The organism is Mesorhizobium sp. WSM3864 (assembly GCF_002294955.1).
Taxonomy (GTDB): Bacteria; Pseudomonadota; Alphaproteobacteria; order Rhizobiales; family Rhizobiaceae; genus Mesorhizobium.
Genome location: NZ_NSGD01000021.1, coordinates 1 through 56,176, shown reverse-complemented (window position 1 = coordinate 56,176; position 56,176 = coordinate 1). Strand labels below are relative to the sequence as shown.

General features: G+C 60.3%; 55 protein-coding genes and 4 pseudogenes. 32 read left to right on the top strand and 27 right to left on the bottom strand.

All coding sequences use genetic code 11. The features are described 5' to 3' along the window. Positions 1-78: 78 nt before the first annotated feature. The 3 genes from CK215_RS32085 to CK215_RS26670 all read left to right on the top strand — a co-directional run bounded on the left by CK215_RS32085 (position 79) and on the right by CK215_RS26670 (position 1,306). On the top strand, positions 79-450 hold the full coding sequence (locus CK215_RS32085; protein WP_245418833.1) for a hypothetical protein: 372 nt from the start codon (positions 79-81) through the stop codon (positions 448-450). Positions 451-682: 232 nt separating this feature from the next. Beyond that, complete coding sequence (locus CK215_RS26675; RefSeq protein ID WP_095832683.1) at positions 683-880, top strand: hypothetical protein; 198 nt, start codon at positions 683-685, stop codon at positions 878-880. A 240-nt stretch (positions 881-1,120) separates the two neighbouring features. Next, complete coding sequence (locus tag CK215_RS26670) at positions 1,121-1,306, top strand: hypothetical protein (protein ID WP_245418832.1); 186 nt, start codon at positions 1,121-1,123, stop codon at positions 1,304-1,306. A 480-nt stretch (positions 1,307-1,786) separates the two neighbouring features. Here the strand turns inward: CK215_RS26670 and CK215_RS30995 are convergent, their stop codons facing one another. The 3 genes from CK215_RS30995 to CK215_RS26660 form a co-directional block, all read right to left on the bottom strand. Then, a complete protein-coding gene (locus CK215_RS30995; RefSeq protein WP_141245543.1) occupies positions 1,787-2,053 on the bottom strand; it encodes a hypothetical protein in 267 nt (88 codons plus the stop codon). 573 nt (positions 2,054-2,626) lie between these two features. Next, positions 2,627-2,839: a hypothetical protein gene (locus CK215_RS26665; RefSeq protein ID WP_170950407.1), complete on the bottom strand. Its 213-nt coding sequence runs from the start codon at positions 2,837-2,839 to the stop codon at positions 2,627-2,629. A 34-nt stretch (positions 2,840-2,873) separates the two neighbouring features. Next, a complete protein-coding gene (locus tag CK215_RS26660; protein WP_095832680.1) occupies positions 2,874-3,116 on the bottom strand; it encodes a hypothetical protein in 243 nt (80 codons plus the stop codon). Between the two features lie 450 nt (positions 3,117-3,566). Here CK215_RS26660 and CK215_RS32080 point away from each other — a divergent pair, with 450 nt between their 5' ends. Further along, complete coding sequence (locus CK215_RS32080; RefSeq protein WP_095832679.1) at positions 3,567-3,860, top strand: PilZ domain-containing protein; 294 nt, start codon at positions 3,567-3,569, stop codon at positions 3,858-3,860. 130 nt (positions 3,861-3,990) lie between these two features. On the opposite strand, the gene CK215_RS26650 is transcribed toward CK215_RS32080, so the two are convergent. Further along, entirely contained in the window at positions 3,991-4,350 is a 360-nt protein-coding gene (locus CK215_RS26650; protein WP_245418834.1) for a helix-turn-helix transcriptional regulator, read from the bottom strand. A gap of 621 nt (positions 4,351-4,971) precedes the next feature. Then, complete coding sequence (locus CK215_RS26640) at positions 4,972-5,193, bottom strand: hypothetical protein (RefSeq protein WP_141245542.1); 222 nt, start codon at positions 5,191-5,193, stop codon at positions 4,972-4,974. A 233-nt stretch (positions 5,194-5,426) separates the two neighbouring features. On the opposite strand from CK215_RS26640, the gene CK215_RS26635 reads away from it, so the two are divergent. Beyond that, a complete protein-coding gene (locus CK215_RS26635; RefSeq protein ID WP_095832676.1) occupies positions 5,427-6,020 on the top strand; it encodes an SOS response-associated peptidase family protein in 594 nt (197 codons plus the stop codon). Between the two features lie 890 nt (positions 6,021-6,910). On the opposite strand, the pseudogene CK215_RS26625 reads toward CK215_RS26635, so the two are convergent. Together CK215_RS26625 and CK215_RS26620 are read right to left on the bottom strand one after the other, a co-directional pair. Continuing rightward, positions 6,911-8,156: pseudogene (locus CK215_RS26625) on the bottom strand (diguanylate cyclase). A 151-nt stretch (positions 8,157-8,307) separates the two neighbouring features. Continuing rightward, positions 8,308-8,922, bottom strand: a complete 615-nt coding sequence (locus CK215_RS26620; RefSeq protein WP_095832674.1) for a methyltransferase domain-containing protein — start codon at positions 8,920-8,922, stop codon at positions 8,308-8,310. 261 nt (positions 8,923-9,183) lie between these two features. On the opposite strand from CK215_RS26620, the gene CK215_RS26615 reads away from it, so the two are divergent. Then, positions 9,184-11,184: an HWE histidine kinase domain-containing protein gene (locus CK215_RS26615; RefSeq protein ID WP_245418831.1), complete on the top strand. Its 2,001-nt coding sequence runs from the start codon at positions 9,184-9,186 to the stop codon at positions 11,182-11,184. Positions 11,185-11,207: 23 nt separating this feature from the next. Here CK215_RS26615 and CK215_RS26610 read toward each other — a convergent pair whose 3' ends face one another. Beyond that, the gene (locus CK215_RS26610) at positions 11,208-11,522 is read right to left on the bottom strand and encodes a YMGG-like glycine zipper-containing protein (protein ID WP_095832672.1); all 315 of its coding nucleotides are present in this window, start codon (positions 11,520-11,522) and stop codon (positions 11,208-11,210) included. A gap of 273 nt (positions 11,523-11,795) precedes the next feature. Between CK215_RS26610 and CK215_RS26605 the strand changes: the two genes are divergently transcribed. The 4 genes from CK215_RS26605 to CK215_RS26590 all read left to right on the top strand — a co-directional run bounded on the left by CK215_RS26605 (position 11,796) and on the right by CK215_RS26590 (position 16,681). Next, positions 11,796-13,358 (top strand): recombinase family protein, encoded by a 1,563-nt coding sequence (locus CK215_RS26605; protein ID WP_095832671.1) that lies wholly within the window; start codon positions 11,796-11,798, stop codon positions 13,356-13,358. Next, positions 13,355-14,176 (top strand): plasmid partitioning protein RepB C-terminal domain-containing protein, encoded by an 822-nt coding sequence (locus CK215_RS26600; RefSeq protein ID WP_245418830.1) that lies wholly within the window; start codon positions 13,355-13,357, stop codon positions 14,174-14,176. The genes CK215_RS26605 and CK215_RS26600 overlap by 4 nt, the downstream gene beginning before the upstream one ends. A 904-nt stretch (positions 14,177-15,080) precedes the next feature. Next, a complete protein-coding gene (locus CK215_RS26595) occupies positions 15,081-15,998 on the top strand; it encodes an aldo/keto reductase (protein WP_095832670.1) in 918 nt (305 codons plus the stop codon). Beyond that, positions 15,998-16,681 carry a DUF6064 family protein gene (locus tag CK215_RS26590; protein WP_095832669.1) on the top strand — a complete coding sequence of 228 codons (684 nt, stop codon included), beginning with the start codon at positions 15,998-16,000 and terminating at the stop codon, positions 16,679-16,681. Before CK215_RS26595 ends, CK215_RS26590 begins: the two co-directional genes overlap by 1 nt. Here CK215_RS26590 and CK215_RS26585 read toward each other — a convergent pair. Then, positions 16,678-16,995, bottom strand: coding sequence for a phage integrase N-terminal SAM-like domain-containing protein (locus CK215_RS26585; RefSeq protein WP_245418828.1), 318 nt, complete (start codon positions 16,993-16,995; stop codon positions 16,678-16,680). The genes CK215_RS26590 and CK215_RS26585 overlap by 4 nt on opposite strands. 996 nt (positions 16,996-17,991) lie before the next feature. Here CK215_RS26585 and CK215_RS26580 point away from each other — a divergent pair. The 3 genes and pseudogenes from CK215_RS26580 to CK215_RS26570 all read left to right on the top strand — a co-directional run. Then, the gene (locus tag CK215_RS26580; protein WP_095832668.1) at positions 17,992-19,092 is read left to right on the top strand and encodes a DUF6600 domain-containing protein; all 1,101 of its coding nucleotides are present in this window, start codon (positions 17,992-17,994) and stop codon (positions 19,090-19,092) included. Between the two features lie 388 nt (positions 19,093-19,480). Beyond that, positions 19,481-20,275, top strand: a complete 795-nt coding sequence (locus tag CK215_RS26575) for a GGDEF domain-containing protein (protein WP_095832667.1) — start codon at positions 19,481-19,483, stop codon at positions 20,273-20,275. Between the two features lie 195 nt (positions 20,276-20,470). Further along, positions 20,471-20,828, top strand: a pseudogene (locus tag CK215_RS26570) (MucR family transcriptional regulator); the annotation flags it as partial. Positions 20,829-21,736: 908 nt separating this feature from the next. Here the strand turns inward: CK215_RS26570 and CK215_RS26565 are convergent. From CK215_RS26565 to CK215_RS26550, 3 genes and pseudogenes are all read right to left on the bottom strand, one after another. Then, positions 21,737-21,940 (bottom strand): hypothetical protein, encoded by a 204-nt coding sequence (locus CK215_RS26565; RefSeq protein WP_095832666.1) that lies wholly within the window; start codon positions 21,938-21,940, stop codon positions 21,737-21,739. Positions 21,941-22,231: 291 nt separating this feature from the next. Then, a pseudogene (locus CK215_RS26560) lies at positions 22,232-22,519 on the bottom strand (ATP-binding cassette domain-containing protein); the annotation flags it as partial. 840 nt (positions 22,520-23,359) lie between these two features. Next, on the bottom strand, positions 23,360-23,779 hold the full coding sequence (locus CK215_RS26550; protein WP_095832664.1) for a DUF305 domain-containing protein: 420 nt from the start codon (positions 23,777-23,779) through the stop codon (positions 23,360-23,362). 568 nt (positions 23,780-24,347) lie between these two features. On the opposite strand from CK215_RS26550, the gene CK215_RS31480 reads away from it, so the two are divergent. Next, positions 24,348-24,524: a hypothetical protein gene (locus CK215_RS31480; RefSeq protein ID WP_170950403.1), complete on the top strand. Its 177-nt coding sequence runs from the start codon at positions 24,348-24,350 to the stop codon at positions 24,522-24,524. 867 nt (positions 24,525-25,391) lie between these two features. Here the strand turns inward: CK215_RS31480 and CK215_RS30980 are convergent. After that, positions 25,392-25,625 (bottom strand): hypothetical protein, encoded by a 234-nt coding sequence (locus tag CK215_RS30980; protein ID WP_141245541.1) that lies wholly within the window; start codon positions 25,623-25,625, stop codon positions 25,392-25,394. A 342-nt stretch (positions 25,626-25,967) separates the two neighbouring features. On the opposite strand from CK215_RS30980, the gene CK215_RS26540 reads away from it, so the two are divergent. Beyond that, positions 25,968-26,561 carry an SOS response-associated peptidase family protein gene (locus CK215_RS26540; RefSeq protein ID WP_095832695.1) on the top strand — a complete coding sequence of 198 codons (594 nt, stop codon included), beginning with the start codon at positions 25,968-25,970 and terminating at the stop codon, positions 26,559-26,561. Positions 26,562-26,608: 47 nt separating this feature from the next. On the opposite strand, the gene CK215_RS26535 is transcribed toward CK215_RS26540, so the two are convergent. From CK215_RS26535 to CK215_RS26505, 7 genes are all read right to left on the bottom strand, one after another. Then, positions 26,609-27,166: a hypothetical protein gene (locus CK215_RS26535; protein ID WP_095832662.1), complete on the bottom strand. Its 558-nt coding sequence runs from the start codon at positions 27,164-27,166 to the stop codon at positions 26,609-26,611. Beyond that, positions 27,163-27,945 (bottom strand): DsbA family protein, encoded by a 783-nt coding sequence (locus CK215_RS26530; RefSeq protein WP_095832661.1) that lies wholly within the window; start codon positions 27,943-27,945, stop codon positions 27,163-27,165. Before CK215_RS26530 ends, CK215_RS26535 begins: the two co-directional genes overlap by 4 nt. A gap of 39 nt (positions 27,946-27,984) precedes the next feature. Next, positions 27,985-28,671, bottom strand: a complete 687-nt coding sequence (locus CK215_RS26525) for an SCO family protein (RefSeq protein ID WP_245418827.1) — start codon at positions 28,669-28,671, stop codon at positions 27,985-27,987. Positions 28,672-28,731: 60 nt separating this feature from the next. After that, positions 28,732-29,268, bottom strand: a complete 537-nt coding sequence (locus CK215_RS26520) for a TlpA disulfide reductase family protein (RefSeq protein ID WP_095832659.1) — start codon at positions 29,266-29,268, stop codon at positions 28,732-28,734. A 7-nt stretch (positions 29,269-29,275) separates the two neighbouring features. Continuing rightward, positions 29,276-29,716 carry a DUF411 domain-containing protein gene (locus tag CK215_RS26515; protein WP_095832658.1) on the bottom strand — a complete coding sequence of 147 codons (441 nt, stop codon included), beginning with the start codon at positions 29,714-29,716 and terminating at the stop codon, positions 29,276-29,278. A 34-nt stretch (positions 29,717-29,750) separates the two neighbouring features. After that, on the bottom strand, positions 29,751-31,127 hold the full coding sequence (locus CK215_RS26510) for a multicopper oxidase family protein (RefSeq protein ID WP_245418826.1): 1,377 nt from the start codon (positions 31,125-31,127) through the stop codon (positions 29,751-29,753). 200 nt (positions 31,128-31,327) lie between these two features. Next, complete coding sequence (locus tag CK215_RS26505) at positions 31,328-31,801, bottom strand: hypothetical protein (protein WP_245418825.1); 474 nt, start codon at positions 31,799-31,801, stop codon at positions 31,328-31,330. 38 nt (positions 31,802-31,839) lie between these two features. On the opposite strand from CK215_RS26505, the gene CK215_RS32325 reads away from it, so the two are divergent. Then, positions 31,840-32,028, top strand: coding sequence for a DUF1059 domain-containing protein (locus tag CK215_RS32325; RefSeq protein WP_095832655.1), 189 nt, complete (start codon positions 31,840-31,842; stop codon positions 32,026-32,028). A gap of 179 nt (positions 32,029-32,207) precedes the next feature. Here the strand turns inward: CK215_RS32325 and CK215_RS26495 are convergent, their stop codons facing one another. From CK215_RS26495 to CK215_RS26480, 4 genes are all read right to left on the bottom strand, one after another. After that, positions 32,208-32,648 carry a YqaA family protein gene (locus CK215_RS26495; protein WP_095832654.1) on the bottom strand — a complete coding sequence of 147 codons (441 nt, stop codon included), beginning with the start codon at positions 32,646-32,648 and terminating at the stop codon, positions 32,208-32,210. 13 nt (positions 32,649-32,661) lie between these two features. After that, positions 32,662-34,185, bottom strand: a complete 1,524-nt coding sequence (locus CK215_RS26490; RefSeq protein WP_095832653.1) for a multicopper oxidase family protein — start codon at positions 34,183-34,185, stop codon at positions 32,662-32,664. Positions 34,186-34,235: 50 nt separating this feature from the next. After that, positions 34,236-34,700 carry a Cu(I)-responsive transcriptional regulator gene (gene cueR / locus CK215_RS26485; protein ID WP_095832652.1) on the bottom strand — a complete coding sequence of 155 codons (465 nt, stop codon included), beginning with the start codon at positions 34,698-34,700 and terminating at the stop codon, positions 34,236-34,238. 73 nt (positions 34,701-34,773) lie between these two features. Then, complete coding sequence (locus CK215_RS26480; protein ID WP_095832651.1) at positions 34,774-37,308, bottom strand: heavy metal translocating P-type ATPase; 2,535 nt, start codon at positions 37,306-37,308, stop codon at positions 34,774-34,776. A gap of 180 nt (positions 37,309-37,488) precedes the next feature. Between CK215_RS26480 and CK215_RS26475 the strand changes: the two genes are divergently transcribed. The 6 genes and pseudogenes from CK215_RS26475 to CK215_RS26455 form a co-directional block, all read left to right on the top strand. Next, positions 37,489-37,692 carry a heavy-metal-associated domain-containing protein gene (locus CK215_RS26475; protein ID WP_095832650.1) on the top strand — a complete coding sequence of 68 codons (204 nt, stop codon included), beginning with the start codon at positions 37,489-37,491 and terminating at the stop codon, positions 37,690-37,692. A 107-nt stretch (positions 37,693-37,799) separates the two neighbouring features. Next, positions 37,800-39,719, top strand: a complete 1,920-nt coding sequence (locus CK215_RS26470) for a DUF4396 domain-containing protein (protein WP_095832649.1) — start codon at positions 37,800-37,802, stop codon at positions 39,717-39,719. Positions 39,720-39,791: 72 nt separating this feature from the next. Continuing rightward, the gene (locus CK215_RS26465; protein ID WP_095832648.1) at positions 39,792-41,114 is read left to right on the top strand and encodes an MFS transporter; all 1,323 of its coding nucleotides are present in this window, start codon (positions 39,792-39,794) and stop codon (positions 41,112-41,114) included. Then, complete coding sequence (locus CK215_RS31660) at positions 41,096-41,254, top strand: hypothetical protein (protein WP_210201695.1); 159 nt, start codon at positions 41,096-41,098, stop codon at positions 41,252-41,254. The genes CK215_RS26465 and CK215_RS31660 overlap by 19 nt, the downstream gene beginning before the upstream one ends. Before the next feature lie 242 nt (positions 41,255-41,496). Further along, entirely contained in the window at positions 41,497-42,138 is a 642-nt protein-coding gene (locus CK215_RS26460) for a DUF1007 family protein (protein ID WP_095832694.1), read from the top strand. A gap of 16 nt (positions 42,139-42,154) precedes the next feature. Continuing rightward, a pseudogene (locus CK215_RS26455) lies at positions 42,155-42,430 on the top strand (ABC transporter permease); the annotation flags it as partial. A gap of 886 nt (positions 42,431-43,316) precedes the next feature. Here CK215_RS26455 and CK215_RS26450 read toward each other — a convergent pair. Then, positions 43,317-44,195, bottom strand: a complete 879-nt coding sequence (locus CK215_RS26450; RefSeq protein ID WP_095832646.1) for a DDE-type integrase/transposase/recombinase — start codon at positions 44,193-44,195, stop codon at positions 43,317-43,319. 111 nt (positions 44,196-44,306) lie between these two features. Between CK215_RS26450 and CK215_RS26445 the strand changes: the two genes are divergently transcribed. Then, positions 44,307-45,443, top strand: a complete 1,137-nt coding sequence (locus CK215_RS26445; protein WP_095832645.1) for a HigA family addiction module antitoxin — start codon at positions 44,307-44,309, stop codon at positions 45,441-45,443. 13 nt (positions 45,444-45,456) lie between these two features. After that, complete coding sequence (locus tag CK215_RS26440) at positions 45,457-45,933, top strand: hypothetical protein (protein ID WP_095832644.1); 477 nt, start codon at positions 45,457-45,459, stop codon at positions 45,931-45,933. Here CK215_RS26440 and CK215_RS26435 read toward each other — a convergent pair. Continuing rightward, a complete protein-coding gene (locus tag CK215_RS26435) occupies positions 45,930-46,148 on the bottom strand; it encodes a histone H1 (RefSeq protein WP_095832643.1) in 219 nt (72 codons plus the stop codon). The two genes, CK215_RS26440 and CK215_RS26435, sit on opposite strands and share 4 nt — an antisense overlap. Positions 46,149-47,006: 858 nt before the next feature. Here CK215_RS26435 and CK215_RS26430 point away from each other — a divergent pair. From CK215_RS26430 to CK215_RS31475, 3 genes are all read left to right on the top strand, one after another. Then, positions 47,007-47,189 (top strand): hypothetical protein, encoded by a 183-nt coding sequence (locus tag CK215_RS26430; RefSeq protein WP_095832642.1) that lies wholly within the window; start codon positions 47,007-47,009, stop codon positions 47,187-47,189. Continuing rightward, positions 47,186-47,407, top strand: coding sequence for a DUF768 domain-containing protein (locus CK215_RS26425; RefSeq protein ID WP_095832641.1), 222 nt, complete (start codon positions 47,186-47,188; stop codon positions 47,405-47,407). Before CK215_RS26430 ends, CK215_RS26425 begins: the two co-directional genes overlap by 4 nt. Positions 47,408-47,493: 86 nt before the next feature. Next, positions 47,494-47,670 carry a hypothetical protein gene (locus CK215_RS31475; protein WP_170950406.1) on the top strand — a complete coding sequence of 59 codons (177 nt, stop codon included), beginning with the start codon at positions 47,494-47,496 and terminating at the stop codon, positions 47,668-47,670. A 368-nt stretch (positions 47,671-48,038) separates the two neighbouring features. On the opposite strand, the gene CK215_RS31470 is transcribed toward CK215_RS31475, so the two are convergent. Further along, positions 48,039-48,248 (bottom strand): hypothetical protein, encoded by a 210-nt coding sequence (locus tag CK215_RS31470; RefSeq protein ID WP_170950405.1) that lies wholly within the window; start codon positions 48,246-48,248, stop codon positions 48,039-48,041. Positions 48,249-48,800: 552 nt separating this feature from the next. Here CK215_RS31470 and CK215_RS26420 point away from each other — a divergent pair. The 5 genes from CK215_RS26420 (at position 48,801) to CK215_RS26400 (ending at position 55,337) form a co-directional block, all read left to right on the top strand. Continuing rightward, positions 48,801-49,121 (top strand): hypothetical protein, encoded by a 321-nt coding sequence (locus CK215_RS26420; RefSeq protein WP_095832640.1) that lies wholly within the window; start codon positions 48,801-48,803, stop codon positions 49,119-49,121. Positions 49,122-49,208: 87 nt separating this feature from the next. Then, complete coding sequence (locus tag CK215_RS31465; protein WP_170950404.1) at positions 49,209-49,385, top strand: hypothetical protein; 177 nt, start codon at positions 49,209-49,211, stop codon at positions 49,383-49,385. Positions 49,386-50,197: 812 nt separating this feature from the next. Further along, the gene (locus CK215_RS26410; protein WP_245418824.1) at positions 50,198-51,253 is read left to right on the top strand and encodes a chemotaxis protein CheB; all 1,056 of its coding nucleotides are present in this window, start codon (positions 50,198-50,200) and stop codon (positions 51,251-51,253) included. Beyond that, positions 51,207-54,797 (top strand): CheR family methyltransferase, encoded by a 3,591-nt coding sequence (locus tag CK215_RS26405; RefSeq protein WP_095832638.1) that lies wholly within the window; start codon positions 51,207-51,209, stop codon positions 54,795-54,797. Before CK215_RS26410 ends, CK215_RS26405 begins: the two co-directional genes overlap by 47 nt. A 234-nt stretch (positions 54,798-55,031) precedes the next feature. Then, a complete protein-coding gene (locus tag CK215_RS26400; RefSeq protein ID WP_141245539.1) occupies positions 55,032-55,337 on the top strand; it encodes a hypothetical protein in 306 nt (101 codons plus the stop codon). Positions 55,338-56,176: the final 839 nt, after the last annotated feature.

Below are 56,176 nucleotides of genomic sequence, written 5' to 3'. Positions count from 1 at the left end.
CGAGTCCTTCATTCTTGACGGGAAGATGATCGCGCCGGAGCCGGACGGCCCCCGAACTTCCAGGCCATGCACTCGCGCATGACTTGGAACGCCAAGCTGCTTGCATTTGTCGCCTTCGACATCCTGCACCTCGACGGCCAGGATCTTCGTTCGGTGCCGCTGGTCGAGCGTAAGGCCAAGCTCTGGAATCTGGTGAAGCCCGCCAGGGACGTCATCCAATACAGCGACCATGTTGAGGGCGGCGGCGCCGCCTTCTTCGAAGCAGTCGAGAATATGGGCCTTGAGGGCATCTCGAAGCGACGCGACCGAAGCGGGAGGGTGGAGTCTGGGTCAAAACCAAATGTTGGGATGTCGGCGACTTCGAGCTTTTGGGCATCAAGCGAGAGTCCGGGAAGCCCGCTGCGGCGATCATGGCGCGCGGTGGCCGCTATGCCGGAACGGCTGCCGTGACGCTGCCCAGCGGGCTCAGGGATGTGGAGTGGGTGAAGCCTGGCATCACCGGCCGGGTAAGATTCCTTCGCGGTGAGCACACGCTGCGTCATGCGACACTGCAGGATTTCGAGGAAGGAACCTAGCCTGCCTGCGACGAAAACGCGAAGCTTGGGGACAATACAACCTGAGCCCGCTTGAATATGTCACCAGGTTGCGAAAGTGTCGCTCGCCCCGTTAACAAAGGTGATCGATGAACCGCAGGGAAAACGCACGGCCTTTTGTGCCGACCGAAATCCATGTCGGCACCGTATATGACGACCAAGGCGCTCTCGGCCTCCTGTCGATACAGACGACCGAGGGTATCCTGGACATCGCGCTCGACAGACAAGCCGCAGAGGCCATCGTAAGCGCCATCGGCTCCATACGATCCAAGCTGGAAACCGCCTGACAGCTAGAAAAGAAAGCCCGGTTGCGAGCCGGGCTGAAGGTCTTTTGAGGAGCCGGATGGGATATTCGGCATCGCTAATGTAGAGCCCAATCATGACGTTTGGATGAACCCGGTTTGGCTGAGACGGCAAACAGATGCCCGTCACCCCAGGCAACGGGCTTGCATGAGACGAGACCTTAAGGTAGCGGCCAGATTTTCCTTAGCATGAGCGCGCGGGCTTTGAAATTTCTGGACCGATGGATGGCCGAACATCTGCCAAACGTGAGCGCCGGCGACCCAGGGAACATTGCCGATCTTGTCGTTGAACTCCTGGCTTCTGCCGCGCGTCAGGGAATTGCGCCCAAAGAGATATACGAGGAGGTCGAAAGCGTGTTTCACCTTCTGGGCGAAGCGATGCAGCACCGTGGGGGCGGTTTGTCCGGCTGAGACTCAACAGCCGCCACCCCGGGCTACGACGGGATGGCGGGCAACTATCCACCCTCGCACGCCGCCGAACGAAGGGAGGATGCTCGCCGGCTCCAGCAAATGAAGCAGTAAGGCGAAGGTTTTAAGCCGGCACGGCATTCAGAACTCTCAACTGGCATGCGATTTTCAATTCGGCGGCACGGGTCGTTCTCGCATCTACCCGTGCCGTCTGAAAGCTTGGAGCCCGCTCGTCCCCTCAAACGAGCGGGCTCTTGCATGCGACGGATTTCGAGAAAGGACCCTAAGGTAGCGGCCAGATTTTCCTCAGCATGAGCGCGCAGGCTTTGAAATTTCTGGACCGATGGATGGCAGAACATCTGCGAAACGTGAGCACCGAAGACCCAGGGGGCCATTGCCGATCCCTTGTCGTTGAACTCCTGGTACTGCCGGGCGTCAGGGCATCGCGCCCAAAGAGATATATGAGCAGGTCGACAGCGTGTTTCAGCTTCTGAGCGAAGCGATGGCGCGCCGGGGCGGCGGCTTGGCCGGCAACGTCGGCGAACAGATGTCCGCTGGACCTTCAATCATCTCTAAATGACGGCGCGCTTCTGCCTCGCCAAATGACCGGCCAACTTCCAGCAAGGGGGTTTGATGGGTTGTCGCCCATGGGCGGTGCTCCAGTTTATTAGCGGAAAGGCATGAGACCGTGGCCGACAAAAAAATAGGCAATGGCGGAAACGGGTTTGAGATCACGATGGTCGCTGTCATCGTTGCGGCTGCGATGGGCCTGATCCTGGTCGCAGCTACGGGAATGCACTGAACCGCCGTCGAGGAAGCCGTTTCAGCTGTGGAACCAACGGGTCAGCCGGAAAGACTTGCGTTGCTGTTGGAACATGCGCGCGGGCAAGCTGTTTTAGATTTCGGCGGCACGGTTCGTCCCCGGTATCCGAGCCGCCTGCATAGGAGCAACGCCCGTTCGACTCCCAAGGCGAGCGGGCTTTTGCGTCTGCCCCGAGATTTCACGGCGAGCTGGGGCGCCTAGATGGCGGGTGGCGGCCCTGTAGGTGTGCGGCCACCGGGCCTTGGTCGGCAGGGCCGATTGGGAACGCCATGCCATTTCCCGGCCTCCAGAACGATCAGGACGTAGCTAACGTCATTGCTTACCTGAAACAGTTTTCTAAATAAGCGGGCCCTTCCAGGCTCGTCGATGGCACCGGCTCGCCCCAACCGAAGGTGAGTCAGCGGTGCCCGACGCCAGTCGCAGCCAAGCCCGCCCACGTAGTGACGATGCGCATGACGCGGGCGGCGTTGCCGATCACATCAGCTGGGCGCTTCTAACCTTTAGGCCAGGTCGGCACCGACATTTTTCTCCCGTGCGCTCTTACAGAGATCATCTAATTTGTCGCGGACCCGATCATTATCAAGCAGTAGCTTGGCGCGCAGGAAACCTTTGCTACGAAGCTCCCGTTCGATGGCTTGCCACCCTTCAAAGTCGCCCGATGCGGCAAGTTTCCCAGCCTCGCGCCACATGCGCACGTCACTCTGTTGAGACACGCGATTCGTTCTGCCGCCGCGGGGCGACGCTCTGTTATTTAGAGCCGGGAGGACCGAGATGGACATGGTTCTTGTCGCCCCATCCGTTGCCCGGGCGTGTTCCTCCCGATTTGGCAATCGCCTTGGAGTTCAGGCTTGTCCCGAGCAACATTGTAATGGCTGGAGGGGTCACCGCAGCAAAGCGCCCCGCCTTCTTCAAAAAATCCCGGCGCGCCTCGCCCTCTGAAACAAGCTTTTCGGCTCTCGTTTCCGTTGGTCTTGTGCTCTCGTTTGGCATGTTAGCACTCCTTCCCAGAAATGACTTAGTCGCTGCATGCAAAGCAAGTAGTTCCCCAAAAGGCGTATACATCGCGCCCATCTCCGGATGAGGGAGATCGGTGAGCTGAGGCCCTGATGCAGCGCTCACCAAATTTGCAAAAAAGGAAAAAACAGCCGCTGCTTCAGAGGGCAGCGGGTGTCGAATTTGGCAACAATGACTGGCGACAAGGGAAGAATCGCCTGTCCGGAAGCCAATGCGACAGCGGGGCTATATGTTTCACGATATGGACCAATGCGCGCGGCGACGGGACTTCAGTCGCAGCGGAGTATCTCGCAGGAATGTCGCGGCGACATTCTGGAAAACCGAGCCTGACGACAGAATTGTGAGCAGGTTTGGGCGCATGGTCTTGCCCGGTGCCATAATTTCCGGCACGACGGAGCGCTGGAAGGCCGTTCACGTTATAAGACTATGGAAACCCCACCTCCAGACGGTTCCCGTCGAGAACATCGCCCGCGCGTGCTGAAGGGCGGAACGATCATCACGGGTTTCCAAAACTCGGAAATCAGCTGCTCTCTACGCAATCAGCATTCCCAAGGAGCCGAGCTGAGGTTGGCCGCGGACATTCAGATTCCAGCACGCTTTCTGCTCTACGTTCCCGTCGACGGCGTCGCCTACAGGACTGTCGTTCGATGGCGAAAGAATGAGCGGGTGGGCGTCGAATTCGAGGGTACCGAGCCAAAGCCGAAGTTCCATTACGGGTGAAAGCCGAGGGCAGCACGCCGTATAGCCTGCCAATGCTCGCCAGGAACTTCAGCGGTCTTTACAAGTTCTCCCAGGGAAGTCCCGCACACATTGGGTGAAAGATGGCCGAGTTGGCTTTCGCTTTTGTGTATTATTCAGGGCTCACCGGCCATGACATGGTGGGCGGCGTCGCGTCGTTAATCGCCGGCCTGGTTCTCCATAATGATTGCGCGAGGATAGGCCAAGCCGTTAAAGCTCCTTGCCGCCCCACGGGTCTCCTAGGGGTGCGGTTTGCCTGCCGCCGCCGCCACGTTCTATTGTCGGGGTCGCGAGTCCGATGCTGAGCTTCAGAGCGGGCAACTGATGGGCTCCCTTCAAGACGAAAGACGATCCCCGCGCCCTCCAGGGCCCGGCGTATGGCGGCAACATTGCGGGGATTCGGTGTTCTAAACCCGTTCTCGAATTCGCTGATCGTCGCTTCGCTGAGATTGGCCTTGGCGGCGAGCCGCACTCGCGACCAGTTCAATAGAGCTCGTGCGGCCTTAATTGTTGCCCTGAGAGTATTTCACGGCTGTCCATAGGCGTGGAACATTCAATGTGGCTAAAATGTTCCGGCCGAATGCTCTGTGTGCTTCCCGGCTAAGAATCCTCCCCTGGCGACCGTTCACAACGGAAATTCGGTGACCCGCGAGGTCGTACTGCGCTTCAAGAAATTCGAAAGAGGGGATGTGCTTCGGACCTCAGTCCGACGCTAATTGACTCGAAGCTACTTTTATCAGGTGTATCCTCTTCCGTTGTTGGGTGTCGGGGTAGAGGGTGAACGATGCGTGGAAGCGAGCATAATGCTGTCCCGCTCAGGACAGCGGTATACGGAATAGTCGAACCAGCCGAGGTCAGCATTCTTGCAAAGGCGGTGAGTGACTACTGCTCAAGTCACAAGATTGAACGCGTGGATGAGCGCGAAAACGTCGCGATCAAAGTCATGTGCTTGTTCGGACGCGGTGTGACTGACGCTGACCAGCTATTGGTAGAGCTCCAAAGGGTAGGCTAGGGCAACCTGGCCCTACTGGGCGCGCCCGGCCGCCAAATCCTGTGTCACCATGATAGCGGCCGGGGCGCCTGGACGGCTTCATCATTTTGCGAAGTCTGTCCGCAACGGCGGCTCTTCGACGCCGAACTCGTGCACGCTGGCGTTTCTTTCGTCGACGACGCGAAACCAGCGCTGGTGATCAGTCCGGGCAGAAATTTGGCCCCCAGTGACGGCTTTCACCGCGCTCAGCGCGTCGGCAGCACGGGTCACGTGTCTCGCGAGGACAGTTTCACCGGCCATCTCTTCGACATGAAATTGTGGCATGCTCGGCTCCGGCTTTCTGGAGCAACCGTGCCCGGTCGGGAAGGTTCCAGCCAGGCTCACGAAAATGTGACAGCGGGCTCGGAAGGCTGGCCAAGGAGACTCAATGCTGGCAGACGCGCGTCCGTTCCATTAGGAACTGCAAATATGCTAACCCAGGAAGCCGCCTGGGAACGCTCCGTTCGGACACAGCGTTCCCGCGTGAAGGGGAGATCGCGAGTTCCTGCGAGATCGGTATGTGCAACGATTACGAGCAGCACATCGCTTGGACCGAATACTGCCGCATGATGGGGTCGCTCGCCTTGCAGACTTCCAGCCATCAGAGTGAACTCGACCTGCCGCAAGCTGATGACATCCGCATCAACGACCCGGCGCCAATAATGCGCGTTGCCGGCGATGCAGTCGAGCTGGCCTCGATGACATTCGGCTTCCCACCGGCCGGTCCCAAAGGCGGGCCGGTTTTCAATTTCCGCTCCGAGGGCCGACAGTTTGGCAACAGCAAGCGCTGCCTGGTTCCCGCTTCCGCATTCTTCGAATTCACGGGAACGAAATATCCGAAAGCGAAACACCGCTTCACCTTCAATGGCGCGCCGTTCATGGCAATTGCCGGTCTCTGGCGCGAGGCAGCCGGCAACAAGCCGCCCAGCTTTACGATGCTGACGACGGATCCTGGGCCGGACGTCGCACCGTATCACAATCGTCAGGTCGTGATCCTTCAGCCGGAGAAGTGGTCCGCCTGGCTGAATCTGACTAAATCGGAACGTGAGCTGCTGCGGCCGCTTCCAGCCGGGTCTCTTTCAGTTGAGATGGTTCGACCAGAGTCACACTGACCATTCTGCTACAGCAATTAGCCTGCCAATACCCCGATGGAAGCTTTGGTTCCCGGTAGCTCCTGTGTCCACCGCTGGGTTGATAGGGCCGCCCACCCGCCACGCCGCGGTCACCTAAGGAAGCTTGCCCTCGGGAGTTTTCGCGGCCACCAGCTCAAGACTCTTTAAGCTCTTCCTCCAGGCCCCGTCCGAGCCGGACGATCGGGCCAGGAATCGAATGACCGTATTAGTGCCCTCTGTGACCTGCGTCTCGGCAGAAACCTCAAGCCTCCTTGTGAGCCGGTCGATAGCAGTCGCGACAGGTGTTCGCATCAGCAGTCGCGACAGATGTTCGCATCGCAAGGCGTAAGACTCTTTCAGCAAGTCAAGGAACCTCAACGCGTGCCTGCTCGGCAGCCTCTTGTTTCTTAGGCGGGCATCCGCTCGTGCTGACGCGCGATATGCCGTTCGCCGTCGCGAACGTGCCGTCGCGCCATGCTGATATGCTCGTGGAGAAGCATCGCCGAAAACATGAAGGGCGCCCTCGCCATTCCATGTATCGATCATAATGCGCGAATCTCAAAAGTGAGTGCGAACCTGCCTCTAGCCGCTCACGATGCAACAGGCGGCAGTCCGTTCGATCTTGTTCGGATGATGCCACCCGAATGATGACAGGGAATCCGATAAATGGAGACAAAGGACGGCAGCAATACTCCGTGTTTCCTGAGCGCAGTCCGCCACAACATGCGCAACCGAGAGTCGGCCAGACGCGCGCCCTTATTACCAAGAGTGCCAGGCGGATCGAGCAATCCAGGAAGCTCCTCTCACTTACAGCAGCAGCGCATACAAAGCCGGCCAGATGAAATTGTGCCACCGCCCCCCGGTAGTTGGGCGAGCATCGCGGCAGCCAATCAGCGTGCGACCCGAATGGTCTGGCGCCCGGTTGACTCCGGCGTGTGGAGTTGCACCTGGTTACGGCCCGTTTGCTTGGCCAGATACAGCGCTGCGTCGGCGTGACGCTGTAGCTGCTCCGGTGAGATGGCCTCGTCCGCGCTCTGAACCGCTACTCCAATGCTGAGGGTAACGCGGCGAACGCGAGAGCCTGGGTTAGGAATGGCTGCGGCCTCAATGCTCTTTCGAATGCGTTCGGCCACCGAGGTCGCCTCTTCCTCGGTCACCCCAGGCAATAGCACGAGGAACTCTTCGCCGCCGTAGCGGGCCAGGAGATCGTGATCGCGCCTGACGTTTTCCTGGATAATCCTGGCGACCTCGACCAGACAGCGGTCGCCTTCGGCATGGCCGAGGTGATCGTTGAGCTTCTTGAAGTGGTCGATGTCGCACATGAGCATTGCGGCACCGTCCAGGCAGCGTTTGTCGCTTCCCCAGATGCGGCCGAGCGTTTCCGTCATCCAGCGCCGGTTGGCGATGCCGGTGAGCGGATCGGTCCTTGCCAATGTTTCCAACCGATGGTTCGCTTTGGCCAGTTCGGCAACCCGTCGGCGATCGCGAAGCTCAAACAGGAAAGTCTTCTGAGCCAGAATTGTCATGATGCGTCGCGCGGCGACGGTTGCGAAGATACCACTGGCGAAGAACAGTGTCGCAGCCACGGCGCTCCCCAAGCCGATCGGCGGGGTTCTGCAGCTGAAACACAAGATACAGCCCGAGCGCCAGCCCGGCGATGGCGACCGTCCACGCCAGCGGGATACCGAAGATGATGATGGCGGTAATGGCAACGAACAGCATGACATTCAATTGCCGTTCATAGAACTCGCCACCAGCGTTTACGCCGACCAACGCGATGGATAGCAGGATGAGGAACATGCCCGCAATCAGGGAGGTTCCTTGCAGCCAGGCAGCGTCCGGTTTTCGCCACGCGAAAACAACGGCCACTGCCACGGGCGGGACGATGGCGCCAGGCAGCAGCATGGAGTGCGCGACAGACCTTGGCAGCATCAGCATGTTGAGCGCCAGGGTCAGCACGTCAAGCAAGGCCACCCAGGTCATCCAGGCGCGAATGATTTTCGCCGTTTGCGGCCAGACGCGTGCCCGAAAGCGGTTCTTTATCTCACCTTTTAGGCGGATGTCGCGCGTGCGGCGCGCCAGAAGCCGGTCGACTTCGGCGGCGAGGGCAGGGTTATCATGCCCCTCGAGATGCATCGGATCTGACACGGCCGCTAAGCTCTAGAATGCTTCCTCGTCGAACTCGTCTGACCCATTTGGTCGCTAAGAACCCGCTAGCATGCCTGGTTATGATGAAGATTTGATTTCCAGCGGGCGATCGCATGGCAACCAGCTCCTGAGCATCTGCTCATGCTTTCTTCGCAAAGGCCCACACCATTATCGGGTATTCCTCGTCGTTGCTAAGATCCCGCCATACGCCATAGGCCCGCACCGGCCCGCCGATATGCGCCCTGGCACAGGCCTTGTTGCCCCAGCCGAAGACCTGCACATGCTCTTCCGCAAAGCCGCCCTCGATCATGACCTGCTTTAGCCCTGCCGGCGTCCAGCGGTTGTAGTCGTGCGGGCGTGCGTGCACCCTGAAAAGAAAAGGCGTCGCGACCATTGCCCAGCCGCCCTGTTTGGTCATTGCATGGATGTTGGCGGCGGCCGCGAGCGGCCGCTGCACGTGCTCGAGCACCTGGTCCGCAATTACAATGGAAAATTGCTCGTCGGTGCGGTCGCGGCAGATGTCGAACTCGGGGAAATCCACCGAGCGGTAGTTCGGGCACATCGCCCGCCAGTAGCGGTTCCAGCCGGGTGAGATTTCGATCACGTCGCGGGATTTGCGGTTGGCCGCTTCGAGGAAGGCCGTGAAAGCCTCGATCTGGCGAATGCGCAGCCAGTTGCGGGAATCATACCCGATCAGCCGTTTCACCGCGCGTTTGCCACGGTCCTTCAGCGCGCCGGCAAGGCTCGTCGTCATTTCGACCTCCTCTGCAGCCCGCCGCAAATGGTGCTACATCGCAAAGAGTACAAAAGAATGACGCGAGCGAACGCAGCGATTCCCTTCATCGCAGGCTGACGATGAGGTGCCAGCGCCTGGTTGCGATATCTGCGCGGGAGCTAGTCCACACTTGTCGTTCGTCAGCTTGGGGGTATGGTTGCAACGTTGGGACAGACTGGGGACGCGAGTTTGCCTCGTCGATCGGCACGAGCCCATCTGCTTGGACTAATCGCGGCGGCCGTGTTGCCGGTCTGGCTGTTTGCTGCCTATTTGTTCGTCGCCTACGCCCTGCATGAGCAGTCTCGTATCGAGCAGGAGGCGCTTTGGATTGCTCGTCAGGTGTCGCTGGTCGTTGATGGCGAGCTCGCAAACATCAAGACCCTTCTGGAAGGGCTTTCCAAGTCGCCTGCTCTCGCCAATGATGATCTGCAGGCTTTCGGCACCGAGGCGAGCCGCCTCGTCCAGGGTACGGATCAGGTAATCACGCTGCGTGATCTCGGTGGCCGCGCCTTGGCAAGCACTCAATCCGTCAAGGCCTCCGAGCCTTCGGTCGAACCGCTGACGCCCGAGGAGCGCGAGCACCTGGATCTTGCTGGCGTGCTGGTCAGCAACGTGTTCGCCGCGCCGGGATCGAACGCATACCGCATCGCAGTCACCAAACAAGTTTCGGGCTCGAAAGGCCAGCCGCTGCTGCTTTCGATGTCGGTCCCGACGGAACGCATTCGCCTTGCTATGCTGCCCGCCGTGCCAGCAGGGTGGACGGTGGGTGTTGGTGATCGTGAGCGCAATTACGTTGCGAGATCGAAGCTGCACGATCAGTGGACCGGCAGGCCGGGTCTGCCCGAATATGTGAATAAGATCGTCGGGCGCTCCGGTACTTTCCGGTCCGGCAATTTCGAAGGCACCACGCTGCTGGCCGGGTACTACCGATCGCCATATTCCGACTGGTTCTACACGGCCAATGTTCCCCTTTCGGAGGTTCAGGCGCCTCTCTGGTGGTCGCTCGCACAAATTGGTGCAACAGGCCTCACAGCGCTGCTTGTTTCGCTGGCTCTGGGCTACGTGGTCGGCACAAGGTTCACAAAGGCCACAGTGGACCTCGCCGCGCGCGCCGATGCGCTCGGCTCTGGAAGCGAGGTCGAACCCCTGTCGACGTCAGTCGCCGAGTTCGACTCGGTTTCCCAGGCGATGATCAAAGCCGGGCGCGCAATCGCGGAACGCACGCGCGAGTTGGAAACCGTTCTGGATACGGCGCCGGTGGCGGTCTGGTTCACCTATGATCCGCAAGCGCGACAGGTGATCCGCAACCGGTTCGCGGCGGAACTGATGGGCCTGTCGACGGAGTCCCGGAGATCCTTTGGGACGCCCGACCTGGTGATCGATACGCTGGCCTACAAGAACGGCCAACCGGTCAGCCGGGAGGATCGCCCGCTGAGCAGGGCGATGCGCGGCGAGGAAACCCACAGCGAAGAATTCGCCTACAAGCTGCCATCGGGGGAGCAACGGTACCTGCTTTCCAGCGCGCGGCCTATCCGCAGCGCGGAAGGCTCAATTATCGGCGCGGTGCAGATCAGCCTCGACGTTTCCGAACGCAAGCGCGGCGAGGAGCAACGTCAACTGCTGGTCAAGGAACTGAACCATCGGGTCAAGAACACCTTGGCTGTGGTTCAGGCGATAGCGGGGCAGACCATCCGCAACGCCACCAGCCTTGCCCAGGCGGGAGCGGCACTTTCCAGCCGGCTGATCTCACTGGCCAAGGCGCACGATCTCCTTACTCGGGAGAACTGGAGCGGCGCCGATCTCCAAATCCTCATTGCCGCCTCGATCGAGCCCCACGCGCCGCTTGCCCGGTTCGATCTCAGGGGCGAGCGGGTCTGGCTGCCTCCCAATATAGCGCTCTCCTTCGCGCTTGCCCTTCATGAGCTCACGACCAACGCCATCAAATATGGAGCACTGTCGAATTCGACAGGATCGATCTCGATTTCATGGAAGGTCGAGGAAGGTGAGACGAGCCGGGTCCTTGAACTGGATTGGCATGAGAAAGGTGGCCCGCCCGTCGCTCGTGGCAAGCGTGGGTTCGGCACGGAGCTGCTGCACAGGATATTCGAGTATGAGGGCGGCGGCGTTACCTTGAACTACGAACAGTTAGGGCTGCATTGCGCTTTTCGGGTGGGCCTGCTTCCTGGAAGGGAGACTCTCCCAACGGGGACCGGCGCCCTGCCGGCTGATCTCCCCAGGTAAGGAGATCAGCCGATCGGGCGATATCAATAATCGCCGCGGTAATACCGATCGTCGCACGGCGCGGTGTAGATGCGGCCGTAGCGGTCCTGATAGCGGCAGAGCTGCTCGCCGCGGCGCTGCGGGGTGGTGGCGCTGCCGACGACGGCGCCGAGCAGCGCGCCGCTTGCCGCACCAATGACGGTCGACTTGGTGTTGCCGCCGATCGCCTGGCCGACCAGCGCGCCGCCGGCGCCGCCGATCAGCGCGCCGGTGGTTGCTCGCTGCTGACCCTCGGTTTGGGTCTCGCATCCGGCAAGTGCCGCGGTCATCAGCACGGCCACGAAAACCTTCTTGATCATCTCCAGAACTCCTTCAAAGCCCCAAAGACCAACTAAAACAGGGGCGTACCTGGCCGAAGTGGGCTCGCATTGCGGCGGAACGGCGGCGGAGCCTGCTCACGAAATGAGTCAAGGTTTCCCGGCGGTTGAAGGCCATGGTTGCCAAACAGGAAAGTTAGCTCGGCGACGGTAAACAGCGGCGGTCAGTGAATCTTCAACTGCACCAATGGCCGTATTCACGAAAAAGCCGTCGGCCCTAGATCACTAAATCATCGGGGCACGACGGCGAAGACAATGGGCAAGGTTAGAGCGGCCCGCGACACTCCTGCAGGGAGGCGCAGGGTTCGCGCTGCCCAATACCTGCGCATGTCGACGGAATACCAGACTTACTCGATCGAAAACCAGAGGGACGCCATCCGCGACTATGCGGATATCATGGGCTACGACATCGTCGCCACCTACGAGGACGCGGGTCGCAGTGGTCTTAACCTCGAAGGCCGCCCTGGCCTTCAGCAACTGCTCGCCGATGTAGAAAGCGGGAGTGCCGATTTCGACACCGTCGTGGTGTACGATGTCAGCCGATGGGGACGCTTCCAGAATATCGATGAGAGCGCCGCTTACGAGTACCGATGCCAGATGGCTGGCGTGCGGATCGAATTTTGCGCCGAACAGTTCGCCAACGACGGCAGCATCGGATCTGATGTGCTCAAGGCGATCAAGCGCAGCATGGCTGCGGAGCACAGCAGAATGCTGTCGCAGAAAGTTTTCATTGGCCAGGCGAGGCTAATCCGGATGGGTTTTCGACAGGGCGGAAAGGCAGGGTTTGGCCTGCGCCGCCTGCTCGTCGATCAAAACGGGCATCCCAAAGGCATCCTCTCGTCCTACCAGTACAAGAACCTGCAAACGGATCGTATCGTTCTGGTCCACGGGCCGCCCGACGAGGTCGCGACGGTGAGATGGATTTTCAACCACTTTGTCAAAACTCGAAAGTCACAGCTGGAGATCGCCAGAACGCTCAACAGGCGTGGCGTGCTGACCGACCTGGGGCGCCCGTGGACGCGGGAATGTGTCCACTCGCTGCTGACCAACGAGAACTACATTGGCAACAGCGTTTGGAACAGGGGCTCGACCAGGCTCAAAAGCCATCGGTTCCACAATCCTCCCGAACAATGGCTTCGGGTGGAAAACGTCCTAGAGCCGATCGTAAACCGCAAGCTATTCAGACGCGCGCAGACTTTGCTCAAGACCATCCACCGCCATATGTCCGATCAGGAGATGTTGGACGCCTTGAAGGCGCTGCTGGCACGCCGGGGTGCGCTATCCACCTTCATCATCGACGACGCGCCCGATTGCCCGCCGGCCCAACGATACGCGTGGCGTTTTGGAACCCTCGTCAAGGCCTATGAACTAATCGGATACGAGGCGCCCAAGAATTGCCGCTACATCCATGTGAATCGACGACTGGACACGGTGAAACTTGAGGTGATTCAGGATTTTTTGGCCGCAGTTGAAAAGCGAGGCGCGGTTGCGGCCCATGAGGCGGAGACAGGCCTCCTGCGGATCAACGAGGAGATAAGCGTGGCGATCGCAATAGGACGCTGCAGGGTTTCCCACTTCGGTTATCCACGATGGTTTTCGAAGGCTGATCGGCAGCCGCTGCCGGATATTTTTGTCCTGATCCGGATGAATCCCGGCGACCTCACCATTCGAGACTACCTGATTGCTCCCGCGCATGAGGTCGCCGGTAAACGTGATCTGCATGCCAACAACGGAGCGCGGCTGGATTCCTATGTGTTTCCCACATTGATGCCGCTGGTCGCGTTGGCGGAGCGGGCAGCGATCGAAAGCGCAACATGAGGCCAAAGCGGCTGAGCCGAGAAGCTGCCTACCAGGTACTCCTCAACAGCGACCGCCGACATGCGGGGGAGTTGGCCTCTGATCGGCTACGCCCGAAGATGCGCCGTTCCACTCCCGAGCTCCTCAGGCTTTACGACGCCGAGTGCAGACGCAAGCGTGGTTTCATCGAAGAGGTGGAAGAGCTCGACGAGCGCTTGGACAGGATCACGGTGGCGGTTCGCCTGATAACAGGCGACAGGCAGTTCCGCGTGCTGTTGTTATCCGAAGGCCTTGCTACGATGCCAAATACATTGGCGCGGAGAATCAGCGGCTCGCCGCCCGCACAGACCTCAACGCATACCGCCTCCGCGGAGGCCAATCCGATTTCGGCCGGCGAGATCTGCCCGGAGGTCCTCAGTCTGCTGCGAAACTGCACCGGGCCGGCAGGGCTTTTCGCATTGCTGCGGCTGGTGCTTCCGGTCAGGCAAATAGAGATTGCACGCTTGATGATTGCCAGGGGTCCGGTCAGCCTCAACTACGTGAAGTTGCTCGTCGCTCTCACGCCACCGTCGCTCCTAATTAAAGATATCCGTCCGCAAGATGAGATCGCCAGTCTTTCCAAAGACCGGAGGGCAGAAATGGAGTCCGAGTTGGCCAGGCTTAGCCGCGCATTCCTAAATGCGCTGGACCGGCGTGGACCAGCGAGCCTGGAACTCGTCGCTGCCAGCCGCTATTTTGACCGGCTGATGGATAATTCCAAGGTGGTGCGATTTCTGGCACGCAATTTCCCTGGCCGTTTTGAGGAGTTTCACAACTTGGCGGGGATCGTCCTCAGATAGCCGCGATGATCGCAGGCAGAGGCGAGTCTCGCGACCAGATCCCAGCTCATTCCAGCAGCTAAGGCTCGGCATGGGTTCCAGTCGAGTAGATGCGTTTGCCTGGTTAGATCCGACGCATCTGGCATCACGTGCTCTACTTTGCCAGTTGGTCAGAAGATCGGTTCGCACCGGCAATTAGGTCCCAAGCTTACGACCTGCTGAAAAACACTGGTTGGCAAATCACTACTCCCCCCGAACAGGCATTTCCATTGATATTAGCCTGGTCGCGTTTCGGAACCGCAACTCGGCTGTAAATGGCCCATTTGGTGATCCACAGCACGCGTCGCAGTTTTGTTCTGCGCGGCCAGCCAACGATCCCTTGGCTTGCGACGTTCAGCCCGCACTAGCCGCGCTACTGTTGAGAGACATCGGTCCAAGGCCTCGTCCTGAGGTAGGCACTTTACCTTGACACCAACGATATCGTCCCACGCGTTGGTGGTGATGTTCTCTCGCCTTCTGCTGCTCCTTGAGGGGAGGAAATACCGAGTTGAGATGTTACCCTTTGTGGTCGGCGTGTTGGGGGGACCGCAATCGATAGGCCGCCGTCCTACTGCGCACCAGGTCCGCAAGCCGGATCGGAAAGCAATGGCCCTTCAATAAGTGAGCTGCACTTCGTCTGAATAGAGGTACTCCATTGCATAGCCGAGCAGCGTTTGGATGCGCAGCATAGGAGGGAACGAACAAGCTCGCCGCGACTTCGTTACTGTGGGTGCGCGACATGCGGTTCCACCACGACGCATGGGTAACGGGGCGATGACCACGTGGCTCCGGACGTACCTCCGAAACGGGTCCAAAAACGTCGGCTGCGGCCGAAATCCAGAAGGGCTCGCGGCGCTGACGCTGCGCAAGTGCGACGGAGACGCTCATGACGATGACCCGGAGAACATTCGTCCAGGGCTCGGTCGCGGGAGCAACTGCCGCCATGATGCCGACGGTCGCGCTCAGTCAGCCTACCGCGCCGGCGACGCGGCCCATCCCATCATCCGGCGAGATGATCCCGGTTGTCGGACTCGGTACCTGGATCACGTTCAATGTCGGCGACGATCCGGTACTCAACGGGGAATGCGCCGACGTGATGGCTGCCTTCTTCGAGGCGGGCGGGCGAATGATCGATTGCTCGCCCATGTACGGCTCGTCCCAGCCCGTCATCGGCCGCGGCCTCGAAAGGCTCGGCCGGCCTGGCGCGCTTTTTTCGGCGGAGAAGGTCTGGACATCCTCCAGCGCAAGTGGAAGCGCGCAGATCGAGCAGTCGCGCCGCCACTGGGGCGTGCAGCACTTCGACCTCGTTCAGGTCCACAATCTTGTAGCCTGGGAGGCGCATCTTCAAACGCTGTTCAAGATGAAGGCGGCAGGCGAGATCCGCTATGTCGGCATCACTACCTCGGAGGGGCGCCGGCATGATCTCTTCGAAGAGATCATGCGCGGGCAGCCACTCGACTTCGTGCAACTCACTTACAACATCATCGACCGCGAGGCGGAGGAGCGGCTGTTGCCGCTTGCGGCCGATCGGGGGATTGCCGTGATCGTGAACCGTCCCTTCAAGCAGGGTGCGCTGACGCGACGGCTCGAAGGCGAGCCGTTGCCCGGATGGACGAACGACATCGGCGCCTCGACCTGGGCGCAGTTCATATTGAAGTTCATCCTTTCGCATCCTGCCGTCACCGTCGTCATCCCCGCCACGACCCGCGTCGACCATGTGCGCGAGAACGTGGCTGCGGCCGCGGGACTGCTCCCCGATGCTGCAATGCGCGAGCGGATGGCAGCCCACATCCGCGATCCCTGATGTCTGAATGGTTGAGCTATTGGCCGGAGGATTTTCTCCTCTTCTCCCCGCGCGTCTACTGGCGCCTGTTCGAGATGCATAACGCCGCGCTTTGGCCGATGCAGGTCCTAGCGCTCGCTTCCGGCCTCGGCATGGTCGTCCTCGTCCATCGGCGGCCTTTTGGCTACGAGCGGTGGATCGCGCTCATATTCGCCCTGATCTGGACCTTCGTCGGATGGTCCTTCCTGTGGTACCGTTATGCGACGATCAACTGGGCGATCGGGTATGTCGCGCCGCTTTTCGCATTCCAGGCGATCCTGCTGCTGATCATCGGCACAATATTCAACGGTCTGACCTTCGACCAGCGCGGCATCGTCGGCTGCACCGGGCTCCTCCTCGCGGCTTTCGGCCTTGTCGGCTATCCGCTCATCCCGCAGGTCCTTGGACGTCGCTGGTCCGGTGCGGAAATCTTCGGCATCGCGCCCGACCCAACCGTCATCGCAACGCTCGGTGTCCTGCTATTAGCGCGCGGGCGGCTTTTGTTCCTGCTCATGCCGATCCCGCTGCTGTGGTTGCTGCTCAGCGGCTTGACGCTGCAGACCATGGGGGAAGTGCAGGGCTGGCTGCCGCTTCTGGCGTTCGCTGCGGGACTCGCCGCCATCGGCTTCAAGCGGCGATTAGGCGCACCGCGCGGATTAGACTAGGCGTCTCGAAGCCACGCCGGCGGGCTTACGCACCAGATCGGGGCGGATCTCCCGTATGAGTGAGGAAGAAGCGAAGCTGACACGATGCTGTTCGTCGTCGGCACGGGAACACTGTCGTCCTGCTGCTCGATCTTGAACCGGCGCAGGTCGTCGGTTGTCGCTGTATCCGGCGACCGGCCGAGGAACGTCGCCAAGCGTCCGATCTCGCGGAGATAGTTGCGCTGCGTCTCCCGTATGAAACGCCGCATGTTCATGTCGTCGATCAGCCGCTGACGCAGCGGACTGATTGGTGCATCGAGAACAGGATAGGTCATGGTCGGGCTCCTTGTTAAAGAAGCCCGTGATGCTCTGCCGCTGCCGAACCCGCTCAATGCGGGCGCAACGATCGGTTCCTGATCTCTACCTCAACCGCTCGCGCCCTCCCGCGAAGCGGGTTCGTTCTTCGGCCCAAGTCGGACATTCGCTCCATGATTCACACGCGCAGGAGGCACAGCGTAGCTGGCGCGCCTGAACATTGACATCCTTCGCCCCGCTGACAGCAGCTTCGGGACCCGAATGCCTCGCGAACTATACGGACAGATCCCATCCTCCGGTTCTGCTATAACCATTGAGTTTAAGCATGCACCTATCTGGAGCCGTGACGGTACTTTCGAGGCCGGCCATGGCGCGCGGTCGAGCGCCACAAAATGCAAAAACCGGCCGACTGAGGCGGATAGTTGCTGAAACCTCAAAAATTTTTTTGCGACGATTTTCTCTTCAAAATCAAAAGCGTAACTTTTTGACAGTCTTCATGTCGGAATTGGCAGAACGTCAAAACAAATTTGACAATAATTTCAGTGAGTTATGTGGTACTTAAACAATAGAGTGGGAATGATTCAGGCCTATCCAAACGCCGCTGAAATTGCGCTAGAGTTCGATCTAAGTCACTGAGATAAAAAGTAGTTTTGGCCGGCAATTTTCGCCGGTTATCGGTGTGCGTCGTTTGGAGCTGCCGTACCGGTTGCCGGACCTCACCCACATTGCCACGATGATTTTTGACAGTACCGTCACGTCACAGAGGGCTTCTGACCGTACCTTTTTCCACGCCAAGAAGCTGAAAACTAAAGGTAAATTCTGCAAATCAGCCCTCAAAACCTGATGACGGTACTTTAAGCTTCCGCGAAGTTCGGCCATCAGGCGATTACGTTCAATGGCTCGCCATAGCTACCATTTACAAGGTCCACGAGCCCTGGACGGGAGCAAGGCGGAACAATCCGATTGCCGGTGAGTTTTCAAGATGAAGGGCGCATCTGTTTCGGAGGAAGACTGGGATGAAACGCGTCCTTGCCCAAAATGCGGTACGGCTGATGCTGGGCGGCGTAACCGCCTGTCTGCTTATGGTCGTTGATATCCCCAACCCGATTGCACCATTCTCGCTAGTGTCGCAGGCAAGGGCCGCCACCGAGGTTTCGATCAGCACATTCTACGAAGACCTGTCGTCCCATGGCGATTGGGTCTCGTATCATGGAGCGACCGTTTTCGTGCCAGTTGATGTACCTGACGATTGGCGCCCGTATACCTTGGGCCATTGGGTCTATACAGAGGAGTATGGCTGGCTCTGGGTATCCGACGAGCCATTCGGCTGGGCGACGTACCATTACGGCCGGTGGGGCTATGCCGACGATATCGGCTGGTACTGGGTTCCGGGCACTCGCTGGGCGCCAGCATGGGTGACTTGGCGTCGTGACAGGGAGCACATCATTTGGGCTCCGCTGCCGCCGCGCCGTGATCCGGACTTGATTTCAATCGAGGTAACCTTCGACACGACGCCGGATTATTACTGGGTTGTGGTCCCTAGCCGCGAATTCCTTGCTGCCGACGTTTCTGTCGCTGTTATCCGTGATAGGTCCGAGTTTGTGCGGATTGTCGAGGCGGCCCAGCCGGCCGGCGACGTGACCATCCAGAACAACGTGGTGGTCAACAAAGTCATTGATGTTGATGTGATCGAAAAGGAGACGGACCAGAATGTGACTGCCGTCAAGGTCAGCAAGACCGACGCGCCCGAGCAGTCCGGCAAATTGGAAAATGACACGGTCGCGGTCTTCGAAGGTGAGGTGAAAGCCGACCCCAAGGCAAAACCAGCTAAGCTAAAGGACATCGAGCAGGTGAAGCAGGTTCAGGCTGGCCGGAAATCGAAGCCGACCGAAGGCGCAAGGGCCGATGGGGCGGAGCCGGAAGAGACCGCCAAGCCTGAGCAGCCCGCCGCCGAGCAGCAGCAGGCCGAGCCGGAACAGGCCGCCAAGCCTGAGAAGCCGAAGGGCAAGAAGCAGCCCGCCGCCGAGCAGGAGCAGGCCGAGCCGGAACAGGCGGCCAAGCCCAAGCCACGGAGCCAAAAAAAGGCGTGCGATCCGCAGACTGACGCGAACTGCTAAGCGGCCGCGAAGGAAAGTGGCGAGGGTTCGCAGCTTTGCGCCCATTGCCTGTGGGCGATCAGCCGCTGACGCCGCGGACTGATTTGTACATCAACAACAGGATAGGTCATGGCGGGCTCCTTGTTGAAGGAGCCTGTGATGCTCTGCCGCGTGCGGGCGCAACGACCGGTTCATAATCTCTACCTCGACCGCTCGCGCCTCCCGCGCAGCGTGTTCGTTCTACGGCCCCAGAAGCCGTCTTGGATAGCTCTACACGGCGCTTTCGACCTTTCTGCCTCGCAACAGCTGCCGTGGGCCACTCTTCGCGCCCAGTCAGGGGCCTGGAGCCCGAATAATCTTAGTCAAACCGGTAAGGTCGCGTTGAGCGTCGATACCGTAGGATTGCAACATGACACCGCGCACGCGACGTATTCTGGGCAAAGCAATTGTCGTGACGATTATTGCAATCGTAGCGACGTTCGCTCTGTCGTTTACGGCAAGACTCGCTCTGCAGATGCCGATTGATTGGCTGAGTTGGGTGGAATGCACCTTCATTCCCATCCTGATCGGGATGCCCGTCGCTTCCTATATCTTCTCCCAGGCCGAGACCATTCAGGACACGTGCGACAAGTTGGAGAAGTCATATGCGGCCCTGAGAGAGACGCATCACAGGCTGACCTTCGTGACCGGTCACGATCAGATGACGGGACTCCTTAGCCGCGGTGAATTCATTGGGCGAATGGAAAGACAGCGCGATGAGGGTGAATGCGACACGCTCCTCCTTATCGATCCGGATCACTTCTCCTTAATCAACGACAGGCACGGACATTCCAAAGGTGACGAGACCTTGGTCAGGATCGCGAAGGCGCTCGTCTATGTAACGCGGCCGGGCGACTCGATCGGTCGCCTTGGCGGAGAAGAATTTGGAGTTCTGCTGCGAGATATCCGCAAAGAGCAGGCTATAGTCATCGCCGAGAACATGCGCCGTCAAATCGAAGGGATTCCTTGGATCAAGGAACGGCGAGACGATGTGAAGGTGACCGTCAGCATCGGGGGCGCCGAAATCGGTCGTAACGCCCATGCTGAGGACGTTCTTCGTGCTGCGGGCCGATGTCTGTTTGAAGCGAAACGACGTGGACGCAATCGTGTGTCGTTCGAATGTGAACTGGGTAGTGTCGAAGTCTCGAAAATCCGCCGCTTATAATCGAGCCGTTGTCGGACTAGGCGATCCCCTTTTCCGTACTGTCGCTCAAAAATCCCGGTCGTTCACAATCTGTAGCTTGTCGTTGGCCTCTATCAACTTCAGGCCAAACCATCAGGACTGACGGGCCGGCTGTCCGTCCGCTCAAGTTGTGACCGTGAGCCCGCACCGCCGTGACAGGATACTCAACCCCGGATTTTGATAGCCAGCATCAATTCTGCGCTGTCGGCCGTGGGGAAGCCTGCGCAAGCGGCCAAGGGCGAGCCCATTCCCGCAGTTAACCCGAAGAGGTCCGTGTTTCCCGACCACATAATCTGCTTGGAGGACGGAAGAAGTTCAAGTCGCTCAAGCGGCATCTCAACGTCCACTACGGGCTGAGCCCTGAGGACTATCGAACCAAATGGGTTTGACGCGGGATTATCCGATGGTGGCACCGAACTATGCAGCTCAACGGTCTGCGCTCGCGAAGTCATCGGGCCTCGGCCGTAAGGCCGTTGCGAAACACGCCTCTAAGCCAGCCGCCAAGAAGCCTGCGAGTCGGCCGCCGAAGTCCTGAAGTATTCCACCGCAACGCCGTCTCCACGGAGGTATGGCCTTGACCCAGCCGTCATGATGGTGACGCAAATTAGAAGGCGGATCGGGTGGGACCCGGTCGATATTCCCAAGACGCTCTGCGCGGCCTTCGACCGGGCTTTGTTTTGGAGCTTTGATCGGATCGAGCCAATGGCGCGACTACGGCGTCGGCTGCATCCCGTGTAGCGCGATATCCAGGATACCTTCGGTCGTACAGATCGAGAGAATCCCTAGCCCCACTATTGTCCACGACTGTGCTAACGCGGATCTCGCTCGGCGCGAAAGGCGATGCCTTTCCATGGTGCGATCCAAGTGTGTGTACTGCGAGGAGCGAAACCCGGCGAAAGGTTTAAGCCGCCTTAGGTTGTCATGATCTCACCTTGCGACGGGCCGGCAAATAGAAGGTTTGCCCTTTTCAGAAGCGAGCCCGCAACACTTGAGCAGTGCTGCTATCAAGTAATCGACTGCCATGTCAGTTTAGGTGACACGACAGACTTAGGGTGACGAGATAAGCTAGCAAACCGATACTCGTCATGGCCTCGACCTTCCACAATAGTGCTTACCTGCGTAGGGCGCAAACTCGGTCCCGAAGAGAAACTCAAATCCAAACTGACCGATACAAACTGGAGCATGATGCAATATCCCCTTGCTGGAAAATTTCGGCCGCGGTTAACGAGCGCAAATGGGAGAATGGCGATACGTCCGGGTTATCAGACGCGCAAAACGACTACGCCAATCGGAACTAAGCGCGGCACCTGGCGGGGAGGGCGCAACTCTACCAGCCTAACCGGAGGGCGTTGAGAGACACGTCAACACGGTGCAGGAGCAATATACGCGCTTGCTACGGAAACGGAGCCTTGAGTCCCAACTCGCCGTGGGGAACGCCAGCCGTCAGATCCGGTCGGCGTTCCTAATTTCCGAGTGACTGAAGACGACAGCGCCGTTGTCCTTACGCACTTCAACGGTCACAATTCCATCATCTCCCTTTCGGGTTTGGAACATGGACGTCGCGTAGTCTTTCGCGGTTTTCTCGGCATCGAAGGTCACCTTGTCGACAATGCCCTGTCGTCCATACCATATGACGGTGTAGGCCACGGGTTTCCTCTATTCATTCCCCAAAGCTCGTAACCAATGCTTCTAAGATAGCCGCCCCGGAAGCCAGCGATCAAGCCGAACTTTCCTCGCCGCACCAGACAGACCACTGTGCGCCGATATCCCCTGCCTGCATAGACCGAGTTGGGAGTTAGATGGAATTAGAACGCCTTCAGACCGTAATAGAGGGATTGTGCGGGGATTGCCCCCTATGGCCGAAGGCGTGGCGCCCCTTGAGCCCTGAGCCTCAGCCTTCGGCTTGCCACGAAACAGCGGCCCGGCCATGACGTTCTAGATCACCGTGCGCCACGGGCAGCGCCTCGGTCCGGAACACGAAGCCGATGCGCGGATCGATACCCTTGACAGGCGCGTCAATACGCGGACCGGGCCGGCAGGCCGGTGACGAGGTTGAGCGTCGTCGACTTGCCGCAGCCGGTCGGGCCGACGACGGCGACGAACTCGCCGCGCTCCACAGTCATGGTGAAATCTCGGATGGCCGTCAGCGACTTGCCGGGTGAGGGAGAGGAAGCTGCGGCTGACATGGATCAACTCGATCACCGGAGCAGTCTTTTCGACAGCCATGATGAGCAAACTCCAGTAGCCTGCGAGCGCCGCGCTGGGATCGCCGGGCCAGGAAAGGGCGCCGGCGCAGGTCGAAATCGCGCCGGGATTGTCAGCGACTTCGCGTTGTTGACGAATTCGTTGGTATAGGTCCTGAAAGGTCGATCTCGCCCTGCAGATCCTTCGAGAAGGCCGACAGCACGGTCAGAACTGTCTCCGGTCCGCCACTAAGGCATCACGCCGTCGGGGGTGAACTCGCCTTACCGGCGCAAAATAGCCGCCGCCAAGTCCTCCCGGCGGCGGGCTTTCGTTTTGGAGCGGCTGGCTGTCTAGTTTCGGTTCTGCCACTGGGTAGTCATCCGCTCAAAAACGCCGTCCCTTAGAAGCAGGAGATGGACGAGCGCAGCACCAATGTGCACTAGCGCTACTCCGCAAAACGCCCAAAAGAGCGCACTGTGCAGAGCCAGCAGCCGGGCAGTTCCAAGCCACGGAATTTTCGGAGCGAACGGGATCGGCCAATACCCGAAAAGCTTGGGTGTCGACATGAATGGCATGGGCTGATGACCAAGCCAGCCTGTGGCAATCAAGGCAAGCAGACTGCCATACAATGCGAGGTGGACAGCCACCGCGGCCGGCCGCTGAGGTTGCGGTGCCCGCGTCACCAACCTGAAAGCCATCCTGCAAAGGCACAGGGCAAAAATTGCGACGCCGAGGGAAACGTGGGTTGGCATCCATCGCATCGCTAAGGCGCCGCGCTCGTTCATCGGCCCTAGCGTGATGACGATTTGCCAAACCAGTAGCCCGACCGTCAACCAATGCAAAAGCCGCAGCGGCCATGCCCAAGTACCTAGCCGGGGATACTCATTGTTGCTGCTTGTGCTTTGCAAGCCAGTCCTTCATTTCGGCGATTTCCTTGGTCTGAGCGTCAATGACCTTTTGGGCCATTTCCTTCGTCCAGGCGTTCTTCCCGTGCGCCAATTCGGCCTTGGCCATGTCGATCGCGCCTTGGTGATGAGGGATCATTCCGCAGACGAAAGCGACGTCAATGTCCTTCATCATCATGCCAGTCATCATGTTGGTCTGCATAGCGCCCATGCCGGCCATCATGTCCTTGTGAGCTGCGTCCATTTCCTCCGTCTGCATCCCGCCACCTTGGTGGCTCATGTCGATGGCAGCCCCGTTTTTTTTACAAGCTTCAGGCAGACCGTCCTCCTGCGCCATCGCGGCAATTGTAAGACTGCCCAGTGCAAGGGTGGCTAGGGCAATACCTCTGAACGCCATTGGTGTTCTCCTTCAAGCTGATGCGCGCAGTTGGATCTTCGAAACAATGGAAGGTAGATCGTCCAAACCTCTCGTCAACGCGCGTAGCCTGTAGCCACATGTCTGGCCAATCCCTCGGACGACCAGCGGCCTACGCAACTTAAAAACGTCGCTCCAGCATTTCGGATGTCGGATCGAAAACCTGGAAGACTTCCGCCGCCAGTTCATTCCGCTGTTCCTTGTCTTTCTTGGCTAACCAGCGCTCGTCGCACAGCGATCAAATACCCGCTGGAGCTTGTCCAGGTCAGCGGGCCAGTAGACACCACTGCAACGTGACATTGACATGGCCGCCGCCCTCGGCGCGGCAGCCTACTATAGCAAGCTTTGGGCGCGCGAAAAGAATACTTGTGCCATTGTGGAACGAACGCACGGCTTATTGCTTATCAAGGGAGCGGTCGGTCCCTTCAGGGATGTAGCCGTCTAGTGGCAACCTAAAAAGCCCGTCGCTTACGCTCATTAGCTGCGACGGGCTTTCTCGTGGAACCAAATTTGGCCCAATCGCGTTGCAGGCGACTGGGGACTTTTTCCTATGGCAGCAACTAAGCAAGAGCTTATCGAGCGCGCTCGGGCACAGAAGGAATTCGTGGTGCATTTCCTCACACGGGAAACTGGCGTCACCGAAGCCCAAGCGCGCGAACTCATCGATTTGATCGGTAACAATCCGAATTCGCTGCTTCGCGAGGCGCGGCTTCTCATGCAGGGCTAGCGACCAGCTCTAGACCAGTTGATGTCCCTGCCAGTGATCTCCCGCGCGGCCTTCAACGCTTCTATTAGCTAAGCCTTACAAAATGTTAATGTCAGTCGTTGCAAGCAGGCGCATACTGTGCATCTGCCCCGGCTCGGAACGGGGTAAGAGGCCGGCTTGCTCCCCACGTCCCCCACCCACCCCGCGACAGGCCGGGTCCGCCCTGTCCTAAGCTGGGCCCGCGGCGTCTCTCCGACTTCTCTGCCTGAACGGGGTGGGGAACATCGGGACGGGTATGTGGTTATAGGCTCTGCGGCACGGTTCGTTGTCCCAGTTCTAGCCGAGCCGTCTGATGGCAGCAATGGAGCCCGCTCGACCTCCCCACGCCCCGCTGCGGCGAGAAGCGTGTCGCGCTGACCTATTCGCCTGACGCGAGCCCTTTGCGTGCTTCCGCATAGGCGGCACAGCGCTTCAAGAAGATCAAAAGAGGGGATGAGGTTCGGACGTCAGTCCGACCCGAATGGACTCGAAGCTGACTTTTATCGGGTGTATCCTCTTCTCGTTGTTGCGTATCGGGGTAGAGGGTAAACGGATGCGTGGAAGCGAGCATAATGCTGTCCCGCTCAGGGCAGCGGGATACGGAATAGTCGAACCAGCCGAGGTCAGCATTCTTGCAAAGGCGGTGACTGATCACTGCTCAAGTCACAAGATCGAACGCGTGGATGAGCGCGAAAACGTCGCGATCAAACTCATGTGCTTGTTCGGACGCGGTGTGACTGACGCTGACCAGCTATTGGCAGAGCTCGAAAGGGTAGGCTAGGGCAACCTGGCGCTACTGGGCGCACCCGGCCGCCAAATCCTGTGTCACCATGATAGCGGCCGGGTCGCCTAGGGAGCTTCATCATTTTGCGAAGTCTGTGGGCTCGGGCGCTCTTCGACGCCGAACTCGTGGACGCTCGCGTTTCTTTCGTCAACGACACGGAACCAGCGCTTGTGGTCACTTCGGGCAGAAATTTGCCCTCCGGTGACTGCTTTGACGGCGCTCAGCGCGTCGGCAGCACGGGTCACGTGTCGCGCGAGGACAGTTTCACCCGCCATCTCTTCAACATGGAATTGTGGCATGCTCGGCTCCGTTTCTGGAGCAACCGTGCCCCGCCGGGAAGGTTCCAGCCTGACTCACGAAACCGTGACAGCCGGGCTCGGAATATGGCGCGCGGTGGCTCAATTCTGGCAGGCGCCGACCCGGCTCTGGATAGCAAAAGCCCGTCGCCAGGCTTTAGGGGGAACAGGCGACAGGCTGAGCGGCAAATCCCCAGTGACAGCTCGATGCGACCGCCTGCAGCTACAAACTGGCAGGGGATTGCAAATATGCTGACCCGCGAAGCTGCCTGGGAACGTTCCGTTGGGATGGAGCGTTCCCCGCGTGGAGGGGAGATCCGAACGGCGAGTTCCTGCGAGACCGGTATGTGCAACGATTACGAGCAGCACATTGCTTGGGCTGAATACTGTCGCATGATGGAGTCGCTCGCCTTGCAGATCTCCACCCATCAGAGTGAACTCGACCTCCCGCGAGCCGATGACATCCGCATCAACGACCCGGCCCCAATAATGCGCGTGGCCGGTGATGCAATCGAGCTGGCCTCGATGACATTCGGCTTCCCGGCGGCGGGTCCAAAAGGCGGGCCGGTGTTCAATTTTAGGTCTGAGAGGCGACACTTCGCAAACAGCAGGCGCTGTCTTGTGCCGGCATCGGCCTTCTTCGAGTTCACCGGAACGAAGTACCCGAAGGCAAAGCACCGCTTTACTCTCAACGGCGCCCCGTTCATGGCAATCGCGGGGCTTTGGCGCGAAGCGGCCGGCAACAACCCGCCGTCATTCACCATGCTGACGACCGATCCTGGCCCGGACGTTGCGCCCTATCACAGCCGTCAGGTCGTAGTTCTTCAACCGAAGTACTGGTCCGCCTGGCTGAACCTGACAAAGCCGGAAGGTGAGTTGCTGCGGCCGCTTCCACCCGGATCTCTTTCAGTTGAGACGGTTCGTCCAGAGGCACAGTGACCATTCTGCCGCTTTCCATCATCGAGACCTGTCTGTCGTGTAGTCGGTCATTCGCCTCCGCCGCAACCATCCGACAGATTCCAAACATCGACGATCTGTTCGGCCGTGAAGCCGTGCTCGCGGATCAGGTACTTGGCCAGCCCGCCATACACACTCCAGCGCCAGCACTGGCAGCAGCACGGTCCTTTTTCGTTGGAGTTGGCCATGGCAAAGTCGTAACGGCGCTGTTCGTCGGCAGTGAGTTGCCGATCATAGTAGTGGATCATCTGCTGCGCGGTGGCGGCCCGAATGTCGTATGGATCCTGCGGGATCATCGTGATGGCGCGGTATTTCACCAGGCCCTTTACCTGCTCGGTATAGCGTTTCATCTCCATCGGGCTGCAGCACGAGCCCGTGATCCGCGACATCGTCGGCATGGTCGCGATCGACGCCGTGAACTTGGGGGAGCAGGTGGCGTTGCCGTTCTGGCTAAGATCTTGAAAACGGCTTGCCAGGCCGGCCTCGTCCTGGGCCTGTGCCGCAGTCTTGAATCCCGGCAGTCTAGGCATCGCCGTGGCGGCGATGACGCCCAAAACGATCTTTCGCCGATTTGGGGTCGCGTTCATTTGCTGGTCCTCGCCTGTTCGAGCAGTTTCTTCAACGTCACAAGGTCGGTTGCGCCCGGAAAGATCTGGTCGCCGACAACGAAGCCTGGCGTGCCGGTGATCCCCAGCGCCTGCGCTAATTCCGTGTTGCGGTCGATCGACGCCTGGATATCGGGCTGCTGCATGTCGGTCTTCATGCGCTCGACATCGAGGCCAGCATCGGCGGCGATCTTAAGCACAGCTGCCTCCGTCACTCTGGTCTTGGAGCGGTAGAGCGCTTTGTGAAACGCGGCGTACTTGCCTTGCTTATCGGCTGCCAGCGCAGCTTTCGCCGCGAACACCGAATCCGGGCCAAGGATGGGAAACTCCTTGTAGACGATCCTGAGTTGCGGATCGCCGGCCACGGCCTGATCCATAATCGGTGCCATCAGCCGGCAATAAGGGCAATTATAGTCGAAAAATTCGACCAGGGTGACATTGCCCTCGGCGTTGCCGCCCACCGGGCTTTGTTTGTCACGCAAGAGGTCGTCCGCCCGCGCCTTGAGCACCTGCTTTACTTGGGCTGCCTGCGCTTGGCGCTGGCGCTGGTCCAGACTCCGCAGTGCCTGCACGAGAACCTCCGGATGGGCCAGGATATAGTCATGTATCCGCTGATCGAGCTCGTCATGGGACGTTTCGCCCGCCGCAATCGCCGGTTCCCGAGCGCCGGGATCGAGCAGGAACCATCCCGCCAGGCCAGCAATGAGCAGCATGCGGACGATGCCGCGAGGACGGCTTGCCTGTCTTGCCGTGCTGAACATGCGATTTTCCCCTTATATTGCCGGTTGAGTGGTCCTGTCTCACAGCAGGTTCCGCAATCTTGCCAGCCAGCCTTTCTCCGGCTCGGTGTGCGGTCGTTCAAGGTTGTTGGTGAGCGCGTTGATCATGGTGACGAGATTGACTGGGGCAAAGTTCAGGCCGTGGAAATTCGCGCGCCAATGGCCCTCCTTGTCGATCACGTGCGTGACGATGCCGTGCATCTGGTAGCCATCGTCGGTCAGCGTGAATTTGTGGCCGAAGGCTTCGGCAAGCTTGCGGGTCGCGTCCTCGGATTGATCCTGCGTCGTGGTCAGGAACAGCCAGTTGGCCGGATCGAGCCCATGCGCCGGCCCATAGGCGCGCAGCACGTCGGGCGTGTCCCGCTTCGGATCGGTGGTGACAGTCACGAAAATGACCTGGCCCTTCATCGGCGTGGCGTTCACCATCTGCTGCACCTCCGCGAGCTTCTCGGCATGGAGCGGGCAAACGTCGGGACACGAAGTGTAGACAAAGTGCAGCACCACCACCTTGCCGCGCAGGTCGGCGAGCCGCACGACGGCTCCATCGGCGGCGCGCAGCGTGAAATCGGGGGCCGGCTTGTCGATCGCCTGAAAGTACTTCTCGTCGTCTTTCAGCAGCTCATTGACCTCGTCCAACGAATGCGCCCGCGCGCCACCAGGGATGAAGCTGGAAGCCAGCACCGCTACGGCAACAAGCCCCCGCAGCATCGGCCCCCATCCATTCCAGGTCGACAAGACTCCGCACGCTCTGGTTCGCAAAAGCATCGGTTATTTCCCTTCTCGGTTCGCGGCGATAAGGCTGCGGATGAACTCGGTCATCTCGGGCGAGTCCCACTCGGCCGGGCCAATCAGGCGGCCGATCTCCCTGCCGCTGCCATCGATCAGCAGGGTCATCGGAAGACCGGGCGCGCCGAGCGTGAACATCGCCTTGGCCGAGCTGTCGATGTTGAGGGCAAGATGCGTGACCCCGGTCTCGGCGAAGAATTTCTTCACGACATCGGGTCCCTTCCGGTCCATCGACAGCGCGACGACCTCGAAGTCTGGCCCGCCGAGCGTGGCCTCGAGGCGGTCGAGCGTCGGCATTTCCTTCCGGCAGGGGGCACACCACGTCGCCCAGATATTGAGCAGCACTAGTCTGCCGGAATAATCCTCGAGCGTTTTCTGCTTGCCCGCCCCGTCGGTGAAGCTGATTGCGGGTAAGGTGGTGGGCGTTTCCGGAACGACAAAATCCGACGTCGGCCCGGCCGCCGCCGACCCCGCAACCAGCAGCAGCGCGAGCGCGATGGCAAGGTTGGAAGACGTCATGGCTCCCTCACTCTGTCGCATAGACGGTCGGCGCCTTGCCGTCCTTGGTGAAGGCGTAGATAGTCCAGGTCTCGCTCTTTTCGCCGCCCATGCCGGGCGCGCCAGCCGGCATGCCAGCCAGCGTGATGCCCGCGATGGCAGGTCGCTCGGTCAGAAGCTTCTTGACGATCTCGACAGGCACCAGACCGTCGACCACATAACCGTCGACCATCATCGTATGGCAGCCTTCGAGGTCGGCGGGCACGCCGGCATCGCTGCTGATCTGAGAAAGATTGGTGACCGGCTTGATGTCTACCTTGAAGCCGTTTCGTTCGAGATAGTCGGCATAAGCCTCGCAGCAGCTGCATTGCGGGTTCTTGTACATTACCGCGTCAATCGTCGCGGCGAGGGTCGGCAGCGGCATGGCGATCGCGAGGCCGATGGCGGTGAGGGCATAAGTCAGTTTCATAGTCGGTTCTCCTTTGAAGTTGCTAAGCGAAGGATCAGGTCACCCGGAAGACGGTCATCAGGCCTGCCATCTGGTGGTCGGCGACATGGCAGTGCAGCATCCAGTCGCCGGGATTGTCCGCGACGAAGGCACATTCGACCGTGTCTTTCGGCGCGAGCAGCACCGTGTCCTGCCATTGCCGGTGCGGCACCGGCGAGCCGTTGCGGGCAAGGATCGACAGGCTGAACCCATGGACGTGCATCGGATGCCACCAGGCCGTCTGATTGCGAATCGTCAGGTGGCAGGTGATGCCTCGTCGCAGCGTGAACTGCGGTACCATGCCGGCGTGACCGTCGCCGGTCATCGACATGCCGTTGATCGCCCAGGCAGCCGTGCCGTTCATGCCCATGTTCATGCCAGACATGCCCATCATCCCGCCGACGCCCGCGAGCTTGCCGCCGCCCATCATGCCGCCTTGCAGAACGATCTCCTGTCGCAGGGCTTTGGCGAGATCAGGCTCCGGCAGGGGATTGCGCGGTAGCGCAGTGGGCCGCTCCAGGGGATGCACCCTGAGCGGTGGCGCCTTGTCATAGGCAAGCGTGGCCAGCGTGTAGGCAAGGCCGTCGTAGAACTCGTCGATTACGCGATACCGGCGACCCGGTTTGCCTTGCATGTGCAGCGCCATGTCGACGCGCATCGCCGGCCCCAGCACGACGCGGCCGTCGTCCGGCTCGTGCGGCTCGCAAGGTTGGCCGTCAACCGCCAGGATGACCGGCCGGTGGCCTTCAAAGCGCAGCGCCATCATGCGGGCAAGCGCGGCATTGGCGAGCCGCAGCCGGATGCGCTCGCCAGCGCGCACACCGTGATCGGCCGGTGCCGAGCCATTGATGGTGACGAGGTTGCCGATCCGACCTGACATCGTCGCATCCATCGCGCTGCCGAAGCCACCGGAGATCTGGCCATCGGCGGCTAGCCGCCAGTCCTGCAGCAGCCAGATCAGATCGCGGTCGAATTCGACAAGCTCTGCCTCCTCGACAATGAGCGCGCCCGCAAGGCCTCGACCGAGCTGCACCAGGCTGTCGGCATGCGGATGATACCAGAAAGTGCCGGCATCCGGCGGCGTGAACTCATAAGTGAAATTTGCTCCCGGCGCGATCGGGGGCTGGGTCATCCCGGGCACCCCGTCCATGGCGTTTGGTAAGCGGATGCCGTGCCAGTGAACGGTGGTGTCCTCGGCCAACCCGTTCTCTACAGTGATCCGCACCGGCCGGCCTTGCCGTAGGCGCAGCACCGGGCCGGGAATGGTGTCGCTGTAGGCCCAGGTCGGAGTGGATGGGCCGCCGGGACCAGTCAGTCGCGCCTGGCTTGGCGCCGCCCTCAAGGTCCGTTCGTCGATGGCGGATCCGCGGGCGGGACGTATTGGCAGCGACATGGCAGCCCCTGACGCTGCAGCGAGAAAGCCGCGACGCGACAGCAAAAGACTTGAACCGGAATTCATTTATGCGCTCTACGATCTCGATCTACGACGGGCATTGCGGCATGAACCGGATTGCCGTGCGCGCCCGCATCACGATCGTGTGCAAAGCGGGCGATCAGACGCCAAGGATCAGCCGCTGTGCGGCCGATACGGCATCAGATGAGAGCAGTGGGTCGGGGAGGGGATGGGTCGGGCAGGGAACTTCGCCCGCGAAGAAGGGGAGTGGGCAGCGCCCGGAGCTGCTGCATGCCCGGCACGATCATCACGGCCGGATCCTGCGGCAGCACCGCGAGAACGGGGGCGATGCAATCCGGCGGACAATGCATCGGGCCAGTTTTGCCGCTTGTGTCCTTGCACGCCTTGCAGTCGTGGTGCATGGCGCCGTCAGCCATCTTGCCCATTCCGTCAGCGGCCGGCATCGCCATGGCGTTCTCGCTTGCCATCCTCGATGACATGACGCTTGCCTGGGCGACAGACAGGCTGAACCCGGCGGTCAGCAAGACCGCGAGCAGCATGGCCAGGAGGTGTTTTGGCGACAATCGAGCCATTGTCGGCCTAGCGTAGGGCAAAGTCCGGCTTTTGCAAGTCGCAACGTTGACCGAAAATTCATTGACAAAAGCGGCGTTCACTCGCCTCCTTAAGTGTTCTCTAATGTACGGAGGCAGCAATGCCATACACGTATCGATGCAGAGATTATCCGGGGATGGAGGCTTGTCCGGGGAGCTTCACGGCAGAGAGCGCGGAGGAAGTCATGAAGCATGTCGAGCTTCACGCGAAGTCTGCCCATGACGAAGACCCCAATCAATGGTCCCAAGAGGATCGGCGGCAGTTGCAAGCGCTGGTGATCGCCAGCTAGGCCTCAGCGCCGATGACCGTAAGGCTGTCGGCATATTCACTCGGCTGGCGCGAGATCGGCGATCGCAGATTTTCGGCGATCTCGACGGACGGTGCTCTTCGGTCCGCGATTGTAGCAGCCCGTCGCGCCTTTTTGGTCGACTCTTTCGCCCAAATGCAACAAGGGTTGAGGGGCGCCGGTTAATTCGCCGCCCATAGACTTACCAGGGTGACTGCTGCGTACCTCGCCGCCTTTCCAAGGCCGACTAAAACCACGAACAAGGCGAGCCGGACCCGTGCCGCGCCTGCCACGACGGTGAAAGCATCTCCGACCACTGGCAACCATGCGAACAAGAGCGTCCACGCGCCATAGCGGCGAAACATGCAGCTCGCCCGCTCAAACTGCCGGGGGGTGATAGGGATCCAGTGCTTCGACTGGAGCGCGTCGATCCCCCGCCCCAATATCCAGTTCACAACTGAGCCCAGCGTGTTGCCGAAGGTAGCAACCGTAAAGAGTAGGGCCGGATCGCCCCGACCGGTCGCCAATAGGCCAACAAGCACGGCCTCAGACGAAACCGGCAGCACAGTCGCGGCGAGGAAGGCGCTGACGAACAGCGAACCGTAGACTGCCAGCCCAGTCACTATGAAGGGCCGATTATGCCCGCACGTCGACGATACCCATCATGCCGAGCTGTTCGTGCTCGAGGAGATGGCAGTGATACATGCGCTGGCCTGGTCGCTCCTGGCGCAGCAGAAGACGTACCGTCTCGCCGCGCGCCACATTCACTGTGTCCTTCCAAGCCAGATAGGGTGGTTTCGTGACCTTGCCGCCGCGCTCGTGCTCGATCACCTGGAACTGCGTGCCGTGCAAATGGAACGGGTGATCCATGTCGGCTTGGTTGACGATCTCCCAGAGTTCGGTCTGACCAGCCTTAGAGACAATGTCGATACGGCCCATGTCGAAGGCCTTGCCATTGATCAGGAACCCCATCTGCCTATCGGTGGCAGTCATGGTCATGGTTTCGGTCAACACGAGGCGCCGGCTGGCGGTGGGGTTCCCGAGCTGAGCGATCGGCCGCAGTCGCTCGGGAATCGGGGGCACGGGCCCGGCAGGATTGTCTGAAACATCGACTGTGAGCAGCGTCAGCCCGGCATCGGCTGGACGGCCTGGGCCCATCCAGCCGCGGTCGTAGTCTAAGGTGTATAGCGTAACGGGGCCTGACTTCTCGAAAGATACGACAAGTTCAAGACGCTCCGCCGGGCTGAGCAGGATCTCCCTTGCTGCCACCGGCGCCTCCAGCAGCCCGCCGTCGCTGCCGATGATGGTCATCGGCGCGCCATCGAAAGCGAGTTTCAGGTAGCGCGCATTGGTAGCATTATAAAACCGAAAACGCCGTTTCGCGCCCATTGCCACCGAGAGCTTCGGGTTCTTCTGCCCATTGACCAGTACGTGGTCCCCGACGCGGCCGTTCATCAGGTCCGTCATAGTGTTTTCGGGCATAGAGCCGTCGGAAGCGAGCCTGAGGTCGGTGAACACGAGCACGGTGTCGCCATATTCGGCCGGCACGGGATCGGTTTTCGCCTTGACCACGAATGCGCCAGCCAAGCCGCGATAAACCTGCTCGGCTGTCTTGCCGTGTGGATGCGGATGGTACCAGTACGAACCGGCCGAGCCTTCCGGCAGGTCGAAGACGTAGACGCGGTCCGCCCCCGCGGCCACAGGGTCCATCGGATTGCCGTCCTGGTCGGCCGGTACCGGCATGCCATGCCAGTGGATTGTGCTTTGCTCGCCCTCGATCCTGTTGGCGAAGGCGATCTCGACCCGATCGCCTTCATAGGCCTCGATCAGCGGCCCGGGGCTCATACCGTTATAGGCAAGGATCGGCGTGTCCAGTTCTTCGGCGAAGCGCGCGACGGCGGGTTCCGCCGTCAGCTTTGCCTTGAAAAGGCCGGGGGTGCTGGCCTCGTTGGCAAGCAGTGGCAAATTGCGCAGCGCCTCGCCCTCGGGAAGCGCGACGGCGCCTTTCGCCATGGCGCCCATGTCGTGCCCGGAATGGCCACCCATATCCATGCCCGGCATGGAGTCAATGTTGGACATGTCGTCCATCTTCGTTTGCGCCAGCGCCGTGGAACTGGCCAGAGTAGCCAGGCTTGCCACCAGAAATTCGCGTCGATGCATGTACTTGTCTCCTAGGCCGAAATTCGGCGCGTCTCGAGTACGCGCAGTGTTCAGAAGGCGTGACGATGCCGGGCACCGTCGACAGCGGCTTGCCGACGCTTGCGGGGCCTGGCTGGTCCAGCGTCGTGCCCGCTGGAAAGGTCTTCGATGATCGGACAATGCGGCCGATCATCCCCCTGACAGTGCTCAGCCAAATGACGCAGCGTCTTGGACAGATCGCGAAGCTCGCGCATCTTCCGCTCGAGTTCCGCGACATGCTCCAGGGCGATACGCTTGACATCGGCACTGGTGCGTGATCGGTCGCCCCAAAGGGCGAGCAGATTGGCCATCTGGTTTACCGAAAAGCCGAGATCCCGGGCGCGCCGAATGAAGCGTAGGGCATGAATGTCGCTGTCCGAATAGACGCGATAGCCGGCGTCGGTTCGGGCGACATTGGGCATCAGGTCAATTGACTCGTAGTAGCGGATCATCTTGGCCGAGACACCTGACGCGGCTGCGGCTTCACCAATGTTCATGACTGATTTCCTTTCTTTCAATCTCTGCGACGCCTGCAGCTGAACGCTTGGTAAACAGGTCTGCACATTTCTGTCACGCCGCTAAGGCTTTCCCGGAAGCTTGTTTGGCTTGTGATCCATCGTGCAGCGGTGCGCGGAAGCGTCTGAGGCGCAATGCATTGGTCAAGACAAAGACGCTCGAAAGAGCCATTGCGCCAGCGGCGAGCATCGGAGACAGAAGCGTCCCGTAAGCTGGATAGAGCACGCCGGCGGCAACCGGGATCAGCGCAATGTTGTAGGCAAAGGCCCAGAACAGATTCTGACGAATGTTACGGATCGTTGCCTTAGAGAGCGCGATCGCATTCGCCACGCCGCGAAGATCACCCGACATCAAGACGACGTCGGCGCTTTCTATGGCGATGTCCGTACCTGTTCCGATTGCAATGCCGACATCCGCAGCGGCGAGTGCCGGTGCGTCATTGATGCCGTCGCCAACGAAGGCAACGATGGCGCCCTGCCGGCCAAGCCGCTTCACGGCTTCGACCTTGCCATCGGGCAGCACCTCGGCAACAATTTCGTCGATACCGATATGCCGTCCGATCGCCTCCGCCGTGCGGCGGTTGTCGCCGGTCACCATGGCTACCCGAAGACCAAGCGCATGCAGCGCCTCGACCGCCTTTGGCGTCGACGCTTTGATCGAATCGGAAACCGCGATGATCGCGGCAAGCTTGCCGTCGATGGCGGCGTAGAGCGGGGTCTTGCCCTCGTCGGCAAGACGCGTTGATGCCGCGGCAAAAGCCGAGATGTCCAGGCCCAGCCGGGTCATCAATCGGTCCGCGCCGATTGCGAGCTTGCGGCCTTCGATCGTTGCACTGACGCCGAAGCCGGGGACGGCGTCGAAATCGTTGACATCGGCAAGCACCAGGCCGCGACGTTGGGCCGCTCGCACGACCGCCTCTGCGACCGGATGCTCAGAGCGAGCCTCGACGGAGCCGACAAGCCGCAGCACGTCCGCTTCATTGAATCCATCTGACACGATGAAATCCGTCAGGTCGGGTCGACCCTCGGTGAGAGTGCCGGTCTTATCGAGCGCGATGACCGTGGCGTCACGCAGCGTCTGCAGTGCATCGCCTTTGCGGAAGAGCACACCCAATTCGGCAGCGCGTCCAGTGCCGACCATGATCGAGGTAGGCGTGGCGAGGCCCATTGCGCACGGGCAGGCTATGATGAGCACCGCGACCGCGTTGACGAGCGCGAACGAGAGGGCAGGGTCCGGCCCGAAGAAGAGCCAGGCCGCGAAGGTAAGCACGGCAGCCGCGATGACGGCTGGCACGAACCAGGCCGTGACTTTGTCCACGAGCGCCTGAATCGGCAGCTTTGCGCCTTGGGCAGCTTCGACCATGCGAATGATCTGGGCAAGCAGCGTCGCCGCGCCGACCTTGGTGGCGCGGAAGGAAAAGCTGCCGGTCTTGTTGATCGTGCCGCCCACGACTTCTGCGCCGATGCCTTTGGCGACAGGCAGCGGTTCGCCGGTCATCATGGACTCGTCGATAAAGGACGACCCTTCGACGATCTCGCCATCGACGGCTATCTTTTCGCCCGGCCGCACCATGACCATGTCACCCACCCGAACTTGGGTGACTGGCACTTCGACTATAATGCCATCCCTGACGACGCGCGCCGTCTTGGGCTGCAGGCCCACGAGCTTCTTGATGGCGTCGCTGGTCCTGCCTTTAGCTTTGGCTTCCAGGGTACGGCCTAGCAGGATGAGTGTGACAATCACGGCCGCCGCTTCGTAGTAGACGTTCGCTGTCCCGGCCGGCAACACATTGGGCATGAAGGTCGCGACAAGCGAGTAACCCCAGGCGGCTCCGGAGCCGAGGGCGACAAGGGCGTTCATGTCCGGCGCGCCCCTGAGCAACGCCGGCATGCCTTTGCGGAAAAAGCGCAAGCCGGGGCCTAACAGGACCATCGTGGTGAGGACGAATTGCAGGCGCCCGTTCCAGTCGCCAAGGGTCATCATTACCCAGTGATGGAACGCCGGCACGAGATGAGACCCCATTTCGAGAACGAAGACGGGTAGCGTCAGCAGGGCCGCCCAGGTCAGCGAACGGCTAAGCGCTTGGATTTCGAAGGCGCGTCCATCGCGCTCGCGGTCCTGTCCCGCATCCGACAAGATCTGCTGCGCCTTGTAGCCGGCCTTGGCCACTGCGCTTTCAAGCGTTGCAGCCTTCACTGAACCCGCCACGATCCGGACGGTCGCGCGCTCCGTTGCCAGATTGACAGTGGCGTCAGTGACGCCGGCCACAGTCCTCAGCGCCTTCTCGATGCGAGCGACACATGAGGCACAAGTCATTCCCTCGACCGCAAATTCGAGTGTGTTCGTGCGCGCCTGGTAGCCGACGGCCGATACCGCTGCGATCACGGGAGCAAGATCCGGCTTAGCGGCAAAGGTCACCTCGGCTTGCTCCGTCGCGAGATTGACCGATGACGACCCTACACCGGGGGCTGAGGCGATCGCCTTTTCGACGCGCCTGACGCAGGAGGCGCAGGTCATGCCTTCAATGCCAAGCTGGATCACGAGATCGGAATCGGATCCGGCTGGTGCGTCGCGAGTGATGGCGTTCATATTCCGCAACTCCATTTTTGGTGTTGCAGCGACAGATAAAGGTTCCAGTGATGGGAAGGTCAAGAGCTAAAATTTTGCCTGGGATCGTCTAGGCTAGTTCCGACCGAGGAACCGCCCCTTGACCTTACCATCATGGGAAGGCCCATACCTGTTCGCCAGATGCGAAAAAGGAGAACTGCAATGCTGAAACTGAAAGTTCCTGACATGAGCTGCGGCCACTGCGCCAGTACGATCGAAAAGGCGGTAAGAAGCGTCGATCCTGCCGCGCACGTGACGGTCGATCTCGGGTCATCCACAGTGGCTGTCGAGACCGAAGCGGACGAAACGGCGATTCGCGATGTCATCAAGACTGCAGGCTACGACAACGAAAAAGCAGCTGCTTAAGCGAACCCGGCTGGGCCCGGCACGGATCATAAACGTGCCGGCCGCGTTCATTACACCATTTAAGCTGTGCCGCCCGATGCCATGAGGCGGAAATCAAGGGCGGACACATGCTCATCCAACCGATCGACTATTTCCTCGTTGCCTGGTTCGCATTGGCGGGAGCATCGACGCTCTATGTCGGCTTCGACCAGTATCGCAACAATCCCGAGCCGGTGGTGATGAAATGGGGGTTCATCCTTGTGACGCTCTATATGGGCCCGCTCGGGCTGCTGCTCTATGTGCTCGCCGACAAGGAACCGCGCCCGGGCGAGCATGAGGCCTTCACAAAACCCCTTTGGAAGCAGGGCGTCGGCTCGACCATCCATTGCGTGGCGGGCGATGCCACCGGCATCATCCTTGCCGCAGTCGTCACCGCCACGCTCGGCCTGCCGATGTGGCTCGACCTGATCGTCGAATACCTCGCCGGCTTTGCCTTCGGCCTGTTCATCTTCCAGTCGCTGTTCATGAAATCGATGATGGGCGGCAGCTATTGGGAGAACGTCAAGAAAAGCTTCCTGCCCGAATTGATCTCCATGAACTTCATGATGGCCGGTATGGCGCCGGTCATGAGCTTCCTGATGATGGGCCGCGACATGCGCGCCATGGAGCCGACCGAGCTGCTGTTCTGGGGGGTGATGTCGGTCGGCGTCATTGCCGGCTTCGCGCTGGCCTATCCCGCCAATGTCTGGCTGGTCGCGCGCGGCCTGAAGCATGGGCTGATGACCGAGCGCTCGGCAGACACCGGAAAGGACAACCGAGAGCCGGCTGCCGAGATACAGCACGCGCAGATGCAGATGCAGCAGGCCAACGCCAGTGGCCATGCCCATCAGGAGCACGGGCACAATATGGGCCCACACAAGGGCAGCGGAGGCCACCAGATGCGGTCGGACGCGACAACGCCGCAGATCGCGGCGCTCGGCGTGGTGTCGCTGATTGCCCTCGGCGTCGGCATGCTAGCTCCGGCGAACTGGCTGAACCTGCGACTGTCGGCCCGCGACGTCGGCGGCGCGATCATGCCGCCCGGCATGATCATGGACCGCGACACGCCGGCCGACGCGATGCGCGACATGGCGGCGGCCGATCCGCGCTTGGTGAGCGCATCCTATGGCCTTTCGGCCAAGGGAGACCAAGACCTGCCGTTCCGGATGGACAACGGCGTGAAGGTGTTCGAGCTGAGACCCTCGGTGGTCCGCTGGCAGATCCTGCCGGATGTGACGGTCGACGCCTATGCCTATAACGGCCAGATCCCGGGCCCGCGCATCCATATCCGTCAGGGGGATCGCATCAGGGTCAACGTCACAAACGATTTGCCGGAAGAGACGACTATTCATTGGCATGGGATGATCCTGCCCAACCAGATGGACGGGCCGGCTGAGATAACGCAAGAACCGATCGAGCCAGGCGGTAAGTTTTCATACGAGTTTACGGCCACGCAACACGGCACCTATTTCTATCATCCGCATGCCAAGCCAGACCGCACGCAAGCGCTCGGGCTCTATGGGGCTCTGATCATCGATCCTGCCAATCCAGCAGACGAAGTGGCGGCCGACCATGACTACGTCGTCCAGCTCCAGGAATGGCTCAAGCGCGAGCGGCTGACATATCCGTCGATGCCGATGGACGGCGGCATGCCGAATTTTTTCACCATAAATGGCAAAGCCTACCCAGCAACCGACACGATCCGCGTCAAGGTCGGCGAGACCCTGAAGGTCCGCTTTATCGGCACCAACAACGGCTTCATCCATCCCATGCATATCCATGGAGGACCTTTCGAGGTGGTTGCCCGCGACGGGGAGACAATTCCCGCCTCCGCCCGCTTTCTTGCGGACACGATCAATGTCGGGCCGGGACAGCGCTACGATGTCGTCCGGAAGGCCCAGCGACCCGGCAAGTGGCTGATCCACTGCCATATCCCGCATCACACGACGAACAACAATGTCGAGGAGAAGGGCGGCGGCGGGCTGATGGTAGTCATCGACGTGAGCTGAAGTTATTTGCTGCTGTTCCATTCCGTTTAAAAATAGCGGCTGGCCCTCTCGAGGCTGTAGAAGAAAGACATCATGCTGAGCGTCCTTGCCGACCGTACTTATCGGCACCTATTCATGGCGCAGGTCACCGCGCTGGTCGGCACCGGTCTCGCGACAGTTGCGCTCGGCCTTCTCGCATTCGATCTCGCCGGCGAGGATGCAGGCGCGGTGCTTGGCACCGCACTTGCCATCAAGATGATCGCTTATGTCGGCGTCTCGCCGGTAGCGGCCGCTTTCGCCGAGCGGTTGCCAAGGCGGACCATGCTGGTGGCGCTCGATCTCGTGCGCGCCGGCGTTGCGGTGTTCCTGCCCTTCGTCACTGAGATCTGGCAGGTCTATGTCCTGATCTTCGTCCTGCAGTCGGCCTCAGCCGGTTTCACCCCGACGTTCCAGGCCACAATCCCAGACGTTCTGCCGGCCGAGAAGGATTATACCAAGGCGCTTTCCCTCTCACGCCTCGCATACGATCTCGAAAGCGTTGCCAGTCCGATGCTGGCTGCGGCGCTGCTTTCGGTGATCAGCTTCCATAGCCTTTTCTCGGGCACCGTCATCGGCTTCCTGGCTTCCGCCGCGCTAGTGGTTTCGGTGGTGCTGCCGAGCCCGAAACCATCGCAGCCACGCCGCATCTACGATCGCACGACGCGCGGCTTGCGCAACTATCTCGCGACGCCGCGTCTGCGCGGTTTGCTCGCCCTCAATCTTGCGGTGGCGGCCTCCGGCGCCATGGTGATCGTCAATACCGTCGTCCTGGTGCAGGGTCAGTTTGGCCTGTCGCAGCGCCAGGCGGCGCTGGCCCTCGCGGCCTTTGGCGGCGGGTCCATGATCGCTGCGCTCGCCCTGCCGCGACTGCTTGAGAAGATACCGGATCGGACGGCGATGCTAACGGGCGCGGCTATTCTGGTGGCCGGTATGTTCCTTGGGCCGCTTGTTGGTCGATATCCGCTGCTGCTGGCACTGTGGTTCGTGCTCGGGCTTGGCTACTCCATCGCTCAAACACCGTCGGGCCGCCTGATCCGCCGTTCCGCGGGCGCCGTCGACAGGCCAGCCTTGTTCGCCGCGCAGTTCGCGCTCTCGCATGCCTGCTGGTTGATCACGTATCCGATCGCCGGACGCGTAGGGGCGGCGTTGGGCTTGCCGTTCACCTATTTTCTGCTTGGCGCTATCGGCACCATCGCGTTGTTGGTGGCAACGGGATTGTGGCCGCGTCACGATCCCGACGTTATCGCGCACGTCCACGACGACCTGCCGCGCGGCCATCCACATATCGAGGATGCCCTCTGGACAGAGGCGGGTTACGAGCACGCGCACGGCTATGTCGTGGATGATCGGCACCCGAGATGGCCGAAGGCGAGCTGACGGGTGCGATGATCGGCGACACTGCCGCGTTCGGCGGATTGTTCCTGACCGCTTTCGCGGCGGCGACCATCCTGCCGCTGCAATCGGAGGCGCTGCTGGCCGGCTTGACCTTACGGGCGCCCAGCCGCCGGCCGCCCTGATTCTCGTCGCCACGGTCCACGGTAAAGCTGCCCAATGTCGACCGCGCCCAATTTGAAGAACGCTTGCATTGGTCGCGGGCAACCGCAAGCAGCTGGTTCATTTGACGTCGATGGCGGTTTCGGGCAGATCGGACATCATCGTAGTAAGTTCCATCGTCGACGACAGAGGGCTGTGCACCCGGTCCCATTTTCGCCTGTTTGGGCTGGCACAGATCGATACCGAAAGGGAAGGGCGAGCGCGTATGCGGCTGACGGGCACGATATTGGGCGCTGCGCTGCTGGCTTCGACCGCTGTCGCCGGGGCTCACCCGCACGTCTTTGCCGAGGCCAAGTTGGACGTGGAGGTCGAGGCGGGCCGGACCGTTAAAACGCTGAAGCACCTATGGCGTTTCGATGAACTCTTTTCCTCTACGGTTCTGATGGAGTTCGACAAGAACGCCGATCTCGTGCTCGACGCCAAGGAACTCGACGCCGCCGCACTTACCATCCATGCATCGCTTGCCGAATACAATTACTTCCAGATGGTCACCGTAGACGGCAAGGACGTGGCGATGGTGCCGCCCACCAGACTGAATACGAGCTATCAGAACCACCAACTCGTCCTGCAGTTCGAGACCCAGCCCAAAGCAGCGCTGCCGCTCGCAGGCAAGGTCAGCATCGGCGTTTATGATCCCACCTTCTATACGGCGATCGATTTCACGGACGATGAGAAGATCGCTGTAGCCGGACTGCCGCCGGGCTGTACGCGCGCGGTCGTGCGCCCCGATCCCAACATGGCGATCGCCCAAAACCAAAAGAGACTGACGGATGCTTTCTTCAGCGATCCGGCCGGCACTAATCTCGGCAAGATCTTTGCGACACGCCTCGAATTGACCTGCGTGTGACGGACTCCGCAGCTCGATGTTCCAGTACCTCGTCGAATTCCAGCGCACGATCTACCTGGCGCTCGCCGACCAGATCAAATTGCTGTCCAGCGGCGGTGACTGGCTGGGCTTCATGGCGTTCCTTCCGATGGGCGTCGTCTTCGGCGCCGCCCACGCGCTCACGCCCGGCCACAGCAAGGCGGTCTTGGCCACCTATCTTGCCGGCTCGAATGCCAAGGTCGCGCGTGGCCTGCTCGTTTCCATCACGTTGTCCCTCACTCATGTCACCATCGCCGTGATCATCGCCGCGTTTATGCCGGCACGGCGTTCATAACGCTGCCCAGCGGCCTCAGGGGACGGCTGTGGAAGCGTGTCGAGGAGGCCAGGGCCTCGAAGCCATCGCAGAGAGTGCCGAGCGCCTTCGCTGAAGATGTGGAATGGGTGAAGCCAGGCATCACCGGCCATGTGAAGTTCTTTCGCGGCGAGCATACGCTACGCCATGCGACACTGCAGGACTTTTGGGAAGAGTGATGTCGGCTGAAATTGTTGAGATAATTCAAGGCCTAGTGGACGCGGAAACTAAAGGCTGGGACGAGAAAGACATCGAGCCGTTCCTAGCCATGATCCATCCTGACATGGCGTGGCCATTTGCGCCGAACGCAGACGCGCAAATCGACTGGTGTTCGTCTTAGGTCGCTTCGACGAGGAGGCCTGGCGGAAAGGCTACAACGAGCTGTTTGCCGCCCATGACCTCATCCACAATCGCCGGACCACGGCTAAGATCGAAGTTGCCCCCACGGGAGACCGGTGGTCGACATCGACACCCTTTGGCGCAACAAAGCAACCGGTGCGGATTTTCGGTAGTGGGTCAGTTTGAAATTTCTATCGAGATGGATCGCCAAAGGTTGTCACGATAAGCCCGGCGACGCCAAATGCGCAGAGGTAGAGAATAACTCCGTATAACGCGACACGGCGTGCTGTACGTAAGCGAGGCGAGAAGAACTCAATCCTTGCCTTATTGATTCCTGGATGCTTGTACCATCGGATAATCCAGTCCTTGAGCGGACTATAGAGACCAACTGCCCACGTTATTCGAATAACTGCTACGACAACGGCTACCCAGCTTGCTGCCATAACAACGAAGCAGGTCGCGATTGGGATGATCAGTTGGGGATTGTCGGCCCATTCATACCGCAATGCTATCTCCGTTTTTTGTACGGACCGCGAGCCAGAGGTTTCTCTGCCTCTTTAGCCTCAATCAGCGCGACAATATCGCTGATTTCCCAAAGCTTGTCAGCAACGCCAGCAGCCATCGCTGGGGTAACGCGCAAAGTCTTATGAATGCGGACGAAGTTGCAATACATGAAGTGGAGAGCGACCGCGTTGGCGTGGGCTTCCACCTTCTTTGAGAAGCCGTTTGTCAGGCGCGTGAAGCGGCGCATATGCATCCGCATAGTGAGGTTCTGACGCTCGGCAAACGATGTGCTGACGTGCCTGGGATCGGGATTGCCTTCGATGGTTTCTTTGCGTGCGCCAGTGCATTCGGCGGGGCTGTAGCGGCCCTTGGCGCTATCCGGTGATGTGCCGTAAATCTTGACGAGCATGGCGTAATCAACGTCGCCACCGAAAGCACCTTCGACCGCTTCAAGGTACGCCCTGTGGCCGTCGCTAGTCAGCTGGACGCGGTTATTGAGACGGCGGGAAAGATCGTCAATGAAGGCCATGGCGTATTCGCTATCGCGACCGCCGACCAGCCACGACATGACAAGCTTGGTATCGGCATCGATAGCCGTCCAAGTCCAGGTATCGGCTGCCCATTCCGGTGCAGCCTTGGCGGCCCGGACGTTCTTTTCCTTAGCGTAGGTGAAGCTCCATATTTCATCGACCTGAACGCGCTTGCTGGTCAGGTTGCGAAGGGCTTCGTCCTGATAGGCAGCACACACCGCGCCAGCGTCCGAAAGCAGCTTGGCGACAGTGTTCTTGCTCATGCCCATAACGCGGGTGATGGCGCGGATCGACTGGCCTTCGCAGAGCAGGTGCAGGATTTTGGAACGGGTCGCGGTGTCGAGCTTGTTCATGAACCGACACTACGCTTTTCCGACGCATAGTCAAGCATAAAGGTCAGTTTGCGATTTTGCGCGGGTTGGCCTATAAGACGGAATCAGAGTGCGGGGGCACAGGGGCAAAGCATGGAATACAGGACACCGGGCCAATTGATTGAAGCGCTCTTGAACGAAAGGGGTTGGTCGCAGCGTTCGCTTGCCGTCATTTTGGTTAAGGGCGAAACGAGCATCAACAAATTGATTTCCGGGCAAAGCCGCGTCAGCGCGGAGATGGCTCTCGCGTTGGAAGAGGTTTTTGCAGTCGATGCCGAGCGATTCCTAGAGCTTCAGCACCAATACGATCTAGCCAAAGCCAGGATTGAAGCACGCCCCGATCCGGGGCGAGCAAACCGCGCCAAAATATACGGAGACCTTCCCGTAGCAAAAATGATTGAGCGCGGCTGGATCCAAGCAGAAGGCATCCGCGATACCGAAAATGTTGAGCGTGAACTACGCCGATTTTTTGGGGTCAATCGCTTGGAGGACGCCGAGATTATGCCGCACGCCGCGCGGAAAACTCAAACCAGTATTGAGGCAACGCCAGCACAAATGGCTTGGCTCTACAGGGTGAAATCCATTGCAGAAGGAATGCTGGTGGGGACCTACTCGCCAAAAGCCGTCGAAACCGCCATCGCGAACATAAAGCCCCTTTTGGGCCATCCTGAGCATATGCGGCGTGTTCCGCGCATCCTCGCGGAAGCCGGTATTAGGTTTGTAGTGGTTGAAGGGCTGCCCGGTGGCAAAATTGACGGTGTATGCCTTTGGCTCAACGAGCGATCTCCGGTTGTCGGAATGACACTTAGATTTGACCGCATCGACAACTTCATTTTCGTCCTGCGGCATGAGTTAGAGCACGTCAAGAATCGTGACGGCATGAACGGTGGAGCAATGCTGGACGTTGACCTTGGCGGCGATGTCCATGTGGAGCTGGAAACAACAGTAGCTCAGCAAGAGGTGATCGCAAATGCTGCCGCCGCCGAGTTTTGTATCCCGTCAAAAATGATGGACGCCTTCATTAAGCGAAAGGCGCCTTACTTTTCTGAGCGTGACCTCATTGGCTTTGCTCGAACAATGAAAGTCCACCCCGGCATTGTCGCTGGTCAGCTTCAACGAAGAACGGAGCAATACCACAAGTTCCGCCAACATCTGGTGAGTGTTCGTGAGTACATTATCCCAACAGCCGAAACGGATGGTTGGGGCGATATCCATCCAATCGAACCATAGGAACAAATCGACAATGGCCGGCCCAAAGACACTTCAAAAATTGATTGCTCTCTACCGGGTAAAGACCGGGGAGACGGAAATGGACCCTGCTAAAATTGCGGATTTTGCACTGGCAAATGGGGTAACTCTTCCGACCCCTGCGGACCCTAAGAAATTGCTTGTGCAGCAGATTAGCCAAGCGGCTCGCGAAGAAATGCGCGTTGATAGGACGACAGGACGCCCATATCGCGCGTATCACTCGCTGCCCGTACCGCAGGGCGGAGAGACCTTATTCTTCTGGATTGATATTGAAGACGCTTCGCGGGCTCAGATGGTTCGCTCCACCAATCGTCGCCGCGAACATGTAGTTGGCGAATTGGTGCAGCTTAGCTTTGATCTCGATCATTGGGCCGCGTCCAACCCCAACGAAGAGCCGATTGAAGCAGAGCTTGATTTCAGTCTGGACGTTGAATGGCGGAAGGCTTCGGACGAAGAGGATGGGGCGGCCTAGTCGCCCTTTTTCCAGCGAGCTTGTGCGGCAACGGTCGCAATTTCTGACCTTTGCTCTGGTGTCAGTGTTTTCGCGCGAGCCTTGCCGCCCTTAAGGCCGCCCTTGCGGGCGCTCGCGAGCGGCTTCTTATCTTCCGCCTCGCCTGTAGCGAGATTGACAATTGACTTCGCCAACTGGTTAGGATCGCGCGGGCGCTTTGGGTGCTTATCTGTCATGGCTTGAAGATGGCATGCGCTTCCGCCTATTTCCAGACGGAGCGTAGGCGAAACCGCCTATTGTGATCGGGGCGGAATTTCAAACTGACCCACTACCGGATTTTCATTGGAAGGGACGCGTCTGCAAAATCTATTCGAAGCTCCGAACGGGTGAATGGAAATTCTACTGGCAAACCAGCGCTCTCAATTTCCCGTCAAACCCAGAAGCGGCTAAGACAGGCACATAAATGGGGCTCCGAGTTTTCCTCAGCATGAGCGCGCGGGCTTTGAAATTTCTGGACCGATGGCTGGCAGAATCTGTTTGATCGCGTCTGGGCGGCGCTACGTATCTTCCGCGGTGCGCTCGGCGATCGCGAATGCTTGGGGGTTCTACACCTTTCTAAGATCGCCCTCAGCGTTTGAGATGATCGAGTAACAGGCCGCTCTCGCGATATCCTTTACCGACGCCCCGACCGAGGGTCGCCTCGACATCGCGCTGGACAGGCAAGCCGCAGAGGCCATCGTGAGCGCCATCGGCTCCAGGATCCAAGCTGGAAATCGCCTAGACCTAGAAAAGAAAGCCCGGTTGCGAGCCGGGCTGAAGGTCTTTTGAGGAGCCGGATGGGATATTCGGCATCGCTAATGTACGGCATAATCATGACGTTTGGATGAACCAGCGGGGCGAAGGTTTCAGCGTAGGGACCAAAGCGCCACCTGCTCCGAGGGGAACATTCCTACCAATGTCCTGGTTGAGTCTTGCGGCGTGTGTCTCCGGCAAGGCTCACCGCCGCGCTGGGGCGCCCCCCCCGGGAGCCTGTTCGCCATCCCTCAAGGCGGCGGGCTCTTGTTGCCGGAAAGACTCGCGACGGAGACAGGGCAATGAAGGCCGGCGACGGCAAGCCGGATGGCTCGCACAGGGATAAAGACATCCACCTTTTGGCAGCGCGGTTGGCAAAAGAGACGAGCGTATCGGAGGAGGAGGCGCGGGAGCTGATCCGGCTGATCGGCACGGATTGGAGTTCGCTGGTGCGAGAAGCGAAATTCCTCAAGAGCCGCCATTGAGCACGCGCGGCACGAACTTCCTGCATCAATGGCTCGCCAACAACCAGGCGGGCATGATGAGCGCGGACGTCCTGTCCATCGCCGAGTTGATCCAGGAACTGTTGGCCGACGCGAAGTCGCTTGGCATCAGCAGCACTGAACTCGAGGAGGACACCGGTAGCATCTATCAGGCGATCCTCGACGCCATCGTCCACCACGAAGGCGGGGCACCGGAGTAGCTAGTTCACGAAAGCCGCCCGGAAATGCCCGCCGCTTCGCTCATTAGCTGCGACGGTCGCGTTCCGGACCACTGGGGACTTTTCCTATGGCCGAAACCAGGCAAGAACTTAGCGACCGCGCGCGGGCGCACAAGCAATTGATCGTGCAGTTCCTAACCCGGGAAACTGGGATCACCGAAGCTCAAGCGCGCGAACTCACAGACATGATCGGCAATGCCCCGGCTTCGCTCGTTCGCGAGGCGCGGTTGCTGAAAAAGCTGTAGCGCGACCCAACAGAGCAGCGCTGCGAAGGCCCGTTAACAGATGTCCGTCACCCAGGCAACGGGGATCTATTCACTCTCTTCGTCGGCGGCATGAGAGGGGTGTACGCCGCCGGCTCTATCAACGATGCAGCCGAGGCGAAGGTTTCAGGGGAGGGACCAAAGCGTCAGCTCCTCAGAGTTCGGTCCCACCGCACGGAAGGGAACAATTCCATCAACCATCCCGTTGGGTGGCGCGGCGTGTGTCCCCGGCCAAGGTTCACCGCGCCGCGGGGGGCATTTTCCCCCGGAGCCCGTTCCCCCCCCTTCAGGCGAGCGGTCTTGCTTGTCGGAATCAGTGCAGGAACGCCGCGTGCGTGATACCGTCACCGTCAATGGCTCTTGCCGATGACATCCGCATGGTGCGCGGGCATGTTAGCCTGGGTAGACGACACATCGCCCAGCAGCGGGAGCACATAGCCCAATTGGAACGGCTCGAATCGCCGATCACCAAGGCGCTTGAATTCCTCGAACTTCTCGAAAGCATGCAGGAGCTTCACGAACAGCACCTGACGCGGCTGCTGGCAAAGGCGGAGCGGCACGATGCAGCCTAGACATGGCGTGCCCGGCTGCCGAAGAGGGACCTTGGGCGCACAGTTGGCTGTGGTGGAACGCACTCATCTAACTGCGGGGCGGCCTCTTTATTAGCTAAGCCTTACAAAATATTAATGTCGGTTCGCTGCAAAGACGCCGCATAATGCATCTCTGCCCCGGCTCGTAACGGGGTAAGAGGCCCGGCCTGATCTCTACGTCCCCCCACCCCGCGACAGGCCGGGTCCGCCTTGTCCTAAGTTGGGCCAACGCAGTCTCTCCGACTTCTCTGTCTGAACGGGGAACATCGCGACGGGTAAGCGGTAGGGGATTCGACGGCGCGGTTGGTGTCCCAGTTCTATCCGAGCCATCTAACAAAAAAGCAACGGGAGCCCGCTCGACCCTCCCACGAGCGGACTCTTGCCTTTCCAGCAATCATGTCTTCACAAGCCCATTTGATCGGGAACTGAACCCGGTTCCGGTAAGTTAATGCGCACCGCCGGTAACAGCCAAATGGATATCGGCGGCTGAGAGACAGCTCCCGTCTGCGACTGGAGGCGGCTATGTCCGATGACCCTGTCAATCCTTTCCCGCGCACACTCTATAATAATGACTTTCGGCTGGTCGCCCAGACAAGGGAAGCTATCGACCGGTCCCGTCAGAAATTGCGTGAAACCAGGCCGCTGGTTGACCCGCACCGGTTAAGCCCCCTTATCACCCGGAACGCGGTCTCGATCTCTGACACCAGGGATGGATGGCGCGTCGTGGTAGCGGAATGCGGTGTAGGCACGATCACTCGCTCATTCCGGGAGCGGGTGCCGGCCTTTAACTTTGCCGAAGCCCAGCTGATGCGGCTTGGTCTTGATAAGATGACGGACAACTGATCATCGGGCGGCCTGCATCCCGCGTTGGCGGATAACCGGGTGGAACAAAGGCCATTCGATCCGTTGGTCGCCAAGTGGGTTCGAACAATGGACGACACCGGCTATTTCCTGGCTGTCTACAACGAAACGCTCAGGCTTCGCGCCGAGCGCCAGCTGATACTGTCCGCCGTCAAGACTGAGCGGGAACGAGCGCAACGAGTCCGACTGGAAATCCAAGCCATCCGCGATAGTCAGATCGCGCCCCGCGAGGCCCAACCGGTCTAACCAACGGGCATCCGTAGCGGCTGGACACTCCGAGCACCCGCGCGCATTGTCTGCCACGGCGGGCCTGCCTCGATTGCCTGGCCACAACGGAAAGTTCGGCTGAGAGCGAGCGTTCCGGCGTTTGGGTATTGCAACGATTACGAGCAGCACATCGCTTGGGCTGAACGCATGATGGAGTCGCTCGCTTTGCAGGTCCCGAGCCATCAGAGCGAACTCGACCTCCCACAAGCTGATGACATCCGCATCAACGACCCGGCTCCGGTAATGCGCGCTGCCGGCGATGCAAGAGCTAGCCTCGATGACATTCGGCTTCCCGCCTCCGGTCCAAAGGGCGGGCCGGTGTTTAATTTTCGGTCGGAGGGCGACAGTTCGCAAACAGCAGGCACTGTCTTGTGCTGGCATCGGCCTTCTTCGAGTTCACCGGAACGAAGTACCCGAAGACGAAACATCGCTTTACGCTCAACGGCTCTCCGTTCATCGCGATACCCGGTCTTTGGCGAGAGAGGCGGCCGGCAGCAAGCCGCCGTCCTATTGAGCCGGATCGAGAGCTACCCCGAGCTCAGCGACAGAATCCGGATCCTTGCTCTACACTGGGACATTTCGTCGGCAACGCCTTGATCGACACCGGCTAGACCCGCGCGCCGTCTGCATCAAGGCCGGAGTGAGTTAATAAAGAAAATAGGCCGGTATTCCCCCGCACCGCGTCTCCCCATGGAACCGAGTCTGCCTGACCGACTTATGGGGAGGTGGGGCGCAACCCAGGTCGACATGACAACTTCCGCAAAGAAATGTCACCCGGCCGCGAGAACGCAATGAACTCGCGGCGAGCCAAGGCGCGCAACCGCTTTATCATCGTCATCGGCGCCTCGGCGGGTGCCGTCGAGCCGCTGAAGAAGATCGTGAGCGACTTGCCTGCGGATCTGCCGGCGGCCGTCTTTATCGTGCTTCATGTCGGCCAGGTCAGCTATCTGCCGGGAATTCTCGACCGGGCGGGAGCGCTGAAGGTCTCCGTCGCCAAGAACGGTGAGTCCTTCAAGGCCGGCAACATCTATGTGGCGCCGCCCGGCTTCCATCTTCTTCTGCATGACGATCACATGATGCTGCGCCGCGGCCCGCGCGAGAACCTCGCCCGGCCAGCGGTAGACCCTCTGTTCCGTTCGGCAGCGTTAAGCTATGGCGCCAGCGTGATCGGGGTGCTGCTGTCGGGCTCGCTTTCCGACGGCACCGCCGGCCTGAGGGCGATCAAGGCGGTCGGCGGCCTTGCGGTGATCCAGCATCCCAAGGATGCGCTGGTGCCTTCCATGGTGGAAAGCGCGCTGCGTTATGTCGACATCGATCTTTGCGAACCCGCCGCCAAGCTTGGCGGCTTGCTGGGGAGGCTGGCGGCCGAGCCGGCGGGCGAAACCTTGCTGGCCCCGCCAAGGGTCAGGCTGGAGGCCGCAATCGCGGCACAGGAGCATTCGACCATGCAAAAAGCAGATCGACTTGGCCAATTGTCGATGTTTACATGCCCGGAATGCCACGGGCCGCTGTGGGAGATCGAAGACGGTGACATGCTGCGCTATCGGTGCCATACCGGGCACGCTTTCACCGCCGATGCGATCATGGAGGCGCAGGCGATCGAGGCGGACGAGATCCTGTGGAGCCTGCTGCGGTCGCATCAGCAGCGGGCGGAGTTTGCCCGGCGCATGGCGGAGCGGGAGAAGACGCGACATCGCTCCCAACTCGCCAGCGAGTTCGGCAAGCGGGCGAGGGAATACGAAGCGGATGCCTCCGTCATCGAGCGCATCCTGGAAAGCAGGCGGACACAGGTAACAGGCAATGGCGCAGGCGGCGAGGAAGGCAAGCACAAGAAAGGCACGGACTAGCCCGCGCCAGGATGAGAGAGAGCCCGCGCTGTTCCCTGTCATCGGCATCGGCGCATCGGCCGGCGGCATCGCGGCGTTGCAGAAGTTCTTTCCGGAAGTGCCGGCCGACAGCGGCTTTGCCTATGTCGTGATCCAACACCTCGATGCCGAGCATGAGAGTGTGCTCGCGAGCATCATCCAGCGCTCCACCGCGATCGAAACGCAGACCGCGGTCGAAGGCGCGGAAGTCGAGCCGAACAACATCTACGTCATCCCGCCGGGCGTCTCGGTGACCATCCGGGGACAGCGTTTCAACATGGCCAAGATGGCCGCCACGCGCGCGAAGCGGACGCCGATCGACGATTTCTTCACGTCCCTGGCACAGGATCAAGGGGAGGATGCGGCCGGGCTGATCCTCTCCGGAACCGGCAGCGACGGCACGATCGGGCTCAGGGCAATAAAGGAACATGGCGGCCTAACGCTGGCGCAGCAGAGCGCCGAATATGATGGCATGATGCGCAGCGCCGTGCAGAGCGGCCTGGTTGACATGGTGCTGCCGGCCGAGGAGATGGCTGCGAAGCTCGTCGGCTATTTCAGCCACGCCAACCGCGATGAAAGCGAACGCGACCGCCGCAAGCGCGAGGTGGGCGAACAGCTTTCGCGGATCACGGGGCTGTTGCGTACGCGCACGGGCCATGATTTCAGCGGCTACAAGGACAACACCATCCTGCGGCGCATCCAACGCCGCATGCAGGTGCTGCAGATCGACGATCCGAATGAGTTCTACGAGCGGCTGCGCGACGAGCCGCAGCAGGTCGATCTCCTGTTCCAGGACCTGCTCATCGGCGTGACCAGCTTCTTCCGGGACCCGCAGGCCTTCGATACCCTAGAGAGCTTGGTTATTCCGAAGCTTTTCGAGGGCCGCAAGCCGGACGAGACGATCAGGGTGTGGGTGCCTGGCTGCGCCACGGGCGAGGAAGCGTATTCGATCGCGATGCTCTTGAGGGAGAACGCGCCGCGCGGCGCCGCCTCGCCCAAGCTGCAGATCTTTGCCACCGACATCGACGAGCGCGCGCTGGAAGTGGCGCGCGCCGGCCGCTATCCGACGACCGTCGCAAGCGACATCACGCCGAAGCGCCTGCAGGAATTCTTCTCGCGCGAGGACGGCACATATCGCGTTTCCGCTGAGTTGCGGGAAGCCTGTCTGTTCTCGGCGCACAATCTGTTGCGCGACCCGCCGTTTTCCAAGCTCGACCTCATCGCCTGCCGCAACCTCTTGATCTATATGGGGCCGGAGCTGCAGGAAAAAATCATCCCGATCTTCCACTATGCGCTGCGCAGCAACGGCTATCTCTTCCTCGGCTCGTCCGAGAACGTTACGCGCCATGCGCGCCTGTTCTCGACCATCGACAAGCCGACCCGCATTTTCCAGAAGCGCAGCGGGGTCGGCCAGCGCCTGCCCGAATTCCCGCTTGCCGCCGCGGCCAGGCAGGCTGTTCCGAGCACACGCCCGCGCGCAACGACAGGAACCCTGCAGGAGATTGCCGAGCGCTTGCTGGTCGAGCGCTATGCGCCGGCCTATGTGGTCGTCAGCGCCGCCGGCGAACTGATGCACAGCTCGGGCGGGACAGGCAAATATCTGGAACTTGCCGCAGGCGCTCCCGATCACAACGTGTTCTCCATGGCCCGTCGCGGGCTGCGCATGGATTTGCGCGCTGCGCTACACAAGGCCGTCAGCACCGGACAGGTGGCGGTGCAGAACAAGATTGCCGTCGGCACCAATGGCGGGCGCCAGACGATCAGCCTCGCCGTGCAGCCGTTGCCGGTCGAGGGCAATTCGGATCCGCTCTACATGCTGGTCTTCCGCGATATCGGCGGGATCAAGGCGGAGGCAGAGGACGAGCCCGTCCACACGAGCGACGATGTCGAAAGCGCCAACGTCAGTCAGCTCGAAAAGGAGCTGCGGGAGACCAAGGAACGGCTGCAGATCACGACGGAAGAGCTTGAATCCTCCAACGAGGAGTTGAAATCCTCCAACGAGGAGCTGTCTTCCATGAACGAGGAGCTGCAGTCGTCCAACGAGGAACTGGAGACCTCGAAGGAAGAACTCCAATCGATCAACGAGGAACTGCAGACCATCAATGCCGAGCTCAACATCCGCGTCGACGAGCTCACTCGCGCCAACAACGACATGTCCAACCTTCTCGAAAGCACACAGATCGCGACAGTGTTTGTGGACCGCGACCTCTGCATCAAGAGCTTCACTCCGGCGGCGCGCGATCTGTTCAGGCTGGTCGAAAGCGATGTCGGCCGGCCGCTCGCTCATGTGCGGCCGCGCTTTGCCGCCGACGGGCTGCAGCCCGACATGGAGCAGGTGCTGCAGCGGCTGGGAACAGTAGAAAGGCCGGTCCAAGGCACCGAAAGCGGCAAGCGTTATATCATGCGCGTCATGCCTTACCGGACGGTCGACAATGTCATTGCCGGCGTGGTCGTCACCTTCGTTGACGTCACCCGGGTTTCGCTGGCGGAAGAAAAAATCGGTGCGCTGTCGCACGACCTGCGCAACCGCCTCGAAAGTCTGGAGACTGTTCTCGACCTTGTGCCTGTCGGCATCTTCATCGCCGAAGACGGCGACGGCGATACCATCCGCGCCAATCGCCGCGCGGCCGAACTCGCCGGCCGGCGCGCCACGGATGGCAAGCTGACCACTGTGCCGGCCGGGCTCCCACTGATGATCAACGGCGCCGCGGTGGAAGCGAACGACCAGCCCTTGCAGAAGGCAATGCGAACGGGCAAGGCCGTGCCCGGCTATGAAGCGCGGATCGCGCGGACGGACGGCTCGAGCATCGACGTGATGATGTCGGCCAATCCGCTGTTCGACGAAACCGGCATGGTGCGCGGCGCGATCGCAGCCCTGGTCGACGTCTCGAACCACAAGGAAGCCGAGCGCGCTCAGGAGAGGCTGCTGCATGAGTTGCAGCATCGCGTGAAGAACATCCTCGCCACGATCACCGCGCTGGCGGCCCGCATGATCCGCTCGTCAAGCACGATGGGCGAATTCGCGACCTCGTTCCATGAGCGACTGCACGCGATGGCGCGCACGCATGAGGTCCTGTCGTCCCACAATTGGGGCGACGCCGACCTCGAGCAACTGCTCAGGGCGACATTTTCGCCCTACAACAGCACAGAACGCCAGAACCTCGTCCTCCATGGGGCGCCGTTTCATCTCGATGCGGCAACGGCGGCGGCGCTCGGCATGGTGTTCTTCGAGCTTGCCAGCAACGCCGCCAAATATGGCGCGCTTTCCGTCGACACCGGCCGCGTCGAAGTCTCCTGGGACGTTGTGAAGCCGGGCATGCTGTCGATCAGCTGGAAAGAAGTCGGCGGTCCGGCCGTGGAAGAACCATCCCGCAGGAATTTTGGAGTCGCCTTCATTCAGCAGAGTTTAGAGTACGAGTTGAGCGGGAGTGTCGAATTGAACTTCCGGCCCACCGGCCTGGAGTGCCTGCTTGAAATCCCCCTTGCCCGAACAGAAGCCTTCGAGCCCTTGCCCGGCCACGCATGAACAAGAGCGCTCCACTAGCCGACTTGGCGCGCTTATAGCGGACTGCGCGGACATGGCCCAAACTCCGCAGGGCTCAAAAGCCAAGTCGACCCGGCAGCATCTGGTTGTGCGATAATATAATCAGGACAGGCCGGTACGACGCTTCCTCTTCATAAGGACTCGCGAAATTAATCGTGTAGACATATACTCCGCTCGTTCGCGGGGAATGGTCTTCGCCCCCGCAATGAGGGCAACATGGCGAATTCAAAATCCTTGTCGGCAATGAATGCCGAAATCCTAAAATCAGCGTTTCACAAGGACAAGAAACTCCCCGAGAGCCAACGGCGAGACTTCGCTGCGGCACTCGTCGAAGGCGAGGCAATAATCGCCCGCCAGCGCGCTCTCATAGAAAAGCTTGCACGGGATGGGCATCCGACAGAGGAGGCCGAAGAATTCCTGCGCAAGTTCATGAAAACGCAAGCGGAGCACGTCGCCCACTGGGAACTGATATCAGGTCAGGCTGAATCGAAAAGCCCCAGCGCTGAGGGGGATCAGCACTAGGGGTTGAGGCATGTATGTACGCCGTACCAGCATGACCTTGCGTTAGGCCCATGGCGCTCCCTCTCCAAGCGGAGCAGGACCTAACCCTGGAGGTCTGGATGGTCGCAGCCTACATCAGTTGGGCATGGGCAACCGCTGGACGCCGCAAGAGCTGATCGAAGAGCGAATGTCCGTCACCGCCCGGCTGTCTCGACTGCTATCGCCATCAGAAGCTTGATATCCGGCGCCCCCCGATCGCCTCGGCCCTGACGCTCTCCGGCCGAAGATGAAACGCCGCGAAGTGCGGCACCAAGTGTGTCACGCTGACCTATTCGCCCGCCCCCAGCCCGAAAAACCTCACAAATGACCTCAGACGCCTACGCCGTCGGCGAGGGCAGGTCGGCTGGCGAGCTCGCTAACAAGACGGAGCTGGGCAGTTTGTCGCTCAGGGCTGCGGGGAATTGAGCCACCTTGAGTAGCCCGCCGGCTCCGGTCGGCCGGCATTTTGTTGATCCATGGAATCGAGCAATGCGGCGATGACCTCGGCCGGAGGTTGAGCGCCTATGAAGCTGCGAACAAGCCCATTTGCACGTCTTTCCCAGTCTTGGCGCGGAAGACAATCTTCTACGACCGAACGCCGGAAGACTTCTCGGATGACGTCAAAGTCAAAAGCGGAAATGAAGTTCGCAGAGCGCTTAGTCATGATCTCCTCGTGGAGTTGAGTTCCTTCTAAGCGGCCGTGTCCGGTCGACGCTGGGGCGACAACAGGACCTATATCGGCACCGCTGACGTCGGTCGCTCACATTTGTTGCATTGCTAAGAAAGATGACGACCGCCGAGCGGGGCGGGGGCTGGGGGGG

Excerpts from the sequence above, each read along its gene's own strand:
- CK215_RS26530 (WP_095832661.1), bottom strand. The coding sequence starts at position 27,945 with ATGTTCAGCACGGCAAGACAGGCAAGCCGTCCTCGCGGCATCGTCCGC.
- CK215_RS26470 (WP_095832649.1), top strand. The coding sequence starts at position 37,800 with ATGCTCATCCAACCGATCGACTATTTCCTCGTTGCCTGGTTCGCATTG.
- CK215_RS32080 (WP_095832679.1), top strand. The coding sequence starts at position 3,567 with ATGGAAACCCCACCTCCAGACGGTTCCCGTCGAGAACATCGCCCGCGC.
- CK215_RS26640 (WP_141245542.1), bottom strand. The coding sequence starts at position 5,193 with ATGCCACAATTTCATGTCGAAGAGATGGCCGGTGAAACTGTCCTCGCG.
- CK215_RS26490 (WP_095832653.1), bottom strand. The coding sequence starts at position 34,185 with ATGCATCGACGCGAATTTCTGGTGGCAAGCCTGGCTACTCTGGCCAGT.
- cueR (WP_095832652.1), bottom strand. The coding sequence starts at position 34,700 with ATGAACATTGGTGAAGCCGCAGCCGCGTCAGGTGTCTCGGCCAAGATG.
- CK215_RS26595 (WP_095832670.1), top strand. The coding sequence starts at position 15,081 with ATGACGATGACCCGGAGAACATTCGTCCAGGGCTCGGTCGCGGGAGCA.
- CK215_RS26580 (WP_095832668.1), top strand. The coding sequence starts at position 17,992 with ATGAAACGCGTCCTTGCCCAAAATGCGGTACGGCTGATGCTGGGCGGC.
- CK215_RS26420 (WP_095832640.1), top strand. The coding sequence starts at position 48,801 with ATGTCCGATGACCCTGTCAATCCTTTCCCGCGCACACTCTATAATAAT.
- CK215_RS26600 (WP_245418830.1), top strand. The coding sequence starts at position 13,355 with ATGAGGCCAAAGCGGCTGAGCCGAGAAGCTGCCTACCAGGTACTCCTC.
- CK215_RS26475 (WP_095832650.1), top strand. The coding sequence starts at position 37,489 with ATGCTGAAACTGAAAGTTCCTGACATGAGCTGCGGCCACTGCGCCAGT.
- CK215_RS26620 (WP_095832674.1), bottom strand. The coding sequence starts at position 8,922 with ATGACGACGAGCCTTGCCGGCGCGCTGAAGGACCGTGGCAAACGCGCG.
- CK215_RS32085 (WP_245418833.1), top strand. The coding sequence starts at position 79 with ATGACTTGGAACGCCAAGCTGCTTGCATTTGTCGCCTTCGACATCCTG.
- CK215_RS30980 (WP_141245541.1), bottom strand. The coding sequence starts at position 25,625 with ATGCCACAATTCCATGTTGAAGAGATGGCGGGTGAAACTGTCCTCGCG.
- CK215_RS26450 (WP_095832646.1), bottom strand. The coding sequence starts at position 44,195 with ATGAACAAGCTCGACACCGCGACCCGTTCCAAAATCCTGCACCTGCTC.
- CK215_RS26400 (WP_141245539.1), top strand. The coding sequence starts at position 55,032 with ATGGCGAATTCAAAATCCTTGTCGGCAATGAATGCCGAAATCCTAAAA.
- CK215_RS26445 (WP_095832645.1), top strand. The coding sequence starts at position 44,307 with ATGGAATACAGGACACCGGGCCAATTGATTGAAGCGCTCTTGAACGAA.
- CK215_RS26510 (WP_245418826.1), bottom strand. The coding sequence starts at position 31,127 with ATGTCGCTGCCAATACGTCCCGCCCGCGGATCCGCCATCGACGAACGG.
- CK215_RS26660 (WP_095832680.1), bottom strand. The coding sequence starts at position 3,116 with ATGCCAAACGAGAGCACAAGACCAACGGAAACGAGAGCCGAAAAGCTT.
- CK215_RS26435 (WP_095832643.1), bottom strand. The coding sequence starts at position 46,148 with ATGACAGATAAGCACCCAAAGCGCCCGCGCGATCCTAACCAGTTGGCG.
- CK215_RS31475 (WP_170950406.1), top strand. The coding sequence starts at position 47,494 with ATGGCCGAAACCAGGCAAGAACTTAGCGACCGCGCGCGGGCGCACAAG.
- CK215_RS26670 (WP_245418832.1), top strand. The coding sequence starts at position 1,121 with ATGGCCGAACATCTGCCAAACGTGAGCGCCGGCGACCCAGGGAACATT.
- CK215_RS30995 (WP_141245543.1), bottom strand. The coding sequence starts at position 2,053 with ATGACAGCGACCATCGTGATCTCAAACCCGTTTCCGCCATTGCCTATT.
- CK215_RS26540 (WP_095832695.1), top strand. The coding sequence starts at position 25,968 with ATGTGCAACGATTACGAGCAGCACATTGCTTGGGCTGAATACTGTCGC.
- CK215_RS31465 (WP_170950404.1), top strand. The coding sequence starts at position 49,209 with ATGGACGACACCGGCTATTTCCTGGCTGTCTACAACGAAACGCTCAGG.
- CK215_RS26590 (WP_095832669.1), top strand. The coding sequence starts at position 15,998 with ATGTCTGAATGGTTGAGCTATTGGCCGGAGGATTTTCTCCTCTTCTCC.
- CK215_RS26460 (WP_095832694.1), top strand. The coding sequence starts at position 41,497 with ATGCGGCTGACGGGCACGATATTGGGCGCTGCGCTGCTGGCTTCGACC.
- CK215_RS26520 (WP_095832659.1), bottom strand. The coding sequence starts at position 29,268 with ATGACGTCTTCCAACCTTGCCATCGCGCTCGCGCTGCTGCTGGTTGCG.
- CK215_RS26535 (WP_095832662.1), bottom strand. The coding sequence starts at position 27,166 with ATGAACGCGACCCCAAATCGGCGAAAGATCGTTTTGGGCGTCATCGCC.
- CK215_RS26430 (WP_095832642.1), top strand. The coding sequence starts at position 47,007 with ATGAAGGCCGGCGACGGCAAGCCGGATGGCTCGCACAGGGATAAAGAC.
- CK215_RS26550 (WP_095832664.1), bottom strand. The coding sequence starts at position 23,779 with ATGGCGTTCAGAGGTATTGCCCTAGCCACCCTTGCACTGGGCAGTCTT.
- CK215_RS26405 (WP_095832638.1), top strand. The coding sequence starts at position 51,207 with ATGGCGCAGGCGGCGAGGAAGGCAAGCACAAGAAAGGCACGGACTAGC.
- CK215_RS26410 (WP_245418824.1), top strand. The coding sequence starts at position 50,198 with ATGAACTCGCGGCGAGCCAAGGCGCGCAACCGCTTTATCATCGTCATC.
- CK215_RS26525 (WP_245418827.1), bottom strand. The coding sequence starts at position 28,671 with ATGCTGCGGGGGCTTGTTGCCGTAGCGGTGCTGGCTTCCAGCTTCATC.
- CK215_RS26465 (WP_095832648.1), top strand. The coding sequence starts at position 39,792 with ATGCTGAGCGTCCTTGCCGACCGTACTTATCGGCACCTATTCATGGCG.
- CK215_RS32325 (WP_095832655.1), top strand. The coding sequence starts at position 31,840 with ATGCCATACACGTATCGATGCAGAGATTATCCGGGGATGGAGGCTTGT.
- CK215_RS26440 (WP_095832644.1), top strand. The coding sequence starts at position 45,457 with ATGGCCGGCCCAAAGACACTTCAAAAATTGATTGCTCTCTACCGGGTA.
- CK215_RS26605 (WP_095832671.1), top strand. The coding sequence starts at position 11,796 with ATGGGCAAGGTTAGAGCGGCCCGCGACACTCCTGCAGGGAGGCGCAGG.
- CK215_RS26610 (WP_095832672.1), bottom strand. The coding sequence starts at position 11,522 with ATGATCAAGAAGGTTTTCGTGGCCGTGCTGATGACCGCGGCACTTGCC.
- CK215_RS26675 (WP_095832683.1), top strand. The coding sequence starts at position 683 with ATGAACCGCAGGGAAAACGCACGGCCTTTTGTGCCGACCGAAATCCAT.
- CK215_RS31660 (WP_210201695.1), top strand. The coding sequence starts at position 41,096 with ATGGCCGAAGGCGAGCTGACGGGTGCGATGATCGGCGACACTGCCGCG.
- CK215_RS26585 (WP_245418828.1), bottom strand. The coding sequence starts at position 16,995 with ATGACCTATCCTGTTCTCGATGCACCAATCAGTCCGCTGCGTCAGCGG.
- CK215_RS26635 (WP_095832676.1), top strand. The coding sequence starts at position 5,427 with ATGTGCAACGATTACGAGCAGCACATCGCTTGGACCGAATACTGCCGC.
- CK215_RS26515 (WP_095832658.1), bottom strand. The coding sequence starts at position 29,716 with ATGAAACTGACTTATGCCCTCACCGCCATCGGCCTCGCGATCGCCATG.
- CK215_RS26575 (WP_095832667.1), top strand. The coding sequence starts at position 19,481 with ATGACACCGCGCACGCGACGTATTCTGGGCAAAGCAATTGTCGTGACG.
- CK215_RS26480 (WP_095832651.1), bottom strand. The coding sequence starts at position 37,308 with ATGAACGCCATCACTCGCGACGCACCAGCCGGATCCGATTCCGATCTC.
- CK215_RS31480 (WP_170950403.1), top strand. The coding sequence starts at position 24,348 with ATGGCAGCAACTAAGCAAGAGCTTATCGAGCGCGCTCGGGCACAGAAG.